This is a genomic window from Geomonas sp. Red276 (genome assembly GCF_054784495.1).
The window spans coordinates 57,672-110,813 of the sequence record NZ_BLXW01000018.1 but is presented as its reverse complement, the minus strand read 5'-3'; the positions used below and the strand labels follow the sequence as shown (position 1 = coordinate 110,813).

Here is a 53,142-nt window from a genome sequence, read left to right as displayed (position 1 = left end):
AAGGGAAAAGTCAGACTCACAGAAATTCTGACCTTTGAGGGCGATTAGATAAAAGAGAAGCCCCCAGGCTTGTCCTAATGGAGGCCTGGGGGCTTCTGCTAAAAATCAACACGATCGGTAAACGGCTTGGGTTCCGACCAGGTGCCTTTTTCATTTTCAGGTGGGGACCGGCTCCGCAGCCGGTCCCCTTTGTCCGGTAGACCTTATCTACGAGAAGGGGGAAAGAAGCATGAGCCAGTTGCCCAAATGTCCGCAGTGCAGTTCCGAGTACACCTATGAAGACGGTGCCATGTACGTCTGCCCCGAATGCGCCCACGAATGGCCGATGGTGGCGGCGGAAGAGAGCGTGGAACTGCCGGTCGTGCGCGACGCCTTCGGAGCGGTCTTGAGCGACGGCGACGCCGTCACCGTGGTGAAGGATCTGAAGATAAAAGGCTCCTCCTCGGTGGTGAAGGTCGGCACCAAGGTAAGAAACATCCGCCTCATCGAGGGGGACCACAACATCGACTGCAAGATCGACGGTATCGGCGCCATGCAGCTCAAGTCGGAGTTCGTCAAAAAGGCGTGACAACCCGGGCGGCGCTCACCTATCATCGTTTTTCCGATTTGGCCTTGTCCGGCAGGGCTTCGGGACCCATGGAACGGGTAAGATGGCTGAAATTCTTCCTGAGGCAGGCCGGGCAGATACCATGGGTCAGTTCGGCACCGGTGAGGTTGCTTAGGTAGACCTCGATTTTCTCATAGAATCCTTTATCGGTCCGTATCGAATGGCACATCGAGCAGATCGGTATCATCCTGCGCAGTTCCCGTATCTCCGACAGCGCCTTCCTCAATTCCCTGTTCGTGGTCTCCTTTTCCGTGAGGAGATGCCTGATTTGCCATACCGCCGAGCTGAAAAGAACCAGTAAGACGCACTTTGTCCCTTCGTCCCAGTAGTAGTAGAAATCGTGGAGAGCGGGAATCCTGGCGCTGTCTTTAACCATGATTATGGCGGCCGCAATGGCTGACAGTGCCAGGGTGGAGGCTTTCCCGGAGTGCCAGGCGACCACGAGCAAGAGAAGCATGTAAAGGGGGAAGAGACTCAGCCTGAAACCGCTGATGTAATCCCAGTATCCGAGAAGAAACAGGCTGCCGGCAAACGTTGCCGTGATGATGGCTGTGTGTAGTTTTCTCATAGCTGGTCCCTTTTTTATTTTAGCACCAACCGACCCTATTGGTGCGGCATCCACTGCGTGCCTCGGCGACTTTGTGTCATGGCCCGGCACCCGCCCGTATTCTTTTTTCCACGCCAGGAGTTTTCGTGCAGATAGTTTTCGGAATAGATTTCGGCACCACCAATTCGGCCCTCTCCGTCTATAGAAACGGGTCCGTCGAGCTGGTGAAAGTTGACGAGCTGAAGGGGGACGGGCTGCTGCTGCGCTCGGTTCTCTACTTCAATGAGGATGACGAGATTTTCGCAGGGCAGCAGGCGATCGATAACTACGTAAACGACGTCGCGGCAGGGCGCTTCATGCAGTCGATCAAGACCTTCCTCCCCAACCGCAATTTCGAAGGGACCGAGGTCTTCGGCCGGAAGTACGGCATCGACGACCTGGTCGCCATCATCCTCCGGAAGATCAAGCTGAAAGGGGAAGCCGCCGTCGGCTGTGCGGTCGACACCGTGGTGCTGGGGCGCCCGGTCCTTTTTTCCGAAGATCCGGAGAAGGACGCCCTTGCCCAGAGCCGCCTGGAGAAGGCCGCCCGCAAGGCCGGTTTCGCGCATGTCCATTTCCAGTTCGAGCCGGTGGCAGCGGCCCTAAGTTACGAGGAGTCCCTCGCCGCGGGCGCCGAAAAGCTCGTCTTCATCGGGGACTTCGGCGGGGGCACCTCCGACTTTACGGTGATGCGGGTCAAAGGGGGCGCCTTCGAGAGGTCGAACAGGCGCGACGATGTCCTCTCCATTGGCGGCGTCTACACGGCGGGGGACAAGTTCGACTCGCAGATCATGTGGGAGAAGATCGCCAAGTACTTCGGCCGGGGTGCGAAGTATAGGGGGATGGGGAAGAGCGACCTCTTCGACGTCCCCCACAGCATCATCCACACCCTCTGCCAATGGCACCGGGTGCCGCTGCTGCGGGCCAGAAAGACCCGGGAGCAGATCCGGCTCATCAAGAATGCCGCGATCGACAGCAAACCGCTGGAAAACCTCGAACAACTCATAAACGACAATTACGGCTTCTTCCTGTTCCAGGCGATTGAGAGGGCCAAGTGCGAACTGTCGCATCAGGAGCAAACGAAGATCTGCTTCAGCGAACGCGATCTTTGCATAGCGGAGGAGATGACCAGGGAGGAGTTCGAGCGCATCAACCGCGATAACGTCGCCACGATAGCGGCGTGCATAGACGAGACGATCAGACGATCCGGAGTCGATTGCGCCAGGATAGATACCGTCTTTCTTACCGGGGGGACCTCACGGATTCCCCTCGTCAGGCGGTTGTTCGAAGAGCGTTTCGGGGCACAAAAGCTTGAGACCAAGAACGCCTTCACCAGCGTCGTCGGAGGGCTCGGGGCCAGCGTCCCGCTATTCGCGTGAGGCGCCGACACCGGTCTCGTTGCCGGCCAGGCCATTCAAAGCCTGGCCGGCCCGCTTTCTGACGTTCAGCGTTGCCCAATGCGGCGCCCGGTCTTCCCATGGTCCGGCACCCGGGCCCCGCGTCGCCCGATTTCCACCAGATCCGTTTCCCCATCGGCCAAGGTTTCGCCGCGGCCCCCCTTCGACATTAGACAACCACTCCCCAGTTCCAGGTAATAGCACCGGTAGAGTGTCCCGGACCCGCCGTCCCTCTCCGGGGCAGTTGTCCCGTACCGGGACGATACGTCGAGGTGACCGGTTCCCGAATCGTCGTAGTCTCGCATGGTTACTGGTTGGCACCGTACGTGCTAACTATCGTTCATCGGGCGAAGGCGACTTAGTCCGCATATAAATTCTGAAACTGCAGGAGGCAGGTTATGAAAAACATAGTGGTCTGGACGGCGGGAATGGTTGTCATCGCGATGTTGGCAGGATGCGGCAGCGGCGGAGGGGGCGCTTCCTCCATCGCTGGAAACCCCCAAAGCCAGGCAGCGACGGTGTCGAGTGGCCAAAGCGGCAACTGTACGGTCAGTTTGAGCCTGTCCAGCGAACTCCCGGTCTCCCCGGCGAACGTGAGGGGGGTCAGCTTCCACTTCGTGGTTCCCGAGGGGATCGAGCCGATCAGTGACAACAGCGGGTACACTTACGGAGGGCGGGTTCAGGTGGCACCTGCCAGCATCGCCCTCGTCGTCGGCGCGGTCCAGGGTGTGGTGGCGGCGAGCTACGATCCGGCGACCAGGGTCCTGGAGTTCGCGCTGGTCGATGATTCCGGGTTCAACGCGTTCGGAAGCACCTTTGCCAACATCGCCTTCCAGCTTTCCGCGCCGGCTGCCGGTACCCAGGCCATCGTCCCCAGCATTCCGGCCGTCGAAGAGGTGCTGGACGAAAGCGGAACGCCCTACGCGGCGGGGACCTTTACGGTGGCGGAGACGGTGACCGTCAACTGAGGGTCCCATCCCAGATCGAAAATCGAAAAGGCACCCGGTTCCGGCCAGGTGCCTTTCACATTTTGACGGACTGCTTCCTAGGGCCTTCTCCTGCCGGTTGAGCTCCGATTCTTTCCATTCGACGCAATTTTTTTCAACCGAAGGGAAGGTGAGGGGGGGCTAGGCGAGGGCTCCTGCCCGCTTCCAGCGACGGTGCACCCAGTACCACTGGGTCGGATGGGCTACCACGTAATCTTCCACGTAACGCGACAGTGCCTGGGTCTCGTTCCTGGTCCCTTCCTCGCTCCGGTCGTCGCCGAGAAGGTGCTCAGGATAAAAGGTGATGACGTGCCGTCCCCCTTCGCGATGGATGAAGACGGGAACCAGGGGGGCGCCGCTTTTGCGGGCGATCTGCACCGGGGCCTTGGAAGCCCATGCCGTGCGTCCCATGACCTCGATCAGTACTCCATGGGCGGGAAAGTCCGCCTGGTCGGCGAGCAGGCCAACCAGGTGCCCCCTCTTCAACTCGGCCAGCATGCCCCTAAAAGCCCCTTTTTTGTAGATAACCCGGCTGTTGTAGCGCATGCGCATCCGCTCCACCATCTGGTTGAAAAATGGGTTTTTCTGCTGGTTGGCTACCACCGCTCCCTCACCGAGGAGGCGACCGATGGCCAAGGCCATCAGTTCCCAATTGCCGCAGTGACCGCTCAGGCAGATCATCCCCTTTCCCTTGCCCCTGGCAGCCTCGAAGTGCTCGCGTCCACGCAACTCGATGTTCGCGACGACCTCTTCCCCTTGGCCGTGGTAGAGCCGGCAGACCTCGATCAGGGACCTCCCCAGGTTCTCAAAGCTCTCTTTGGCCAGGTTCCGGACGTTCCCGCGGGAGGGAGACCAGAGCGGATGGTGCTCCATGAAGGGGAGTGCGCTGTTTATGTTATCCATGAGGACTTTACGGCGGTTGAAGAGGATGAAGGAGATAAGAAGCCCGATTCTGGCAGCGAAGCGGTCACTGATGGCGGCGGGCACCATGGCGGCGGCAAGGGTGAGACAATAAAATGCGGCGGCTTGCACTTTCCAGACGATTCGCTTCACGGCTCCCCTTCTTCCACAATCTGCCATCTCCGGAACGCTACGGTGGGGTCTGACATTTCATCTGTGGTCAGCTATCTTGGTATCGTAACCGCCTGAAGGCGGTGCGGTCGCCGCTATTCGGTTTCCATTACGCCCTGCGCCTCGGAGCCCGGTTCCTCTTCAAGCGAGGACGCGGCCCTCTCCTGTTTGCGCAGCTGTTTTTCTTCCTGTTTCTTTTTTTTCTCCAATTCTTTCTGGCGTTTTTGGAACTTGAAATTGGGCTTGGCCATGTGATCTCCTCAAGGTATCGCCGGCTGCAAAGAGGGACGGTCCGCTGGTGGCCGACGGCAGCGGGGACGGTTTGCCGCCGGCTCGTTTCCGGCAACCTCCCCCCGTTGGACCGAGTCAGAGGCAGTCTTTCTCCACTGCTTGCCGTTGAAAAAATTATTTCCATAGTGCCTGCGTATATATTTAATAGCAAGCGGATTGATATTTTTATGATTTTATCCGAAATGTTTGACTGGCAATTTGATTGTAAACAGCTGTTTGTATTGATTATACCTCCCGAACTGACTGTTTTTTTAGGGCCTTGGGCTGCCGTAAAAAGTATGGGGGACGCCGTTTTTTCCACCTCCCGCCCAGATTATAATGGCTTGCTTTGTTTATACAAAGCTGTTAAACCATAATAAGTCCGGAAAAATTAGGGACAAAAACAGCAGAAATACTTGGAGAAAGAAAGACATGGCAAACGGAACGGTGAAGTGGTTTAACGACAGCAAGGGTTTTGGTTTCCTCGAACAGGAAAGCGGCGAGGACGTATTTTGCCACTTCTCCGCCATCAGCGGCGACGGGTTCAAATCCCTGGTTGAAGGTGATAGGGTGACGTTCGACGTGGTCAAGGGACCGAAAGGTCTCCAGGCCGCCAACGTGAAAAAGGTCTAGTACGGCTTCCCGGCCGCGTGTTCCGCAGCCGGCCAGTCGCTTCACCATTGGACGAGGTCCTGTCATCTGCAGGGCCTCGCGCCTTTCCCGCATCCCCCCCCACAGTACGAACCCTCCAGCCCCCTCACGCAGTCACCTGTGTGGTCAGGGCATCTGGAGACGGTGCTGTCCACAATTCAGAGGAAACCCATATGTCCGTCAAACAAGGCGACGTAGTAACCCATGCCATAGCGACAGCATGGGGCGCTGGCAAAGTGGTCGAGGCGAGCACCGACAGGGTGTCCATCCTGTTCAACGACGGGATCACCCGCAAGATCGTCTGCTCCCATTTCGATAACCTGCTGCCGGCGGCGCATAGTTCCTTCCACCCGGTAATTCTCGAAGAAGCCCCCAAGGTTGCCCCCAAAAAAGCGGTCAAGGCGGCCCCCAGGGGGCAGAAGAGCAAGCACTGAACGCGATCGGCATTGCGGGGCATGGCTCCGCGTCGATCGGTTCCGGTCCGGATAAGGACTTCCCCTCCTTTCTCACTCTTGCCCTCGCGGTGAAAGCAGTTTACCTCTTCGTCCGGATCCTTTTCTTTTCCCGCCCTCTCACCACTGCACCCTTGGCCTCCCCAAACCTTCACGCCGAAGCCTCGAACTGATGCCCCCCCTCTTTCCCGGGCGGCCGATGCCGAAAGCGTCGACCACACCATTGAACACGGACCCGATCATGCCCTCTCTCGATTTCGAGGCGGAAAAAAAGGCCTTCAGGAAGTACTACGAAAGCGAACGCAAAAGATTCGCCGATGCCAGGACCGCCTACATCCGCATCATCGCTTCACTGCTCAACCGGTTGGACGTGGGCGAGGTGACGAAAATCGAAGGCCGGGTCAAGGACAAAGAGGAGTGCATCAGGAAATTTAACCGCAAGTACCTGATGAAGCTCGAAGCCGAGGAGCAACCGTACCAGATCAAGGATTTCATCTCCGACCTGATAGGCGTCCGCATCGTCTGCCTCTACAAGGACCAGATCTCGGCGGTCTCCGAGGTGTTACAGAGCCACTTCAAGGTTCTGGAGGTCACCGACAAGATATCCGCGGTGGAGAGTACCGAGGATTCCTTCGGCTACAAGGGGCTGCACCTCGACCTGGCCCTGAGCGACGAGATGGCCGTCCTGACGAAGTACCAGGCGTGCCGGGACCTTTCCTGCGAAGTGCAGATCCGGTCCATGGTCCAGGATGCCTGGAGTGTGCTGGACCACAAGATCAAGTACAAGAAATCGATCCCCACCGATCTCAAGCGCAGGATCACCGTATTGTCGGCGCTCTTCGAGCTGGCGGACCGGGAATTCCAGGAAATTCGCAACGCCACCACGGAACTGCTGCTGCAGGCGACGGTGGCACCGGTAAGCGACCCTCCCGATGCCGCCCCAGGCACCGCGGGACAGACGGTGACGGCTGCCAGCGGAAAAATCGTCAACGCCTTCAATTTCCTGCGGGTGGCCGGGCATTTCTTCCGCGATTCCGAATTCGAGGCGGACAAGGTCGACACCTTCGTCCAGGACATCCTGGAGCTTGACAGTGGTTTCAAGAAATCGGATCTGCACCGGTGCCTCAACGAGAATTGGAAGGTGGTCAGGGATTACCGCGACTGGTTCCTTGCTGCCAACCCGGAAAAGACCTTCGGACCCTTCACCTCGATACGGCACTGTCTGTACCTTTACGATCAGAAAGCCTTCGGCCCCATCCTCTACAAGGGGACCAGGGAACGTTTCGCAGCGTGGCTGAACGCCTCCAGGGAGACCCCCGCCTGAGCCCGTCGGCCCGGCACTCCATCACCGCCGCATTAAAAAAAGGAGATGAAAAGAAAAATTCGGTTGACATCTAGAGTTTGAATGGTTTAATTTTGCCATCGATTATGATGTTAAAATTTACCAATCTAGAGGTCCCGTATGCCCGCAAAGAAAATCTACCTGCTCGACATGAACTTCTTCAAGCGTTTGCCGCACCTGGAATTCGGGCACTGGGTGGTGTCTTTTGGCGATGCCCTCATCGCCCACCCCGGCTACCAGGCGGAAGGCTCCATCCCCCACCCGTTGGGAAACGGTCCCGCACTGAGACAGATGGGGACCAACTTTCTTGACGTCCACGCCGCCGCCGAGACGAAACACGTCGACCGGGTCAGGGATAGGGACGCCTTGCGGCCGGTCGTCGAACTGCAATGCGCGGGTACGGCCCAGTGGACCGTCTTAAGGTCAGCATTGGAAAACGATGCCAGCCTCATCGCCAACTTGCCGCTCCCGTTCAAGAAGCCGCCTACCCGCTCTTCTGCCGCGTCGGTCATCACCGCGCCTCGTAACCCGAGGGTGAGGCATGGCCATACTACCGTAGTCTTGATCAGCACCGACAAGGTGCCCAAGGCTCGTACCTACGAGGTCGGGATTTGTGTCGGGGGGGATCCGTCACAAGAGTCGTCGTGGTCGATCCTTGGCCCCTTTGACCATTGCCGCCAAATAGAGATAACCGGTCTCGAGCCGGGGAAATTCTATTACTTCCGGGTGCGGTGCTTCGTAGGCGGCGTCTTCAGCCCCTGGTCCGAGATGGTCAGCATCAGGGCTCTTTAACCCGCCCAGCCCACAACAATTCCGGCAACAAACGCAGAAGGCCCTGATCTCACTATTCAGGGCCTTCTGTCATTTCTCCAAGCTTACTGCCGGCCTTCTCCTCTCAGGGAAATGCCTCCCTTTCCTCGCTGCCTGCCGCTTCCTTTCCATGGTCCAAAACCACCGATTTCCTACCAAAGATTGTACTGCACATCGCAAATGGTATTTTCCCCGCTTGAGATTTCATGTCGGCCTCGTAAGATGACCTCTCACCCCGCTGGGATGACATCTCACCCCGCGAGGTGACATCTCGACCCGGTGAGGTGACATCTCGACCCGGTGAGGTGACATCTCGACCCGGTGAGGTGACATCTCGACCCGGTGAGGTGACATCTCGACCCGGTGAGGTGACATCTCGACCCGGTGAGGTGACATCTCGACCCCGTGAGGTGACATCTCGACCCGGTGAGGTGACATCTCGACCCCGTGAGGTGACATCTCGACCCGGTGAGGTGACATCTCGACCCGGTGAGATGACATCTCGACCCGGTAAGATGACATTTCACACCCGTGGGGTGACATCTCACACCGGGGAGATGGCATCTCCCCGAGCCCCGAGCGAGGCAACGGGGCCTCCACTTCCAATGTTGTGGCAGACCAATGACTGCCCATAACCGGCACATTCGTCAACCTTCAAATGGGGACGGCTCGGCCCCCCTCGGCCACTGTTGGCGAACGTCTGCTGCCACCTCCGCGTCAGGTGCCACGACCAGCCTGTAGGGTAATTTTTTTGGCGGACGGGGCATCCGTCGCGTGCAGTGCTCATACTCATATACTCCCGGATTTACGACCAACTTCGTATTGTCCCCTCGATGAATGGTGATACCGTTGAAAGCGTCTCAATCGGTGGTTGGGAAGCAATCAGTAATGGCCGGGCGTATCGCGGGAGGAGATGGCGCCAAAAGCCCAGTGGCAGGTACGTTGGAGGTAGGAAAGGAGGCAAAGATGGTTAACCAAAGAGTCTGCAAGAACTGCATGTCCGTCGTGGTGGCACTGGTTTCCTTGCTCTTTTTCGCGTCGAGCGCGTTTCCGTGGGGATCGGCCACCCATGCCTATATCGACGGCAATCTCGGGAGCAAAACGCCGCTTAAAAACCTCAACGAGATCTACGGGGGCATGGCGCCCGACATCTTCAACTTCTATCCCCAGACCGCTCAAGGCGGCAACGACTACTACGACCTTTACATCCAGACCCACTACAACGCCCTGGGACTCTGGGCGAAGGCGAAAGCGCCGCTGGTCTCGCCACTCGGGAAGGCGGCAGCTTTCGGTTTCGCCAGCCACGCCAACGGCCAACTGGGCTCCACCTCCTTCTATGGCGCCGATTACACCGCCCACGGTCCGGGGGGAAACGATGCCGGGTACTACGTCATTGACAAGGCGATGACGCTCTGGACATACCTGGAACCCCAGCTTCAAGCAAGCGGCATATACCTGGAATACCCGGTCGGGGTGACCGTTTCCCACAGCATCGTGGAGTTCGCCATCGACGTCATGGTGGCCTACCGGATCCCTGAAGGGAAGGGGGTCGGGAAGAAGATGATCGAAGCGACCCTCCTGAGAACGCCGGAGTTCCCCCATCTGCTGGTCAAGGCCTATGGAGGGAGCCCCGGTATCGATGCCATCATCGTCTCGGCCGAGCGGGAATTCAGGAAGACCATGCTGATCTACGGACAGGCGCTGAACCAGGGAACGGAGGCGGAAGCGATAAGCGCGGTGGCGGAACTTTTGGCCGAGCTCGCCTACAGCATCTACGGGATTCCGGTTCCTTCGGCGTTCGTCGCCTCGGCCCTGGTCGGGGCGGAGGAGCTATGCGCCGACGATTACCGCGCGGAGATCAAGGATACCATCACCGCGGTGAAGGCGAAGCTCGCCAGCGCCGGGGTCCGCGACTGAGCCGGAGCGGCCGGCGAGGCCGCTACTCCCTTGAAACGACAAAAGGCACCCGCCGAGGCTGGGTGCCTTTTATGTCGCGGGGGCGTTGGCCCCCCGTTAGCCGACCGTCACGAAGAAGGTGGTTCCGCCGCGCTGCAGCAGGATGAGGAGCGGGGTGTGGCCGGCGGAGAGGGCGTCCAGGAAATCCTGCACTCCCCGGATCGGCTTCCGGTTCACCACGAGGATGACATCCCCCGGGCGGATGCCGGCCGCTCCGGCGGGGCCGTCCTCGTCCACGGCGGTGACCAGCACGCCGCGCCCCCGGGCGATCCCGCTGCGCGCCGCCCGCCGGTGATCGAGGGGCTTGACCGTGACGCCGAGATCCGCCTCCGAGGAGAGCGTTCCCCGGGCCTCGCTCGCCTGCGACGCATCCTTCAGCGTTACCCGCAGGGGGAGCTCCGCGCCGTCCCTGATCACCGTGATGGCGATCTCCTTCCCGACCGGGGCCTCGGCGACGATCCTCGGGAGGTCGTTGGCGCCGGCCACGGCGTGACCGTAGCAGGAGATCACCACGTCGCCGGCGTGGATGCCGGCCGCGCTCGCCGGGCTGTTGGTCATCACCGACGAGACCAGGGCTCCCTTGGGTTCCTTGAGCCCCAGCGACTGCGCGAGCTCCGGAGTCACCGTCTGGATGGAGACCCCGAGCCACCCGCGGGTCACCTTCCCCTTCTCCCTGATCTGGCTGCTGACCGACTTCGCCAGGTTGCTCGGGATGGCGAACCCGATCCCCTGGCCCCCCTGGATGATGGCGGTATTGATGCCGATCACTTCCCCCTGCATGTTGATGAGCGGGCCGCCGCTGTTGCCCGGGTTGATGGGGGCGTCGGTCTGCAGGAAGTTGTCGTAGGGGCCCGAGCCGATCACCCTGCCGGTCGCACTGATGATCCCCTGGGTCACCGTGTGCTCGAGGCCGAAGGGGTTCCCCACCGCGAGCACCCAGTCCCCCACCCGCATCTTGTCGGAGTCTCCCAAGGGGAGCACCGGGAGCCCCCGGAAGGGGGAGGAGATCTTGATGAGCGCCAGGTCGGTCTTGGAGTCCCTCCCCACCACCTTGGCGGTGAACTCCCTGCCGTCGGAGAGCTTCACCTTGATCTCGTCCGCCTTGTCGACCACGTGGTTGTTGGTGATGATGTAGCCGTTACGGTCGATGATGAATCCGGAGCCGAGGCTTTGCTGCTTGACCGCCCGGTCGGGGACGTCATGGAAGAAGTTCCCGAAGAAGTCGTCCGAGCCGGGGGCGCTGCCGTCGCGGCCGAAGAAGTGCAGGAAGGGATCGCCCGGCACGGTGACCGTGCTGGTGCTCCTGATGTTGACCACCGCCGGCTGCACCTTCTCGGCCAGTTCGGAGAAGGAGCGAGGGAAGGCGAGCAGGGCGCTCGGCTTGTCGTTCTTGCACCCTCCCAAAAGCGTTGCGGCCGCCACGAGGAGGACCATGGCGCTCCGGGAGATCATGCGTGTGGTTGCTATGCGTTTCATGCGGTCACCTCTTCCCGGCTAAGGGGCCTAGGGGAGGGTAAAGGCCACGAAGAGGGAGGTTTCCCCCCGCTTCAGGAGGAGCCTCACGGTCGCCCCCTTGGCAAGCCCCTTCAGGGCGTGGTCGTACGCGGCCTTGGTCGTCACGCTCACGCCGTTTACCTGGCTGACCAGGTCGTTGACCTTGATCCCCGCCGCCTCGGCGACGCTGTCCGGGGCTACCGCGGTAACCACCACGGCCGGGTGGAAGGCGATCCCCGCGCTTTCCGCATAGGCGGGTGTCAGCTCCTCCACCGCGAGGCCCGCGGCGCTTTCGCTCGCCGCCGCGGAAGTCGCCTTCTGCTCGTCGGGGAGCCGGGCGACGGTGGCCGTCGTGTCGATCTTCTTCCCGTCCCTCAGCAGCGTGAGGTGGACGGTTTTCCCCACCGCGGTTCCCGCCACCATCCTGGGAAGCTCGTTCATGTCGTGGACGGTCTTGCCGTCGAAATCAAGGATCACGTCTCCCACCTTGACCCCGGCCTTGTCCGCCGCCCCTCCGGGGCTGACGTCGGCCACCAACGCCCCGGTCGGCTCCTCAAGCCCGAACGAGTTCGCCAGTTCCTCGGTCACCGTCTGGACGCTGACCCCGAGGTAGCCGCGGGTGACCTTCTTCCCTCGCTTCAATTGCGGGAGCACCGACTTCACCAGGTTGACCGGGATGGCGAAGCCGATCCCCTGACCGGAGGCGATGATGGCGGTGTTGATGCCGATGACCTCGCCGCGGCCGTTGATGAGAGGTCCCCCGGAGTTGCCGGGGTTGATGGAGGCATCGGTCTGCAGGAAGTCATCGTAGGGGCCCGAACCGATCACCCTCCCCTTGGCGCTGATGATCCCGGCGGTGACCGTGCGCTCAAGGCCGAAGGGGTTGCCGATCGCCATCACCCAGTCTCCTACCCGGATCAGGTCGCTGTCCCCTAGCGGTGCCGGGTGGAGGTTCCCCTTGGGGGTGATCTTAAGGACCGCCACGTCGAGCTTGTCGTCGCTCCCCAGTACCATCGCCTTGTAGTGGTGATGGTCGGAAAGCCGCACGGTTATCTCGTCGGCGTCGGCAATGACGTGGTAGTTGGTGATGATTTCCCCGTCACTGCTGATGATGACCCCCGATCCGAGACTGGTCTGGGCCTGCCTGTGCTGCGGAATGTCGCCGTAGAAGTGCTTGAAGAACTCCTCGAACGGGTCTCCCGACTGGTTCGGCTGCTCGTGGGGCGAGTCGGTTTTGACGTTTTTCCTCGAGCTGATGTTCACCACCGCCGGGGTCAGCTCCTTGGCGAGCTTCACGAAGTTGGGGGCGCCTTGGGCCGGTTCCCCGACCGGGACGGCGGCCAGGCCCGCGGTGGTGGAGCCGATCAAGAGCGCCGCCGCGGCCGCGGCCGTCGTGAGGTACCTGGTGAGTTTCATCGTCCGTCTCCTTTCTGGGATCCGAGGTTCCTGATCACATCGGGGATCGCCTTGTCGGTTACCCCTCCCAGCGCCTTCTGTAGCAGGGCCTGCAACTCCTCGGGCCGGGTCCTCGGGTAGCTTTCCTCGAAGGACGCCTCATACCTCTCGGTCTTCACGAGGGTGCCGGAGCGCCAGATTTCCAGCCGGGCCGAGACCTTGGCCGACGAGGTGATCTTGAACCAGGAGGGAGACTCGCTGAGGTCGATCTTGACGTCGCTCAGCCGCACGTAGGGGCCGGAGACCGCCTCAGGCTGCGCCTCCCCTTTGAGGACCTGGTAGCCGGCCTTTTGTAACTCCTGGGTGAGGGCGTCGGTGACCTGGTCGCGGGGTGACAGCGGCGAGGTTATGTCGTCGATCACCCTGCCGTCGGAATCCTTGACCTCCCCCATCACCCAGCGCAACTGTTCTCCCGCGACGGGGGTGGTGCCTTTGGGGGTGGCCAGGTAGAGCTGGCCGCTTCCCCCTTGAGCCGGCCCGCTCGGGATGTACATGAGATCGATGCGGTGCGGCAGGCTCGTGCAGCCGGCCAGGGCCATAACCACCGCGATCAGCAAAATGGGGAATCCCTTCTTCATGGTGTCCTCCTTGCGTCACGGCTGCCGGGGAGCGTTAGCCTCCCCGGCTTGCGGTCACTTCTTCTGCTCGAGACGGAAGATCTTCTCCGCCTTCTTGGCGGCCTTTTCGGCTTCCTTGGCGGCCTTGTCCGCGGTTTGGGCCGCTACCGCACCCTTCTGGGCGTCGCCGCGCGCATCCCTCGCTTCAGCCTCGGCGGTCTTCGCCATCTCGAGGGCACGGTTCGCGGTGTCCTTGGCATCCTGGATCCCCGCGCGGTCCCCTTTATCCGCTGCCTCCACCTGGTTCAGCTTGGCCTCGGTGGAGGCGAGTCTGCTTTCCAGGGTTCCTACCCGTGCTTCCAGTTTCCCCATCCGGTCGCCCAACGGGTCCGTCTGTCCATGGACGAAGCTTTCCGTCGCGCACCCGGACATAAGCAGCGCCGAAGTAACCAGCCCCATTCCCACCACCGTCATCTTTTTCATTGTCTTCCTCCTGTTGGTTCCGGGCCCCTCGGGCCGGATTCCGGTTTTGACTGCCAACGATTCCAAAATGAAATCTCCCTCACCCGGCCTTCGGCCACCCTCTCCCCTGAAGGGGCGAGGGTATGATGGGGGCTCTTAACCATAGTCATCCATTAGCATGCGGCGTGCCGGAGTTGAGAGTGTAATGATTGCAGAAGCTTAGCTGCCTGTTGGCGGGGAGGGGAGGGTGGGCGGCGGCGATAGTGGTATCAAAAATGGATAGCTAAAATGGATAGGGGGGCGGGGGGCGGCTCCCCCCCTAGTCGTCGCTTCCGCCCAGTCCGTACTTCTCGAGCTTGCGGCGGAAGGTGTAGTAGTTCATCCCGAGCATGGCCGCGGTCTTCATCCGTTTACCGCCGCAGTGGCGGAGGGCCTGCTCAAGGAACCACCTCTCCACGGTTTCCATGCTGCAGGGAAACGGTGGGGGGAGGGGGGGCTCGCCGGCGGAAAGGGGAGGGGGGGGCGCCGGAGCCTCGCAGAGCGCCGCGACGTCGGCCGCCCGGATCACGCCGCCGTCGGTCTCCAGGGTGACCCGGCGGACCACGCTCTTCAGCTCCCTGATGTTCCCCGGCCAGGGGAGGGAGGCCAGCAAGGCCGCGGCCTCGTCGTCGACCAGCGGGACCGGGACCCCCAGTTCCTCGCAACTCTCCCTGAGGAAACGGAGCGCCAGCGGGAGGATCGCCTCCGGGGTGGAGCGCAGCGGCGGGAGCGCCAGCACGGTGTCGGCGAGCCGGAAATAGAGGTCCTCCCGGAACCTCCCCTCGGCCGCCTCCTTCTTCAGGTCGCGGTTGCTCGCGGCGATGACCCGGACGTCCGCCCGTTTCTCCTCGCTCCCTCCCACCGGGGTAAAGCGCTTCTCCTCGACGAAGCGGAGCAGCTTAGCCTGCAGCTCGGGAGGGGCGGACTCGATGTCGTCCAGGAACAGGGTCCCCCCGTCGGCGCGCTCGGCGAGGCCGGACCGGGTCCGGTCGGCGCCGGTGAAGGCTCCCTTGAGGTGGCCGAAGAGCTCGCTCTCCACCAGGGTGACCGGAAGGGCCCCCATCTGCACGGTGATGAGCGGCGCCGACCGGCGCGGGCTCAAGGCGTGGATGATCGAGGCGAGGCGGGACTTGCCGGAGCCGGTTTCTCCCTGGAGAAGGACGTTGTAGGAGCTGCGGGCCACCCGGGCGACCTGCTCGGCCAGCGGCCGTTGCAGGGGGGCCCCGCCGAGGCTCTCCCACAGGTTCGCGCTCAGCTCTTTGGAGAGCCCCTCGATCTGGCGGCGCTGGAGCACGGGGAGGGCCACCCGGGCGATGGTCGCCACCAGCTCGTCGCCGTCGGCCGGTTTCCGGACGAAGCCGCTCACCCCGAGCTCGATGGCCCGTATCAGGTAGCCGGTCTCGGTGAACGCGGTGCAAAGGACCACCGGGGTGGCCGGCGCGCTCTCCTTGAGCCTGGCCGCCAGCTCCAGGCCGTCCATGACCGGCATCCGGATGTCGCTTATCACCAGGTCGGGCTCATGGGCGGCGAAAAGGTCCAGGGCCTCGGCGCCGTTGGCGGCCTCCAGTACCCGGTGGCAGTACAGGGCGAGGAAGGCCCCGGTCTCCCTGCGGAGATCGTCTTCATCCTCCACCAGCAAGACGGTCAGTTTCTTCAAGTCGTTCATGATTCCTTTCCCGTGGGGAGCTCGATGCGGAAGGTGGCACCCTGCCCCCCCGGCACGAGGGCCAGGCTCCCCCCCATGCTCTCTTCGATGATCATCCTGGAGAGGTACAGGCCGATTCCCGTTCCTCCCCGTTCGCTCTTGGTGGTGAAGTGCGGGGTGAAGAGGCGGGCCTCGATCTCCTTGGCGATGCCGCAGCCGTTGTCGCTCACCTCGATGGCGATGCGGCCCGGCTGGGGGGCGGTCAGGCGGATGACGATCCTCCCCTCCTCGGCCCCCCCTCCCTTTTCCCGCCCCTCCAGGATGGCGTCGCGCGCGTTTCCCAGCAGGTTGAGGATGACCTGCCTGAACTCGCTGGCCACCCCCTTCAGCCGAAGCCCGGCGGTCTCCCCCTCTTCCAGTTGCACGGTGATGGCGTGGTGGTTGAGTTGGGCCTCGAGCAGTTGGAGCGCCTCTTTTATGCAGTCATCGGGGGAGAACTCCTGCCGCTCCTTGTCGGGGCTGTAGAAGTTGCGGAACTCCTCGATGGTGTCGGACATGTAGCGCACCTGGCGCATGGCGTTGGCCTTGAACTCGTCGAGATGGCCGGGGGGGAGTTCGCCCCGGCTCCCGAGCGCGTGGGTGCGCTGCACGATCATCCCCAGGGTGGCCAGCGGCTGGCGCCACTGGTGCGCGATGGCGCTAATCAGGTCGCGCATGGCGATCACCCGGGCCTGGTAGGCCTGCTTCCTCTCGGTGATGTCCCGGCAGATGCTCAGGATGACCGGGCGGTCGCCCCACTGGATGAGCCGGGCGCTCACCTCCACCGGGATGGGATCTCCCTCCTTGGGGCGGTGCAGGGTCTCGTAGGTCAGCGCGCTCTGCCGCCGGATGCTCTCCAGGCGCTCCTCCCGCTGCCGGAGCTCCCCGTCCCCCTCGATCTCGCAGGTGGTAAGGGTGGCGAGCTCCTCGCGGGGGTAACCGAGGCGCTCGACGGCCCGCGGGTTCGCCTGGAGGATGCGGCCGTCGATGTCCGAGATGAACATGGCGTCGTTGGCGCTGTCGAAGAGCAGGCGGTACTTCTCCTCGCTCTCCTTGAGCCGCGCCGTCTGCCGGGCCAGGGCCTCGTTGGCCGCCTGGATGTGGTAAAACTGGTCCTTGAGCGAATCGGCCATCTCCCGGAAGTTGGAGATCAGGTAGGCCCCTTCCGAGACGCTGGTCTCCGGCCACTGGACGGTGGCCCCCGAGGAAAGCCGCGCCGGAAGGGCGCGGGTGACCTGGAGAAACCTCTCCAGGCTGAGCATCATCCGGCGGCTCAGGAGCTCGGCCAGACCGAGGGAGGCGAGGAGGACCAGCAAAAGCAGGGTGAGCTTCTCCAGGTAGCTCGCGTAGAGCGCCTTCTGGAAGGGGGCCGCCGGCTGCTCGAGGGTCAGTTTCCACTCCCCCAGATCCCCCACCACGATTTGCGAGAGGTAGGAGGGGGCCGCCCCCGCCTGGCTGCCGGCTGCGGAAGCGAGCCTCGCCGGCAGGCTCCCCCGCCCCTCCGTCCCCTCCGGCCGCGAAGAACCGGTTCCCCCCCCGTCCACCGGCCGGTTGGTCATGATCACTTTTCCGTGCTTGTCGGAGAGCGTGTAAAGCTTCCCGGTGTGCTCGGTGAACTTGTCGAGGAGTATCCGCGTCTGCTGGAGCGAGATGACGCCGCAGAGGTACCCGGCGAACCTCCCCCGCCTGACCACCGGGGCGAGCATGGCGACCCGCGGACGGGGAGGGGTATCCCAGAGGAAGGAGACGTCGGAGAGCATGGGGGCCAGGGTCTGCCTTAGGCGGGGGACGTAGTGCCGGTCGGCCAGGTAGAGCCCCACATTGGCGGATCCACCCGGACCGGGGGGAGGGTAGAAGGCGACCACCTCCCCCGACCTGTCCATGAGGGCGATCTGCCTGAAGTCCAGTTCGGCGCGGGTGGCGAGGGCCAGGTAGGGGCGGATCTCTGCCGGAGAGGCCTTGGCGATGGTGTCGGCCAGGACGACGAGGTTCTGCTTGCGGCTGAGCGCCCAGCTCTCCATCAGCCGGTCGATGCGCTGGCTGTCCTGGTCAAGCGACGTCCTGATGGCGCGTTCGGTGTCCCGGAAGTCGGCCCTGCTGCTGAAGGCGAGGACCACGAGGCTCGGCAGGAGCACGAAGAACGAGAAGAGGTTGTGCATGATCTCCCGGTAGGAGAGGGTGATCCTCCGGGAGTAGACGGCGACGGCCATGTACAGCATACGGGCGATCAGGGCATTGGTGATGCCGTTCACCGTCAGCTTCGCCATGGTGATGGTGGTGCTCCCGTAGGGGAGCGCGAGCGCCAGGTGGTAGCAGAGATAGGTCGCCGGTATCCCGGCCAGGAGCCAGTAGCAGGTGTCGGCCACCACCATGGCCATGTTGCGGCGCAACACCAGGTACCCCACTGCGGCCACTTCCGCCGCCATGATGAGCGCGGGGTAGGGAGTCCCCTGGAAGAGCCAGGCGCTGGCGGCGATTAACGCCCCGGCGGCGATCCCCCGCCTGAGGCCGAAGAGCTGAAGCGCCAGCAGCGAGAAGATGGAGCCGAACAGGAAGTCGATGTCCAGGAAAAAGGTGAAGGGATACCGGTTGCCTGCCACCCCGGCGGCAACCACCCCAGCCAGCAGGAGGGGGCTGCGGTAGAAGGCGGGGCGGAGGTTTTGGTCTGCTGATCTGGTCATGGGGTGCCCAACGGCAGGGGTTCGAGAAAAAAATGACGCGCGCGGTCCTTCGCTGGGGTACATTGTTAAGGGATAGTCTACCGCATCTTCATGATAGTACAGGAGCGCCATGGCAAGGAACTACTTTCGACCGCTCGACTGGAGCCTGTGGCTGCCGGTCATGCTCATGCTGATCACCGCTTTGGGGGGCGGCGGCCGGGCCCTTGCGGCCGAGGTCGCGTTTCACGGCGGGGTCGGCGGGGGGCTTCAGTCGGTGACGGCCGGTGAGGACGACTCGCTTTTAGAGATCGGCCGGGCCCACGACCTGGGCTACAACGAGATCACCTCCGCCAATCCCGGGGTCGATCCCTTCGTGCCCGACCCGGGAACCAGCATCACCCTGCCGACCCGGTGGATCCTTCCCGAGACGCCGGTCGAGGAGGGGGTCGTGGTGAACATTGCGGACATGCGCCTGTACCTGTTCTCCGGCAAGCGGGGAAACAAGGTGACCACCTTCCCCATCGGAATCGGGGACGAGGGGTGGGATACCCCGCTCGGCACCTACCATGTCATCGAAAAGATCGTAAACCCGGCCTGGCACGTCCCCGCCTCGATCCGGGCCCAGAAGCCGGAGCTTCCGGCGGTGGTGCCGCCGGGGCCGGACAATCCGCTCGGAAGCCATGCCCTCCGCCTCTCCATCGGGACGGTGCTCATCCACGGCACCGACCGCCCCTACGGGATCGGGATGCGGGTGAGCCACGGCTGCATGCATCTTTATCCCGAGGACATCGCGGCGCTCTTTAAGCGGGTTCCCGTGGGGACGCGGGTCACCATCGTGGATCAGCCGGTCAAGGTGGCCTTCTCCGGAGGCCGCGTGCTGGTGGAGGTGCATGAGGATGTGCGCCAGGCGCCGGGGAGAGACCTCGAGCGGGAGGCGCGCTCGCTTTTGGAGAAAAAGGGGGTGGCCGCGCTGGTAAATGAAGCGAAATTGAAAGAGGCGTTGGCCGGGCGCTCGGGGGTGGTCACCGACGTTACCCGGTAAGGGGCCTCAGGGCCTGATCTCCACCGGCGTGCCGTCCGGGACCAGTTGCCAGATCTCGTCGATTTCGCGGTTGTTGACCGCGATGCACCCCTTGGTCCAGTTCTTTCGGTAGTGGATGTCCTCCAGGTCGTCGAAACCCCTGGGGAGGCCGTGGATGGCGATGTTCCCGCCGGGTGAGTGCCCCTCGCTGTGGGCGGTAGCGGCGTCGGCGCTGTTGGGATACGAGATGTGGAGAGACTTGTGGAAGGCGCTTTTGCCGTTGCGCCGGTCGATAAGATAGATCCCCTCCGGCGTGCGGCAGTCCCCCGCTTTCCGCTTCGGCCCGGCGGAGTTTCGCCCGAGGGCGACCCGGTAGGAGCGGACGACCTGGCCGTTTTTGAGCAGCTGCATGACCTTGGCGCCCTTGAGGACGACCACCCTGTCCACTGCCGGCGGAGGCGAAGCCGGTGAGGAAGCCGGTGGCGCCGGTGGGGAAGCCGCCTGCGATGGAGCCGCTGCCAGGACGGAGAGGAGCAGGATAAGAATGACGACGCGGGGGGACTTTATCATGCGCGCAAGTGTACCAGAATTCCCTGGGTGGCCGCCATCACTTCTCTCTGACCGTTTTCCGTTCTCCCGGAGTCACGGGGCCGGTATATCCGAGTTTTATGGCGGGGGAGCCGCCAGGTTTATTCCCTCGGGGGCGCCCACCGGATGGTGAAGGCGGGCTTCTCCTTTCCGGGAGCCCGCTTCGCACCGGAGTCCCCGGCCGGAAGCGGGGACACCCCTTGGGCGGGAGCCGGCTGCCTGTTTGGCGCGGCGGCAGGCGGGGACTCTCCCTGGTAAGCGATGCTGGTCACCTCCGCGCTGGAGTCATCCAGTACCACCTTTTGCACCTTCCCCGAACGGTAGGTGATGACCATGGTGTCGGCCGCCACCGGCGCCGCCGCCAGCCAGCACCCCAGTACGAGAAAAACGATTCCCTTCGCCTGCCTCATGAGTTCCCCTTTCACGCTTCCCCCCTTCCTTCCGCCACGTATTTATCCCGTACCCTCAGGGGCGCGCCAGCAGACGGCGATGCAGCGGGTCGTCGAGGGCGCGGTAGTCGAGTTTCTTCCGGTAGACCGGGTCGGTCGCCTTGTCGTGGCAGATGAGGCAGCTGTTGACCGCCAGGGCCCGCCGCACCTCGGCCGTGCCGAGGGGACGGGAATGTTCGCGGGTGATTGCCGAGTAGGCCCGGACCTTGCCGTCACGCATGGTGAGAAAGCCGTCCAAGGGCTTCTCGTCCGAGCGCTCGCAGATCAGGGTCGAGTCGATGTTGCGCCCCGAGATCACGTGTTGCCCGAACCCCAGAAAGGCGGGGTTGCCGTGGCACTCGGGGCAACCGATCGCCCGTTTGCCGGTGTTGTGCGAATAGAAGGGGGCGAAGCGGAGCTGGTGCTTTCCCTTGAAACGCGCCACGTACTCGCTCTTGGAAAGCGAACCGTCGGGATCGACCACCGTTACGAAGGTCTGGCAGCCCGGGGTGACCGGGGAGATTTTGCCGCGCTGGTTCAAGGCCAGGGGGAACGGGTAGAGCATCCGGTAGTCCTCGGTCTCGCTGAAGCTCCCCGGGGTCCGCCTCCCCTTGATGAAGTCCATGCCGTACTCGCTTTGGTCGTACTTCGTGTGGCAGCCGTAGCACTGGACCGCCGTGCGGGAGTGGCAGGCGTAGCACTCCATCCTGGCGTGGCCGGCGACGGTGTGCTCGGCGGTGCCGGTGATCACCTTGCTCCGGAACAGTTTGCCGCTGCGCTTGCCGAGCACGTAGACCGTGCCGTCCTGGTAGAAGGCGTTCGAGTAGCTCCTCCCCTTGGCGGTCAGCATCATCTTCATCCCCTGCCGCATCGGGATCCGGTATCCCTTGGACTCGCGCAGGGACTCCTCGTTCTCGCGCAGGATCTCGCGGTAACGGGGAGGGCGGGCACCGCCGTGGCAGTCCTCGCAGGCGATCTCGGTCTGGAGGTTCATGTTGCGGTAGGCGTAGCCGTCCCCCATTACGTCGCGGGAGGTGTGGCAGTCGATGCACTCCATGCCGGCGGCGGCGTGAACGTCGGGGGCGATATGCACCGCGTTGCGGACGCCGCTCATCGTTACCGGACCGGGGTCGCCGTGGCTGGTGGGAACGAGCGAGTTGTTGCCGTCGTAGAGTCCCTGGAAGGAGAGGGCGATTCGGCCGCTGCGGTTGTGGCAGCGGGTGCAGACCTCGGTCCCGGGAAGCCGTTCCATGGCGTGGCTAGCGGAGTGGGGTTTTCCCCGCAGGGACGGATCGCTCCCCAGGTAGGTCCCCTCGTCGTTGTAGGGAAAATGGCAGGCTGCGCACCCGGAGGCGTGGCTCGCGGCGTAGACGCCGGAGGCGGGGTAGGCTACGTGGCACCGGGAGCAGAACTTCCGGTAGAGGTCGCCCGAGATGTGGTCGAGCTCCGCCACCGGTTTGAGGTCGAGGGGGCGCCCCTGCGCATCGAAGAGCTTCGCCCGGCGGCTGCCGTACGGCGAGGAATCGGGCCCCTCCCAGGTGAGCGCGATGTTTCGGATCATCCCGCTCGCCGTGTACATGAGGTTGGAGGATACCCGCCCCACCTGGTATTTATGGCAGGAACCGCAGCTTTTTTCCCAATGTTCCGGGGCGGAGGGGTTGCCGGGGCCGAACATGGTGCGGTGGGCGGCCTCCTTGGTGGACGCCGTGGGATCCCCGCCGTGGCAGGAGACGCAGCCGGAGTGGCTCGCCGATACCTTTTCGAGCCCGCCGTGGCACGACTCGCAGCCGGAAGCCCCGCCGGAAGCGGCGCACCCCGCGAGCGCGAGGGTAGCCGCGAAGATCAGGCAGAGCAGAGCCGTGAGGAGCGGGTCGAGGGGGAGCGGGAGGCGAATCCTTGTCATGCGGTCACTATTCATCGGATGCCGGGGTTGGTACGGGAACGTTAGCAGCGAGAGCGGCGCCCTTTCACCAGGGAACCGATCCCCGGCGGTTACCGGGGGGCATCGCCGTTTGCGCCACTATAGTGAAACTCGTGTCATTAACCAAGACTTTATTGCGTTTTTTGAATATCCCCCGGCGGGGAAGCGGCGCCCGCCGGACTGCACGCATAGATATCCCGGCGGGGAAGCGGCGCCCGCCGGACTGCACGCGCAAAAATGGCCGACGGCGGTTGCCGTCGGCCATGTCGAGCGATGGTGCCGATATCTTTTAGAAAACCAGCTGCAGCTGGGTCACGAAGGTGTTGAAGTCCTTGCTGCGCAGATTGCCTCCCTGCAGACCGGTGAAGGTCCCTTCCTGGTCGAAGTCGGTGTGGCTGTACTCGAAGGTGACCTTGAGGTTCTGGCCGCGGATGTAGTAGTTGGCCCCGAGGCCAAACCAGTCGATCTTCTGGTTGAAGACGTTGTTGAGCTCGGCGAAACGCCAATTCTCGTAGCGGCCGAAGAACTGCAGCGGCAGGGAGGGAAGCATGTAGCCCCCCTTCACGTACCAGCCGTTTTTCTGGCCGTTGAGGCCGAGCGCGCCCAGGTCGGGGCTCGCCCCCAGCTGGGGATCGTCCAGGTCGACCCGCTCGTAGGCGGCGGATGCGGTAACGGTGCCGACCCCTTCGAAGGGATACTCGAAGTAGCCGTCGAAGGTCCAGGCCTGGTAGTCCTTCTTGTCGGCGCGGTTGACGGTGTCGCCGTAGGCCACGTCCGGTTCGAACTGGTAGGCGCCGCCGACGGTCAGCACTTTCTTCTGGCCGAGGTAGGTCCCCTTGTAGCCGTAGGTGTTCTCGGGATCGAGGAAGGTGAGGTGCCCGCGGAAGGAGTAGCGGAAGTTGGAGCTCGGAGCGGTGTCGCCGGAGACCGCCTTGCGCCCTTCCATGACGTCGGCCCGGTACTGGAAGACGTCGTTGAAGAGGTTGCCCCAGACCGCCACCCCCATGTCGCGGGTGGTGACGAAGGAGGGGCGGATGAAGAGCGAGCGGTCCAGGGTGAGCGGCATCTCGCACGCCTCCAGGTTCTCGCGGGAGAGGTTGTACTTGAACTTGCCGGCGTAGATCTTGAAGCTGTCGTAGAGGTCGAAGCGCATCACCGCGTCCAGCATCTGGAACTGGGTTCCCTGGTTCTGGCTCGCCACGTCGATGGGGGTGACGTTCTGGTCCTCGGTGTACTCGGTCTGGACGTAGAGGCCGAAGTGGTCGCCCCAGCTCCCCATCAGGGCGAGCCGGTTGCGGCGGAAGTTGAAGTTGGTGGTGGTGTCGTCGTTGTTGTCCCCCGATCCGGTGTCACGCACCGTCATCTGGAACTGCCCCTTGTAATCGAGCTGCAGCGAGCCCTTGTCGTCGGGACCGAAGGTCATCTGGGGGCCGGCGAAGGCCGTGCCGGCCAGCATGAGGAAACCTATGGTCAACCCTGCAACCCCTGCCGATTTAGTTGACATGATCATAGTTTGGAACTCCTTGTCGTAGAGGAAATCGATTGGTCACTGGCGCCAGGATAACTGGCGCCATCAGCACCCTCCGGCGCTCCCTGAGCCGGAGCCGCTGCTGGTGCCGGTGCTGGTGCTGGTGCCTGAGGTAGCCCCGGTGGCGACGTACTGGGAGTCCTGAAGAAGGATCTGATCGGCACGCGGATCGGTGACGGCGGAGAAGAGGGCATGGGAAACCGGGTCGAGCGCCATGGCCGCCGGGGTGATGGTCCCGGTGGTGCGCAGGGCGGTGGTGCCCGGAGTGACCGCGTCCACCCGCCAGATGCTCCCGGTGGGGAGGTTGTTGGCGGGGGTGGTGCTGTTGTAGACGTAGGCCGACCACTGGTTCCAGGAGCCGTCGTAGAGCCGGACCGGCCAGGCGGTCACGCCGTCCATGACGAAGAAGAGCACGGAGGCGCGCATCCCCGAGGCGCAGTAGACGATGTTCATGGGACGGGCGGCGGTGATCCCTTTGGCCTCCAGGCGGGTCACCAGGTCGGCGGAGGCGGGGAACATGCGGGTCTTGGTGGTGACCCCGCCGGGGTAGTCGGCGTAACGGCTGTAGTCGTCGACGATGGCGTTGGCGACGTTGGCGGCGATGGTGCCGCCGCGCGCATCGATGATGGCGAGGTCGCCGGCGGCCACGGTCCCCTTGTTGAGGTCGTCCACGGCCTTGATCATGTCGCCGATGGCGAGCCGCAAGGAGGCCTTGAGGCCGGTGTTGCGCACGCTGTAGGTGGAAGGGGCGACCGTGGTGGCGTCGGTCGCGAGGGTAAGGCCGCCGTCCTCCCAGGCGTTGTCGCCGCCGTTTAACACCTTCAGGCGCTCCTTCGGGAAGCCCCAGTAGCGGAAGGTGAAGTAGGCGCGGGTCATGTTGAGGAAGTTACCCCCCTTGCTGACCGAGAAGACGATGGTGGTGCGGCTGTCGATCCCCGAGCGCTGGATGATGTTGTCCATGGTGCTGCCGTCGGGAACCTGGGTGGAGATGGGGGCAACCCCCTCCAGCCGGGTCTGGGTCAGGTCCACGTTGTTGGTGGAGTCGAGCAGCAGGGAGCCGGGAATGTGGGCGGTGGCATAGGCTGCCGGGGTGGTGACTTCAAGCACCACCACCTTGTCGAGCGTGTTCGGGTCCTGGCTGTTGACCAGTCCCTGGGAAGCCCACTGCTGAAGGGTGGACGCCTCGACGAGGGCGTTGGCCGTCTGCGCGGTGGCCGATACCGGCCGGCTGGGTGCGTCGTACCCTTTGGTTCCGCATCCCGCGCTGACCACGAACAGGATTGCAACCGTCGCGAGCAGGCCGGCCAGCGCCAATCTGCCCTTGAGAATCAGTTTCTCTGACATAAACCCTCCTTTGGTTAAATAACGTTAATCGTCGATTGAATTACCTCTACCTCGTATCTAGCTAAGCCACCTCCCTCTGAGAAAGGCGCCCCGTTCCACTGTGTAGACATGGTAAGCACCGGCTCATTATCATTCCTTTGTCAGTCCAAATTATTATTGCAATCTTACAAAAAAATTGTCATAAGCATGAATGAATTATTCTCATGTAATACATGCGTCTTCCGCATCACCGTTTTGGAGTACACCCCCTATGGATCTCACCCTCCTCAAGACCTTCGTGAAGGTCGTCTCGCTGGGGAGTATCACCAAGGCTGCCGCGGCCCTCTTCGTGACCCAGTCGGCGGTCTCCCGGCGCATCAAGCAGCTCGAGGACGGTGTCGGCACTCCGCTGCTCGACCGTAACGGACCCACCCTGGTCCCTACCGACGCCGGGCTCCTGCTGCTCGACAAGGGGCGCAAGATCCTCGACCTGGAGCAGGAGTTCCTCCTGGGGCTCGGCGCCCCCGCGGCCCGGCGGGCCATCTCTTTCTGCTCGACCCCATCGCTCGGAGTGGACCGGCTCGCCAGGGTGCTGGAGTCCTTCATCTCGGACCACGCCGCCACCGTCGATCTCCACTGTGTCTTCGCCATGCCGGAGGAGGCCCTGGCCGGCATCGACAGCGAGCGGTTCGACCTGGCCCTCATCGAGCACTGCGACGAGGTGGAGTTCAGCAACCGGCTCATCTGGCCGCTCCCCCACGACGAGGTGTTGTTCGTCAGCGCTCCCTCTCTCGAGATCCCCGCCGGGGAAAACACCCTCGACATGCTGCTCGGCCGGCGCCTGTTTCTGAAGACGGAACAGGGGTGTGCGAAGCGGTTCATCGACAAGAACCTCACCGCGCTCAACCGCAGCTGCCGCGATTTTTCCAGCGTGGTCTATTTCGACGACCTCTCCTTCATCCGCCGGGAGGTGCTGGCGGGGAAGGGGGTGACCTTCGCTTCGTCGGCGCTCTTCGCCTCCGAGCTGGAGGCCGGCATGCTGCGGGCCCACCGGGTGCGGGGCTTCGACCATGTCCGGCCACGCACGCTGATCCTCGGGCGCCGCAGGTTCTCCGCGATCCACAACACCTTCCTCGATTACCTCTTCGAAGAGTTCGGCGTTTCGAGTCCCCACGACCTTTTGGAGGGGCTGCCGGAACGGCAGAGGATGGCTGCGAATGGGGACGGGCCCCGCTAGAGGGACTCCCTCCCGGCCTCCGGCCCCCCTTGCGTGAATGGGCGAGAGTATAAATAGGGAGGCCTTGGCCTCCGAAGGGGTGAAGGGGTGAAGGGGTGAAGCCTTGAAGGCCGGGATGTTTTCCGGATGGTTTTGTTTGGAGCGGGGGGTGATCGACGAGGGGAACTGCGGTATCAGTGATAATCGTAGGTTGGCAGGGGTATTCCTCTGTTTGACAAATGGAGATCGCTGGGATAGATTCGCCCGATCAGGTGGCAATGTCGTCGGGCGAAGGCGGGAACATGGCGGTCAAAGACCAGAACTCACTGCGGAAACTGCTGCAAACCTGCTCCGATCTCGAGGCGCTGGCCGGGGAGCTCTACCGCACCCTGGCCAAGGTACACAAGGATGACGACGCGGCCCATGCCCTGTGGCTGAAGACCGCGCGCGAGGAGGATAACCACCAGTTGCAGTTCGATCTCTGCCTCAGGCTCGCCTCCAACATGGTACACGGCTCCTCGGTCAGCCAGGAGAAGGCCGACCGCGCGGTGGCGCTCTTCAAGGAGTCCATCGTCAACCTGAGAAATTCTCCTCCCTCGGTTCCCGCCGCCCTGAAGTTCGCCATCCGGATGGAGACCGCCATGCTGGAATTCCACACGGCCCAGGCGCTCGATTTCACGAGCGACCAGTTCCTGAACATGTTCAAGGCGATGATGAACGACGACCGGGAGCACATCAAGTCGCTGCAGGACTTTCTCCAGCGCTACGAAAGCAGGTAACCCCGCTTATACCTTCACGGACGACTTACCTTTACCTTCAGGGGACTGGCCGCCAAAAGTAGCCTGTCCCCTTTTTCACGCAGAAGAATCACCCTCGCCCCTCCCCCTCGTCTGGGGGATGGGGAATACCGGATCACGCTATGGAATCTCGCCTTTCTCCCGCCCTTTCCGGGGCGCTTTCGATGGCCGCCTGTGCCTTTTTGTGGAGCCTCGCCGGCCTATTCATCAAGGTACTCGACTGGAACCCGTTTCTTATCGCCGGCCTGAGGAGCCTGATCGCCTTTTTCACCATCTGGGCCTGCATCGGCTCGCTGCGCATCCGCTGGTCGGGGCCGCTTCTGGCGGCCGCCCTCGCCAATGCGGTCACCATGCTCCTCTTCGTGGCCGCCAACAAGACGACCACCGCCGCCAACGCCATTCTCCTGCAGTACCTCGCCCCGGTCTTCACCGCCCTCTTCGGGGTCACCGTCCTCAAGGAGCGGCTGCATCGGGAACAGGTGCTGGCGCTGTTTTTCACCATCGTCGGCATGGTGGTCCTCTTCCTCGATCGCCTCTCCCCGGGGCAGCTTCTGGGGAACCTGCTGGCGCTCACCTCCGCCTTCACCTTCTCGCTCATGTTCGTCTTCACCCGGATGCAGAAGGAGGCCGACCCGCTGCAATCCTTCCTCGTTTCCCATGCGGTGGCCGCCGTGATCGCCCTGAGCATTGCGCTCTTCTTTCCCCTGCCGGCCTTCACTCCCCGGGCCATCGGGAGCATTCTCGTGCTGGGGGTGGTGCAGATCGGTTTCGCCTCGCTCTTTTTCTCCTACGGCATCAGGCGGGTATCCGCAGTGACCGCCAACCTGCTCGCCCTCATCGAGCCGGTATTCAACCCGGTCTGGGTCTTCCTCGTCCTGGGCGAGGCGCCGACCGTCAACACCATGATGGGGGGGGCGCTCATCGTCGGCTCGGTGGTCATGGCCACCATGATCGGCGCCCACCGGGCCGCGCGCTACGCCGGCACCTGAAGCTTCCGTCCGGTAGACGCTAGCGGCGGCTACCCCTCTTCCCGGTGACGACCGCGGCGAGTCCGACGACGCCGCAAAGCGCCATGGTCGCGGTCATCGGGATCGCCGTGCCGTTACTGAAGAGGCCGACCAGCGCGCCGCCGGAGGCCCCGAGGGTGTACTGGATGGTCCCCAAAAGCGCCGAGGCGCTTCCTGCCGCGCGGTCGAAGGGGGCCATGGCCAAGGCGGTGATGTTGGGGTAGAGAAGCCCGGTCGTGCAGAGGCTCACGAAGATGAGCACCGCCTGGAGCGGGAACCCGCCGATCCCGGTGAGAACGGCGGCGGTGAGGAGAACTCCCGCGGTCGCGTTGACGGCAAAGGCCACTGCGGCGATCTTCTGAGGGGAATGGTGGCGCAGCAGCTTGCGGTTGGCCTGGGAGCCCCCGATCAGCCCGAAGGCGTTGACCGCGAAGAAGAGCCCGAACTGCTGCGGGGAAATGCCGTGCAACTCGATGAACAGCAGCGGTGCTCCCGAGATGTAGGCGAAGTTGCATCCGGCCACGCACCCCAGGGCGATGGCGTAGCGGAGATACTGGCTGTTTTTGAGGAGGTGTCCGTAAACTTTCGCCATCTCCGCCAGGGTCCGGCTCTGCCGGCGCTCCCGCGGGAGCGACTCGGGGAGCCCCACCGCCGCCGCCAAAAGCGAGGCGATCCCGAAGAGCGACAGGAACCCGAAGATCCCCCTCCATCCGGTGACCAGCAGGATCTGCCCTCCTCCCAGCGGCGCGAGGATGGGAGCGACCCCCATGATCAGCATGAGCAGCGAGAACATCCTGGCCGCTTCCGTGGTGTCGTAGAGATCGCGCACCACCGCCCGCGAGATGACCATCCCCGCCCCTCCTCCCACCGCCATCGCCACCCTCCAGAAAAGAAGGCCGGACCCGGTCTGCACCATGGCGCAGCCGATGGTGGAGATCACGTAGAGGGCGAGCCCCGCGAGGAGCGGGCCGCGCCGGCCGTAGCGGTCGGCGAGCGGGCCGTAGAAGAGCTGGCCGAAGGCCGAGCCGTAGAGAAAGGCGGAGACCGAGAGCTGCACCGTGGCGAGCGGCACGTTGAGATCGCGGGCCATTTCCGGGAAGGCGGGGAGGTACATGTCGATGGACATGGCGCTGAAGGCGGTCAGGGCCCCGAGGATCAGCACGAAGAAGGTCAGCTGCGCTCTGCTCATTTCAGCGGGCAGTACCGCTGTTTCCGTTTTAATCACGTCGAATTCTCCAAAACAAGTTGCCGTCTACAACCATCTGGCTGAAACTTTACCCCATCCTCACCCCCACCTTTCCCTTGAAGGGGAGGGGGGGCGGTGCCGGCGGAAGATTGGCTGATCAGGAAAAAGAGGGGGGAATCACTTCAAAAGGTTCGCGTAGGCGCGGCGCAGGACGTCGCGGCAGAGCTCGAGCTCCTCTTCGGAGATCCCCTGCTGGGCCTCCTCCACGATCCCCTTCGCCAGCGCCGTGGCCTGATCCATGAGATCCTTGCCCGCGTCGGTGAGGTACAAAAGACGCTCCCTCGCGTCGCCGGGGCTGGGAAGCCGCACGATCAGCCCGCGCTCTTCGAGACCGGCCGCGAGGCGCGCCATGGTGGTCTTGTCCTTGGCGGTCTTCTCGGCCAGCGCCCCCTGCGGCAGCCCGTTGGAATCCCAAAGCTGCCCCAAAAGGAGGTACTGTTCCGGGGTGATCGGCAGCTGGTGCCTGACGAGTTCGCAGTTGAGACGCCTCACTACGGCGCGGGAAAACCGGGATGCGAGGTGCCCGAGGGAGGTGTGCAGGTGGTATCTGTGGTCGGCAGTTTTCATGTAGTTGCTATATACAACTAAATTGCTCCCGCTGTCAACCGGGAAGAGTTTTTCCGCGGCGCCCGCTCCCGGCCTCGCCCGGGCGGCGTTGACAATGCTGGGGGCGGTGTTAGATTGAACCAATGGGGTCTTGTAACTAGTTTTCCCATGGTGCCGGACGCTATTACTGCGATAGCGTCTCACCCCGATACTACTGACCGCCTTGAAACTGCTTCTTCGCAGCATTTGTTTTCCCTCCATCCTCCTTTTGACAGACCTCTTCGAATCACCACCGACAACGTATCGTTGTTTTCGCTACCGGAGTCATTCTCCCGGTTGCCCTGCTGCGTCTTGTGACTGCGGCAAGGCCTCTGGGGGAATCGATATGCCGATCGAGCGGCAAGAAGGGAGGTGGGAATCCTCGTTTGCGCGTCGACGGGTGCTGGGGTCCAAGGCGCGCTGGTCAACCGCCCGTAAGGGGCGGCAGCACCCAGCGGAGACGGTGACTGCGGATAGGAGGCAAGCCATGTGTACGAAGAGGCTCGTGGTAACAGTGGTGTCGGCTTTTCTTTCCCTGGTGATCTTTTCGCCTGCGGCCGTGTACGCCAAGGATAAGGATTTTGACGGCCCGCCGTCGCATCACGACTGCCGCCGCCCGGCTGAGAACTGGAGCCAGATCCTTCCCGGCAGCGAGAGGTTCGTGGTTGTCCTGAACGGCGCCGGTGTCCTCGACAAGGAAACCGGCCTCGTGTGGCAGCGGTCCCCGGATGCCCCGACCTGGGACTGGAACGGGGCGCGGGCCCAGTGCGCCTCGATCGAGATCGGAGGCCGGCTGGGGTGGCACCTGCCGACGGTGGAGCAACTCACCAGCCTGATCGACCGCACCAGCACCAACGGAAGGATGGTGCCGGAGGACAACCCGTTCGGACTGGTCAGGGTCCGCCATCCTTACTGGACGGCATCTCCCTATCCGGGAGCGCCCGGTTATTCCATGAGGGTTGATTTTGCCGACGGCACGACCTTGGGGGCGGCGGTAACCGAACTGTTCCATGTCTGGTGCGTAAGAGGCGGACAGGCGGCCAACGAAGAGCCGTGAGGCTCGCCCGGTGAAAGGGGAAATTTGTAGCCCGTGGGGACGTTGGTTCAGGGACCGCGTCCCCACGTTTTTTGCCCGGCCCACTCTCAGATACCAAGCCGCGACTGGGTAACATGTGCCCATAATAGGCTAATAAAATAATTAACACTGTCATATTTCAGGTTCGGCTTACATTGCCATTCGACTTGCAAGTATCCTGACTGGTGTTAAGCTTGGAAAAAGGATGCAGTGTGGCTTAAGATGAATTAATAAAGCCTGTGTATTATTCCTGTATCGAATGTTCTGCGACACGCGGCACTCCGGAGTAGCAAAGCCGGCCTCATGGATGAGGGGAGGAGGTGCCGACACCATGGATACGGGGTTCGCAGCAAGATTCTTCACCGCCTTTTGCCTTTTCACCGCTCTCCTCGCGGTCTTTCCCGGCAGCAGCTGTCTTGCCGGCGAGCGGCGCGGCACCGTCACCTTCGCCATCGACATTAACGCTCCCCGCGAGATCCACACCGTCAAACTCTGGTTCCCCTATCCCACCACCGACCTCGAGCAGAAGATAGAAAACCTCAAATTCAACGGCAACTACACCCGGTTCAACCTGTCGCGGGAGCCGGAGAGCGGCTCGCTCTATCTCTACACAGAGTGGACCGGGCCCCTGAAAAAGCGCGACCTCACGGTCAGCTTCCATGCCGTTGCCAGTGAACGGAGGGTGGCCAACCTCAAGGAGTCCGGCACCGGCTTCCCCAACGAGGTGAAAAAGTACCTCAGTGCCGAATTCTTCGTCCCTTCCGACGACCCGAAGATCAAGTCGCTGGCCCGCCAGATCGTGGCCGGCAAGAGGGGACTCCTCGAGAAGGCGCGGGCCGTCTACGACTGGACGGTGGATAACACCACCCGGGACCCGAACGTGCCGGGGTGCGGTCTGGGCAATGTCGAGGCGACCATCGCCTCGCGCTCCGGCAAGTGCGCCGATATCAGCTCGGTATTCGTCGCCCTGGCGCGTGCGGCCGGCATCCCCGCCCGGGAGATCTTCGGCCTCAGGCTGGGGACCCCGGGGCAGACCGACCTCACGGACGGCCATCACTGCTGGGCGGAATTCTATCTTCCCGGTTCCGGGTGGGTTCCCGTCGATCCGGCCGACGTGGTGAAGATCCGGCTGCAACGCCAGCTCTCCCCGGCGGGACTTCGGTACTACCGCGACTACTACTTCGGAGGGGTGGACCAGTACCGGGTCACGCTGCACAAGGGGGGGCGCGGGATCAACTTTTCCGAAGGGAACGCCCAGAAGGTCAACTACTTCATGTATCCCTACGCGGAGGTGGACGGCAAGGCCCTCGACTACTGCAGACCCCGGACCTTCCACTTCACCGTTTCCTTCCGCGAGGATTGATCGCCACCACGGTGCCGGCCGGTTAACAGCGCGCCCGGAGAAAGGGGGGCGCGTGAAGGGGGATCGATGCGCGCAGGGATCGCGCTGAAAATAAACCTCATCGTCCTCGCGGTGGTCTTTTCGCTGGGCACCATCCTGGCCGGCTATTTCCTTCAGGAGCAGTACACCTCGCTCCAGGTGGAGCTCAGGCGCCGCATCGAGCTCTTCGGGGGGTACCTCGCCAAGACCCTGGAAGGGCATCCCGACCGCGGGGACCAGGGGGGGATCGATCAACACCTGAGGGCCGCGGCGCTGGACCCGGAAATCTGCTACATCATGGTCAAGTCCAACGAGGGAGAGATCCGGGCCGCCCGCTGGGTGAACAGCACCGCGCACAACATCTTCGAGGTAGATTTCCCCCTTCACACCGGCGCCCGCTCTTCTACCGGCCCCGCCTTCGGAGAGGTGGACGGCGATTCCGGCCTCAAGGTCAACGGGTGGCTCACCATCGGGGTCGACGCCTCCCACGTCAATACCGCCATCCAGAGGCTCTTCTGGCGCACCGGCATCGCCGTCAGCGCGGCGGCGCTGGTGGCCATGGTCATCGGCTTCTTTTACGTCCACTTCTTCCTCCGCACCTCGATCACCCCCCTTCTGTACGGGATCCGCGAAATCGGGGAGGGGAGCCTCACCTACCGCTTCAGCGGCGACCGCAAGGACGAGCTCGGGGAGATCGGCCGGGCCTTCAACGAGATGTCCGAGCGGTTGCGGCGGACCCTTTTCACCAAGGAGCAGCTGGAGGCCACCGTCGCCGAGCGGACCGCCGCCCTCGAGACCGCGCTCGCCGAGCAGGTGCGGAGCAAGGACGAGGTGGTGGCGAAGGAATGCCGCATCAAGCTCCTGCTCGATTCCACCGCCGAGGCGATCTACGGCCTGGACCAGGACGGCAATTGCATCTTCTGCAATGCCGCCTGCGTGGCCATGCTGGGTTATAAAAGCGAGCAGCAGCTGCTCGGCCAAAACATGCACAACCTGCTGCATCACACCAAGCCCGACGGCACCCCCTACGAGATGGAGCGCTGCGGGATCTTCGACGCCTTCCGGAAGGGTGAACGCTATCACTGCGACCGCGAGTACTTCTGGAGGGTCGACGGTACGCCGATTCCCGCCGAGTACTGGGCGTACCCGGTCAGGGAGGGGGAGCGGATCACCGGGGCGGTGGTCACCTTCCTCGACATCTCGGAAAGGATCCGCCTGACCGAGCAACTGGTCCAGGCGCAGAAGCTGGAGTCGATCGGCCGGCTGACCGGCGGGGTGGCCCACGACTTCAACAACCTGCTGACGCCGATCATGGGGTATTCCGAGCTCCTGAAGAGGGACCTGGCCGGTAACGACCAGGCCGTCAACATGTTGACCAACGTCCTGAAGGCTGCCGGCAAGGCCCGGGAGCTCGTGCAACAGCTGTTGAGCTTCAGCCGCAAGCAGGTGCTGGAGATGAAGGTCATCGACCTGGGCGAGGTGATCGGCGGGCTCAAGGGGATCCTGCGCCATACCATCCGCGAGAGCGTCTATCTTCGTTTCAACCTGGCCGGTGAGCGTTACGGTGTGCGGGCGGACCGCAACCAGGTCGAGCAGGTCATCATGAACCTCGCGGTCAACGCCCAGGACGCCATCGCCGACCACGGGACGATCATCATCGAGACCGGTCCGGTTTTCCTGGACAACGAGTACGCCGGCCTGCATTCCGAGGTGGTCCCCGGCCGCTACCTCATGGTGGCGGTCAGCGATGACGGCTGCGGGATGGACCACGAGACCCGCCAGCGCATCTTCGAGCCGTTCTTCACCACCAAGGGGGTAGGGAAGGGGACCGGGCTCGGGCTCGCCACCGTGTACGGCATCGTGCGGCAGCATGGCGGCAACATCTGGGTCTACAGCGAGCCCGGGAAGGGAACCACCTTCAAGTGCTATTTCCCCATCGTCGACGCGGAGCCGGTTGCCGAGGAAGCGGCGGCCGAAGCGGAGGTATCCTTAAGCGGCGAGCGGCGGACCATCCTCCTCGTGGAGGACGAAGAGATGGTGAGGACCATGGTGCAGGAGTTCCTGGCCGGGCAGGGGTTCCAGGTGCTGGCGGCGGGCACGGCAAAAGAGGCGCTGCAGATGAGCAAGGGATGTCCCCTTGACCTGCTGATCACCGACGTGGTGATGCCGGATCTGAACGGGCCCGAGTTGTACACGCGGCTTTTGGAGGGGCATGCGGGACTCAAGGCCCTGTACATGTCCGGCTATACCCAAAACGCCATCGTCCACCAGGGGGTGCTGGTGGAGGGGATCCACTACATCCAGAAACCGTTCGACGCAGCCTCCTTCACGAGGAAGGTCCAGAGCGTGCTCCAGTCGTAGGGGCGGGAAGCGGCCACTTCCTACCATGGTCATCCCCGCCAACGAGAGCGCCTTTTTCGAGGCGTTCGCCAGGTTCCCTTCCCGCCTCGCCCCCGTTCCCCGATGGCTGGGGCGCAATTGCCGTGCTCCTTCATGTTTTTCCTCCTTTTGCCGATAAGGTTGGGACCTCCCCGGGAGTGCGGGTTTCTCGGGGATCACACTCATCCGGTGGGGGAACCATGATTGCCGCGAACATGAATCTGGGACAGAAACTCAAGTTAACCTTTGCAACCGCCTTGGTGATGCTGCTGCTGGTCGGCGCGACCAGCTACTGGGCGGTCCATTCGCTCTCCGACGCCACTTCGCAGACCCTGGGGCTGGAGGCCAAGATCGCTCAGAACGCCGAGCGTCTGCGTGCCGACGTCCTCGGTCTGCGCCGTTTCGAAAAAGACTCCTTCATCAACATCGCCGCCAAGGCCAAGGTGAACGAATACCGCGGGAAGTGGCGCGAGCAGCTGGAGCACGCCCAGTCGAGGATCGCGGACCTCGAAAGGATCGTGCAGACCCCTCAGGACAGGGAAGTGGTCCGGACCATGAAAACCACCCTTGCCGTCTACGTGTCCGGCTTCGGCAAGGTGTCCGACCAGATCGACCTCGACAGGATCGTCACCACCCAGCAGGCCAATACGGCCATCGACGAGTACAAAGACGATATCCACAAGCTGGAGAACGTCGCCAAGGATTTCGCCACCGACGGCGCTAAGCGGATGAGCAGCGAGGAGCAGTCCCTGAGGGGGGCCGCTTTCCGCTCCACGGTCGAAATGCTCTCGTTCATGCTGGCCGCCATGATCGTCTACCTGGTGGCCTTTTTCATGCTGAAGCGGAGCATCGCCGGCCCCATCTCCGACCTCTGCCGGGCCGTGGAGAACGTCGCCGCCGGGAGCCACCAGATCTCCACCGGCTCCCAGGAGCTGAGCCAGGGGGCGACCGAACAGGCCGCCGCCGCGGAAGAGGCTTCCGCCGCCATGGAGGAGATGAGCTCGACTATCCGCCAGAATGCCGATAACGCCTGCCAGACCGAAAAGATCGCCATCCTCAGTTCGGAAAATGCCAAGTCGGGAGGGGTGGCGGTGGCCAACACGGTGCAGGCGATGCGCGAGATCTCGGACAAGATATCCATCGTCGAGGAGATCGCCCGGCAGACCAACCTGCTCGCTTTGAACGCGGCGATCGAGGCGGCCAGGGCCGGGGAGCACGGCAAGGGATTCGCGGTGGTCGCCTCCGAGGTGAGAAAGCTCGCGGAAAGGAGCCAGAAGGCGGCCTCGGAGATCGGGAAGCTCTCCAAGGACAGCGTCGCCATCGCGGAAGAGGCGGGAAGCATGTTGACCGTTCTCGTTCCCGACATCCAGCGGACCGCGCAACTGGTGCAGGAGATCAGCGCGGCCTGCCGGGAGCAGGATCAGGGGGCCGAACAGATCAACGCCGCCATCTTGCAGCTCGAGCAGGTGATCCAGCAGAATGCCTCGGCTTCCGAGGAGATGGCCTCCACCTCGGAGGAGTTGGCCTCCCAGGCGGAGCAGTTGAGGGATGTGGTGGCCTTCTTCGGCGAGACGAGGACTTCCTACGCGCCTCGGCCGATGAGGATGCCGGAGTCGCGGACGAAAAGGCCGGGAAGAACGGAGAATGGCTACTCCCGGCTCACCCGAAGTGGCGCCCCCAACCGTGGGATGGCCCCCGGGGGGACGGCCGGGGTCGACTTCAGGCTGGACGACGACGTCGACCAGCAGTACGAGCGGATGTAAGGAAAGAGGTCCTGAACGACAAAGGCCCTTGCCCCGGAAGGGGGTAAGGGCCTTTTTTTTATTCATTGACGTGACCTTGCCGAAGGGCCTTTTACTAACCCCTCTCCCCTGAAGGGGCGAGGGGTTATGGATTGGCTGCCCCTCTCCCGGAGGGGGAGGGGATATGGACGGAAGGTGTCTACACCCGGAAGCGCTGGACGATCTCCTGGAGTTCGTTGGAAAGATTGGAGAGGCCGGCGGAGGAGTGGGACATCTCCTCGGCCCCTTCGGCGCTGCTCCTCACGATGTTGGAGATGTCATGGATGTTCTGGGTTATCTCTCGGGTGGTCGCGGTCTGTTCCTCGGCGGCGGTGGCGATCTGGTTGATCTGGGCGGTCACGTCGTAGATCTGCTGCAGGATCATCTCCAGGGCTTCACCGGACTTGGCGGCGCCCACGGAACCCTTCTCGACCTCCTCGACCCCTTCTTCCATCGCCCGCACCGCGAGCTTGGTCTCGCTCTGGATCGCCTTGATCATCTGGTCGATCTCGCGGGTCGCCTTGGTGGTCCGCTCGGCCAGGGCGCGCACCTCGTCGGCGACCACCGCGAAGCCTCGCCCCTGTTCGCCGGCGCGGGCCGCCTCGATGGCGGCATTGAGGGCCAAGAGGTTGGTCTGGTCGGCTATGTCCTCGATGGTGCAGATGATGTCCCCGATCTGCTGGGAACGGCTTCCCAACTGCTCGACCGCCCCGGCGGAGTGGCGCACCTTTTCCGCGATGCGCCCCATCCCCTCCACCGTCTCCCGGACGATCCCGGCGCCGTCCCGGGCCACGGAGGAGGCGCGGTTGGAGCTCTCCGCCGCCTGGTGGCAGTTGAGGGCGATGTCGGAGCTGGTGGCCGACATCTCCTCGCTGGCGGTCGCCACGGTGGCGGCCCGGCTGACCACGTCGTTGGCCCCGTCGGTCATCTCGCGCGAGGTGTTGTTGAGTTTGGACGCCGACCGGGAGACCTCCCGGCTGCTCTGGTTGACCTTCTCCATGACCTGCCGCAGGCTTCCCACCATCTGCCGCATCGCCTCGTAGATGCCGGAGCGCCCCGCCTCGATCGATACGGTCAGGTCGCCTTGGGCCACGGTCTGGGCGATGGACTCCATCTCGGTCGGTTCGGCGCCGACGCTCTTGAGGAGCCACCGGGTCACCACGTGGGTCAATAAGCTCACGAAGATGAGAACGACGAGGGTGACGCCGAGGATCAGGTAGATCCCGTTCTTGATCCGGTTGCTGCTGACGCTGGCCGCGGCGTTCACCACCTGGTCGATGTCGTCGATGTAGTTGCCGGTACCGATGATCCAGTCGAAAGGCTCGAAGTACACGGAATAACTCCGCTTAGGGAGCGGCTTGCTCTCTCCCGGCTTCGGGAACCAGTAGTCGGTGTATCCCCCTCCCGGCTGCTTGCCCGCCTTGATGATCTCCCGCATCATGTACTTGCCGTTGACGTCCTGCTGGTCCCAGCGGCTCTTCCCCTCGATGTCGGCCCTTCCCATCATGGCGACGTTCACCCCTTGCGAGGTGTCGGCCCACACGTAGCTCCCCTTGCCGTAACGCATGTTGCGGATGATGTCGGCACCCAAGGCCTTGGCCTGGTCCAGCGTCATTTCTCCGTTTTTGTGCCGATCGTAGATCCTTTGCAGCGTGCTGACGGCGAGCTCGACCTCGCTCTTGGCCCGCAGGTCGAAGCTTTCGTGCAGCGACTTCTTGTAGGTCTCGACGAAGGCGGAATGGCTGGTGATGAACTCGCGAAGAGCGATGAATCCGGTGGGGGCTCCCAGCACGAAGCAACTGGAGAGTACCAGCAGCACCAATTTGGATCTGAAGCTGAGCGTTTTGAGTGACATCTTCATGGCGGTCTCCACCTTCACTTTGTTCGTTGTTGCTGCATTCTCACACCCTCCGGCAGGTACTGGACCTGGCGCGACGGGTTCACGAGGGGGTAAGCGGGCTACTCACCTCTTATTTATCGGCAAATAGTGCCGTTGCTTTACTATGAGTACCGATCTCCCGCATTAGACCTGATTCATTCGGCGATAATCGTTGCAAAATGGGCGGGTAAGTGTTATAAGGCAGCAAATTGCAAAAAGACCTTTTTGGTCCTGTTTGCCTCGCCTGACCCCTCCCCCCTTGTCGGCGAACCGTCTGGAGAAAATCAATGCCGCAACATGCCACCTCTTCCGTAGAGACCCCGCCGGGGCTTCGCCTCTCCCTGCGGACCTTCATCCTCACCGCCTCCCTCTTCGTATCCTTCGTGAGCTTCGCCGTGGTCCTCGGCCTCACCGGGCTGGTCTGCCTGGACGCCCTCCAGCAGAACGCCAGAAGGCTCGCCTACCAGGAGGCGCAGCAGTTCTATCACGCCATCCCGTTTCTGATGGGGAAGGGGTTCTCGCGTGACGAGCTTTTGAGCCTCTACAACGAATCCAACGGGAAGGAGGCGCCGGGGAAGAACTCGGTACAGCTGTATCGCACCGAGGTGGTCGAACAACTCTACGGCAAGGTCGATCTCCCCGCCGACTCCGATGTGGCCTACGTCCTCAGGTCCGGGATCCCCCTCGAGAGAAAGGAGGGGCAGGAGGTGAAGAGCGTCTACCCGCTGGTGGCCGCCGAGAGCTGTCTCGGTTGTCACGCCAACGCCCGGGTGGGAAGCATCCTCGGCGCGCTCAAGGTGCGGCAGGACCTCGAGCCGATCACCCGCGACGCCAAGAAGAAGCTCCTCCCCCTCTTCTTTTTCCTCTCGCCCATCCCGATCCTGATGGCGATCTTCATCTCCCGGGCCGTCAACTCCCGGGTTGCCCGCTCGCTCAACGAACTGGGGGACAAGGTCTCCCAGGTCAACAGCATCCGCGACTTAACCCGCCTCGAGTTCAACGTCGCCCCCGGTTTCACCGAGCTTGACCGGGTATTCACCGAGGTCTCCGAGCTGGTCGGCAAGATCAGGGCGGTCTCGGTGGACAAGGAGATCATGGAGCTGGAGATCCAGATGCTGGAGAAGTTCATCATCACCTCCGAGGTCATCCGGGACTGGAAGGAGCACGTCGGCTCCCTGCTTTTGGAGATCAACCAGGTGGTCGAGGCGTACATGCTCTTCTGCATCTTCCAGGTGGGGGAGGAGCTCTACGACATCGAGATCTTCTGGCGCAGCAACCCCAGCGAAGAGACCAGGAAGCAGGTGGAGGAGGCGGTCCTTCGCAAGATCCGGGCGGAGAACGCCCGGCTGGCCATGAGCCCCACCCTGCACGTCACCCACAACGTCGCCTGCGCCAAGGCTTCCACCATCTCCTTGACCGAGAGCGAGCTGGACCTGCAGACCAAGTCGCTGATCCTCGATTCCCCGCAGATCGGCGGGGTGGTGGGGATCGGGGTCCAGTCGGAGTCGGCCTGGAACACCACCCGTTCGCTGGTCATCGACAGCATCCTGACCACCCTTTTGAACGTCATCGGCTCCATCAAGGCGATCCACAAGTACACGAAGGACCTGGAGTACTACGCCACCCGCGACCCGCTCACCAACCTCTTCAACCAGCGGGTCTTCTGGGAGCTCATCACCTACGAGATCGGGCGCGCCGAACGCCACGCCTACCGCTTCGCCCTCCTGGTGATCGACCTGGACAACTTCAAGAACATCAACGACACCTGGGGGCACGCCACCGGCGACCGTTACCTCGCGACCTTCGCCTCCCGGGTGCAGGAGACCCTCCGCAAGGGGGACATCTTCGCCCGCTACGGCGGGGACGAGTTCGTCATCATCCTCCCCGAGGCGGGGGAGGAGCAGGCGGTCATGGTGGCCGGCAGGGTCCGGGAGATCACCGAGGAGCTCTTCGTCTCCACCCCGGACGCCTCCAAAGCCAAGGCTACCGCCTCCATCGGTCTGGCGGTCTTCCCGCTCCACGCCACCAACGAGAGGGACCTCTTCCTGTTCGCCGACAACATGACCTACAAGGCCAAGGGGGACGGCAAGAACCGGGTGAGCGTACCGACCGAGGAGGACGTGGTCGAGGTCTTCCGGCTGGTGGGAGAAAAGGCCCGGCTCGTGCGCGAGGCGGTCGACGAGCGGAAGGTGATTCCGTACTTCCAGCCCATCGCCCCCTTCTGCGAGGGGCTGCCGGAGTGCTGCGAGGTGCTCTGCCGGATCGAGATGGACGGTGAGATCATCCCGGCGAGCGAATTCATCGAGGCGGCGGAAAGCCTCGGCATCGTCGGGAGGCTGGACGCCATCCTGCTCGACAAGGCCTTCGCCAAGGCGACCGAGGAAGGGTACCGGGGGAACCTCTTCGTCAACCTCTCCCCTAAGTCGATGATCCTCCAGGAGTTCCTCCCCAACATCACCGGGCTCGCCGACCGCTACGGGATCGCCCGCAGCCGGGTGGTGTTCGAGCTGACCGAGCGGGAGACGGTGAGAAACCTCACCCTGCTCGAGAAGTTCGTCCGGGACCTGAAGGGGCAGGGATTCAAGTTCGCCATCGACGACTTCGGCTCCGGCTTCTCCTCGTTCCAGTACATTCGCCAGTTCCCCATCGACTACGTGAAGATCGAGGGGGTCTTCGTCAGGAACATGCTCAACGACTACAAGGACATGGCGTTCGTGAAGACGCTCGCCATCCTGGCCAAGGAATTCAACATCAGCACCATCGCCGAGTACATCGAGACCGAGGATATCCTTGCCGCGGTGAAGAGCGTGGGGATCGACTACGCCCAGGGGTTCCACGTCGGGGTTCCCTCACCGTCGCTGCCAAAGGGCGAGGAGAGTGCCGCGTCCGCTTTGGAAAAGGGGGAGTTGCGGTCGGGCGGCGCAATGTGTTAAAGAGGTTGCCTGCCGATGACGATCCGTCATCTGGCGGGCGATCCGTCACCTCTCCGGCCACGAGGGGGGAGCGGCGTCTGTTTCAGTGGCAATAAAGGTCCAAGGACCTATTCCGAAACTTCAATAGGAGGAAGGTACATGAAGAAATTTGTTTGCACCGTTTGCGGTTATGTTCACGAGGGGGATGTGCCGCCGGCCGAATGCCCGCTCTGCAAGGCGAAAGCCGATAAGTTCGTGGAGCAGGGAGCCGGGACCCTTTCCTGGGCCGACGAGCACAAGATCGGTGTGGCGAAAGGGATCGACGCCGAGATCGTCGAGGGGCTCAAGAGGAACTTCCTGGGCGAATGCACCGAGGTCGGGATGTACCTGGCCATGAGCCGCCAGGCCGACCGCGAAGGGTTCCCCGAGGTGGCCGAAGCCTACAAGCGGATCGCCTTCGAGGAGGCCGAGCACGCCGCCAAGTTCGCCGAGCTTCTGGGCGAGGTGGTGGCCGCCGACACCAAGACCAACCTCAAGATGAGGGTGGAGGCCGAAAACGGTGCCTGCCAGGGTAAGAAGGAGCTGGCCGTGAAGGCCAAGCAGTTGAACTACGACGCCGTTCACGACACCGTCCACGAGATGTGCAAGGACGAGGCCCGTCACGGCCAGGTGTTCGCCGGGCTCCTGAAGCGCTACTTCTAACGGTGGCGGGGAGCTTTCCGCCCCCGACGGTGATGCATCATGAACGAGGGCTCCGCGGCCAGGCTGCGGGGCCCTCGTTTTTTGCTGGACCTCGGCCGCCCGCATGATCGCATTTCGATACGAGCGAGGAGCGGGTGTTGCCCGCGGAAATCATTTCGGTTGACTTTTGTTCTATATGGAACTAAATTCTCCTCATGCAATCCCAGGGAATCATCAGCCTCATTTCGTCCATCAGGGACCGCGCGAACGAGTTGATCGGCGATCTCCTGGCCAAGCGCGGGATCACCGGCGTGGTCGCTTCGCACGGGAGCATCTTCGTGAGCCTCTTCCAGGAGGGGCCCCTGTCGATGAGCGAACTCGCCGTGAAGATCGGCAAGAAGAAGAACACGGTCACCGTGCTGGTGGAAAAGCTGACCCGCGAGGGGTATGTCCGGGTGAGGAAATCCCCCTCCGACGGGAGGGTGACCATCGTGGAGTTGACCGAGAAAGGGGAGGGCTTTCGGGGGGACTTCGAGGAGATCTCGAGGGTCCTTCTGGAGAGGGTCTGGGGGGAGATGCCGCTCGAAGAGCGGGAATCGCTGGTCGCCAAGCTGCGTGTGCTGGCCGGCAATCTGGCACACCGCTGAAATTTTTTTGGACAATTGGTTCCATGTGGAACTAACTGTCCATCCACTTCCCCCCGCTACGGGAGGGAACCAACCAGCAAAGGAGCAGATCATGGAAAAGACGGGACAGAATTACAAGGCGTTGTCGATCGGGGAGCTGAAGGCGCTCGGAAGAGTCACCCTGAACAAGGATCTGGAGCTCACCGGCTCCGAGATCTCTTTCAACGAGCTTCCCCCCGGGGTGAGCATCCCCTTCATTCACGCCCACAAGCGCAACGAAGAGGTCTACCTGATCCTCGAGGGGAAGGGGCTCTTCCACCTCGATGGCGATGAATTCGCCATCGAGGCCGGCACCGTGGTGCGGGTCGATCCCGCCGCCAGGCGGTGCATCAAGGCCGATGAAGGGAGCTCGCTTCGCTTCGTCTGCATTCAGACCGAGGCGAAGAGCCTGGTCCAGCACACCGAGACCGACGGCGTCATCCTCGAGGACAAGCCGAGCTGGCTCAAGTAGCTCTCACACGAGGTAGGTCAGGGCCCGCTCCGACTCCACCAGTACCCGCCAGAGCTCGGGGGAGTTCCCGAGCTGCATCTTAACGAAGAAGGCGGCGATGCTGACGTTGGCGCGGGCCCGGAAGAGCTCGACCCTCCGCCAGAAGTCGTCGGCCGGCAGGTCCCCGGCCGCTTCCCGGTAGGCCTCGATGAAGGTCTCCTCGATGAGCCCACCGGAGAGGTGCGGCTCGCCGGCGAACTGGGAGCGGGCCTGGGCCAGGAACCAGCCGACGTCGAAGGCCGGGGGCATCACCTGGCTCCGCTCGAAGTCGATGGCCGCCACCAGCGGCCCGCTCTCCCCGCTGGAGGGGGCACTCCCGATCAGGATGTTTTTGGGGTGATAGTCGCCGTGCCCCTGGACCCAGTTGTTGGTCCCTGCCGCGGCGATCTCCTGCTCGGCCGTCTTTACCGTGTCGACGATCTCGGCGAGCTTGTTGCGGTACGGATGGTTGGTGGTCGTGAAGCGGGAGCGGTCGATGTCGAGGCGGCGGGCCTCCTCCCGGAGAAAGTCGTCGGGGGGCGTCACCCGCAGGCGGAGCAGGTGCAGGCGGGCGAGCCACTGGGCGGCGGCGCGCAGCTGGATCTCGGCCTCATCCCTGCTCGCGGTAAGCAGGGTGTCGTAGAGCGACTTCCCGGCGATCCCCTGTTCGGTCATCACGCCGGTGCCGGGGTCCTTTTCCAGGGGCTTGGGAACCCGGAACCTGCCGCGGTCGAAACCGTGCTCCGCTATCGCCTCCATGATCCGGTAGGCCCGCTCGGCCGCGCTCCAGGCGGCGTCGGATGGGGGCGTGCGGAGGATGACCTTTTCCTCCGTCCGGTCCGGCTTCTCCTTCCCGATCACCACCTCGACGACCTTGGTCCCCTCCCGGTGGGAAAACTGCTTCAGGTACGGGAGGCAACGGCGCGCCCGCAAGGCGGCAACCAAGGTTTCGATGGAGACGATCCCTTCCCGGAGCTCGGTGGGGTAGATGCCGGCGTAGGTCGCCGCGTGGGTGTCGGTCCCGCCGGTGGCCGAGAAGCCGAGCCGCCGCCAGTCGCCGAGCCCCCGGCTGTTCTCCCGGACGGTGTGGTTGGAGTTGAAGATCTCCACCGCGTCGATGAGCGGCGAGAGGAAAAGCTCGTCGGCCGGGAGCCTCCCGTCGCGTGTTAAGGGGGATCTTGGCGGGAAGGGCGGGGAGCTGCCGCGAGCCCCGTCAAGCGGGAATGGGTATGACGGTCACTGCGGGGGCACCACCTTCCTGAGTACCTCCCTGAGGGCGCTCAGCCGGTACGGCTTCTGGACGAACCCGGCCACTCCCCTGCCGGCGAAGATCGCCAGGGTTTCCTGCTCGTTGAAGCCGCTCGATATGACCACCCGGGCCGCGGGATCGATCTGCCGCAGTTGCTGGAAGCATCCCTTGCCGTCCAGGTGGGGCATGGTCAGATCGAGGATGACCACGGCGATCTCGGGATGGTTGCGGAAGATCTCCACCGCCTCCCGGCCGTCGCAGGCGGTGACGGGGGTGAAGCCGAGCTCCCTCAGCATGTCGCTCCCGATCTTGCGGACCGCTTCCTCGTCGTCCACCAAAAGCGCCACTCCCGATCCCTTCCACCCGTCGTCCCGGTTCTTTTCGGTGACCGCCCCGGGGGCGGTCGGCGAGGCGGGAAGGAGGATCTTGAAGGTGGTCCCCATTCCCCGCTCGCTGTAGACCTTGATGCACCCCCGGTGCCCCCGCACGATCCCGAGTACCGCCGAGAGGCCGAGACCCCGCCCGGTGAACTTGGTGGAAAAGAAGGGGTCGAAGATCCTGGAGACGGTCTCCCGCTCCATGCCGCAGCCGGTATCGGAGACCTCCAGAAAGGCGTAGCAGCCGGCGGGGAGCTCCCCCTCTCCCGCGGCGTCCTTGAGGTAGGCGGCCTCGCACTGCAACTGCCCGGTGGTGACGGCGATGGTGCCGCTTTGTTCCCCGATCGCCTCGGAGGCGTTGATCACCAGGTTCATCACGATCTGGCGGATCTGGGTGGCATCGGCCATCACGACCGGGGGAGGCTCCCCGAGCTCCAGGCGGAGGACCGCCTTCTTGGAGATGGCCACCTCCAGCATGTGGAGCATCTCGGTCAGGATCCGGTTGAGGTCGAGGGGCTCGACGAAGAACTTGCCGCGGCCGGAATAGGCGAGCATCTGCTTGGCCAGGTCCGCGGCCCGGGTGGCGGCCTCGCCGATCTGGTGGAGGTGCTCCACGCAGGGAGCCTCCGGAGGGAGCTTGAGCATGGCCAGCTCCGCGTTGCCCAGGATGGCCATGAGGATGTTGTTGAAGTCGTGGGCGATCCCCCCCGCCAGGATCCCCAGTGACTCGAGCTTCTGGGCATGGAGAAGCTGCCTCTCCAGGGCGATCCGCTCCTCCTCGCCCCGCTTGCGGTCGGTGATGTCGCGGTTGGCCCCGCGGCGCCCGAGCCAGGCCCCGTTGGCGCCGTACACGCGCCGGCAGACGTGGGAGATCCAGCGGACGGCGCCGGAACGGTCGATGATGCGGAACTCGCACTCCCCGATGTCGGCGGCCTCCATCTCCGCCTCGTTGAAATGCTCGTGGCTCAGCTGCTCCCGGTCCTCGGGATGGATGATCCTCTCCAACAGGGCGGGATCGGCGAGGAATTCGGCGGCGGGGTAGCCGGTGATCCGTTCGCAGGCAGGCGAGCAGTAGACGAAGCTCTTGTCGGGGCCTATCCAGTACTCCCAGTCATAGGTGAAATCGGCCACCGTGCGGTATTTCTCCTCGCTCGCCCGCAGCGCTTCCTCCGCTTTCCTTCTCTCGGTGATGTCCTCGGAGATGCCGAGGAGATAGGTCGGCTCTCCCGCCTCGTCGAGGACCGGCACCTTCTTGGTGTGCAGGATCAGGGTCTCCCCGCCGCGGGCGAGGATCGGCTCCTCCGGGATGTCGAGGACCTCCTTTCTCTCCAGCACCTCGCGGTCCTTCCTGGCGAAGAACTCCGCCTGGTCGGCGGGAAAGAGATCGCCGTCGTGTCTTCCGAGCAGCTCCTCCCGCGAGACCCCGAGCAGCGCCTCCCCCGCGTGGTTGAAGCGGACGTAGCGGAGCTCCCGGGCGTCTTTCAGGAAGATCATGTCGGGGAGGTTCTCGACGATCATGTTGAGGGTGTTGCTGGTGGCGCGCAACCGCTCTTCGACCCGCTTGCGTTCGGCGATCTCGACCTGGAGCTGGTCGCGCTCGTCGGAGAGCTGGTGCTGGATGACGTGCTGCATTTCGAGCTGCTGGTTCAGGGCGGTGAAGCGGTCGACCACCCCCTGGGTGGGGGCGCAGCGCAGGAAGATGAGCGGGGAGGAGGTGAACGAGGTGTCGACCCGGAAGCCGGCGACGCGGTACCGGATCTCTTGGCCGTCGCTTCCCTGGCAGGTGAGGACGCCGGGGAGCTGGTTGCGGGTCCTGGCACAGCTCAGAAGGTAGCGGCGGATCATCTCGGGCGGGTTGGCGACCAGGGAGGCGAGGTCCTCACCGGTCACCGCGCCCGGGGCGCCCAGAATCCGGAGGCCGGCCTGGTTGACGGCCACCACCTCCCCCTCGGCGCTCACCAGGAAGCAGGCCTGGTCCCACGGGTCGCAGAGCCCGGCGAAGAGCTCGGCGATGCCGGAAGCGGGGAAGTCATTTCCCATAGTATTCCCTGCCGGCCGCCGCCAGGGCGGCGGGAGTTCTCTGCAGGTAGACGGCGACCCGGCACCCCTCCTTGCCCTCGGCGATGGTCTCTTCGAGCACGACCTTGGCGTAGCCCAGGTTGTTGGCGGCGATCACGCCGAAGACGTTGGAGGTCATCATGCACATGGAGCGGCGGCCGACCACCTTGTCGGCGAAGGGACAGCTCCCGCTTTTCAACAGGATCCTGTCGTCGTCCTGTTCGACTACCGAGAAGTCACCCTGGATCCTCCGTTTCAGGTCCGCGAGTACCTGGGCGACCTGGGGGCGGGAGAGGGAGGGGACGTTCAGTTTCGCCCGGTACAGCGAGTCGATCCATTCTCCTATCCGCTGTCCCACCAGGCTGATGTATCCGGCGGCTTCCTCATAGCCGACGATCTCCTCCAGTGTTCCCGCCAGTTCCCTGATCAGGGTCCTCAAGAAGAGGTCTCTTTCGAGGGGGATATCAAGACCTTCTATTGTTTTTGCCAGTTGCGCAGGATCTGCTGTGCCTGAAGTTGACTGAACCTCTGACATGACGATCTCCCTTGTGACAGTAAGCCGAAGGTGTCTTGTAATTATAATGCAATGTTTGGAAGATGCGAGTTGAAGTAACGGCGGGAAGAAGAGAGGACGGATGGGTGAGGGGAGTATCCCCTCACCCGCCCTTCGGGCGCCCTCTCCCGTGAAGGGGCGAGGGCTTTAGATAACCGCGAGGTGTGAGGTTGAAGGGTTACGGACACTTGTTGCTTTCGAAGCACTTGCTGGCGGCCTCGGCTACCTCCTCGGCGGTCAGGTCCTTCACGTGGGTGGCCAGCATCCAGCTGTAACCGAACGGGTCTTTGAAGGATCCGGCGCGGTCGCCCCAGAACATCTCCTGCACCGCCATCTGCTGCTCGCCACCGGCGGCGATGGCGCGGGCGAAGCTCGCATCGACGTCGTCCACGTAGAGATAGAAGTTGACCGGGGATGCCCCGATGCTCTCGGCGCTTTTGACCTGCTGCTGAGGAAATTCGTCGTTCATCATGACGATGCTGTTACCTATCATGATCTCGGCGTGCATGACTCCCTGGCCGTTGGGGCCGGGCATGCTGTAGCGCTCCTTGGCGCCGAACGCCTCCTTGTAGAAGTTGATGGCCTTCCTGGTGTCCTTGAAGACCAGGGTCGGCGTGAGGGTGGTAAATCCTTCCGGGATCGGCTTTTTCATGTTCGTTCTCCTTTGACTGCCGAACGTTGCCTCTACCGGGTACTATACCACCATCCTCCACCGCGCGGCTCCCGGGGTTGCGGGGCGGATGCCGGCGAAGTGCCCCTTGCTGCCGCCGGCACCAGGGGGATTCACGGCGCTGCCGTCGGCATCAGGAGGAATCACGGCGCTGCCGCAGGTGTCAGGGGGATTCACGGCGCTGCCGCGGGTGTCAGTTCGCTGCCGCGGGGGGGGGCAATTTGCGTGCCGTGAACGGCGGCCGGCAGGATGCCGTCGCTCAGATCCTCCACGGGCATCGGGCGGGCCAGGAAGTATCCCTGCACCTCGTCGCACCCCAGTCCCGCCAGGTACTCCAGCTGCTCGGCGGTCTCCACCCCCTCCGCCAGCACCTTGAGGTTCATGATCCTTCCCATGTTGATGATCGCCTTGACGATCGCCCCGTCCCCCTCGCTTTCGGGGAGGTCGGTCACGAAGGAGCGGTCGATCTTGATGCGGTCCACCTCGAAGTGCTTCAAGTAGTTGAGCGAGGAGTAGCCGGTGCCGAAGTCGTCGATGGTCAACTGCACCCCCATCCGTTTCAGCTGGTTCAGCTTGTCGCGGGTGCGGGAGACGTGCTCCATGATGACGCTTTCGGTGAATTCGAGCTCCACCGAGGCCGGCTCGACCCCGGTCTCGCCGATGATCCCCGCCAGCCTTTCGATGAACTCGGGCTGCTTGAGCTGCTTTCCGGAGATGTTGACCGCCACCCGGAAATCCTTGGCGATGGTCTCGGTCCACCTCCTCGCCTGCGAGCAGGCCTCCCTGAGCACCCAGTCCCCGATGGTGAAGATGAGGTCCGAGTCCTCGATCAGCGGCACGAAGTCGGAGGGGTACATCAGGCCGAATTCGGCGCTCTGCCACCGTATCAGCGCCTCGGCTCCCACGATCCTTCCGCTCCTTAGGTCCCACTGCGGCTGGTAGTGGAGGAAGAACTCCTCCCGCTCGAGCCCCCGCCTAAGGCTCGTTTCCATCGCCACCCGGCGCATGATCTCCCGGTTCATCTCCGCCGAGCAGAGGCGGTAGTGGGAGCGCCCCTCCTTCTTGGCGTGGTACATCGCGGTGTCGGCGGAGCAGAAGAGGCTGGAGGCGTCGTGGCTGTCGTCGGGGTAGAAGGCGATGCCGATCGAGGCGCTGGTGTAGACGGTGCGGCCGTCGATCTGGAAGGGGGACGCCAGGCTGTCGAGCATCCGCTGGGCGGCGGTGGCCACCCCGGTCTGGCTGGCGACCACCGTGAGGAGCACCACGAACTCGTCCCCCCCAAGCCGTGCCAGCACGTCCGACTCGCGGGTGCAGTTCTCCAGCCGGTGGGCCACCTCGCAAAGAAGCTTGTCCCCCATGGCGTGCCCGAGGGTGTCGTTGATGTCCTTGAACTTGTCGAGGTCGAGGAACATGAGCCCGATCCGCTCGCCGCTTCTGGCCGCCACCGTCAGCGCCTGGTGGAGCCTTTCCAGGAACATGGCCCGGTTGGGAAGTCCGGTGAGGCTGTCGAAGTAGGCGAGCCGGTTGATCTTCTCCTCGGCAAGCTTCTGCTCCGAGATGTCCTCGCAGGTGGTGACCATCCCGAGGTAGCGGTTGTAACGGTCCCGGATGGGGATGGAGGTGAGCAGGACGGGGAAGCGTTCGCCGCTTCGGCGGACGTTCACGCTCTCCCGCCGCCAGACCCGTCCCTCGCCCACCGAGGGGGCAGGGGGGGAGTGACCGGCGTCGGGGTCGGCGAAGTCGCGCGCCAGGCGGCCGACCAGGTCCCGGACCTGGAAGCCGTGCATGTGGGCCTCGGCGGGGTTCAAGTAGACGATACGGCCGTGGGCGTCGGCGAAGGTGATGCCGATCTGCAGGCTGTCCACCGCCTCCTTCAGCATCTGGTTGCGATCCTCCACCCCCCGGATCTCGGTCACGTCCTGGAGGGTCCCCACCAGGCGCAGCGGCAGGGAGAGCTCTTCCTGCTCGTGGCGCGCGTAGATCCAGACCAGCCGGTGGGAGCCGTCGGGGCGGACGACGTGGCACTCGAAGTCGCAGCCGGAGGTCGAGGTGAGGGCGAACTGCAGGTTCTCCCGCACCGTCTCGCGTTCCCCCGGGGCCACCGCCTGGAGGAGGGTCTCGAAGGATGCGGGGAACTCGGGAGCGAGCCCGAGGATGCGGGACATCTCCGGGGACTGCCAGAACTCTCCCGTCTCGGGGAGCCATTCCCAGTCTCCCAGGTGGGCGATCTGCTGCGTGCGGGCCAGGCGGTCTTCGCTTTCCTGCAGCTTCTGCAAGAGCCGGCTCCCTCTCAACAGGCAGAGGACCCGGTAGACGAGGAGCTCCGGGGCGATCGACTTGGAGACGAAATCGGTGGCCCCCGCCTCGAAGGCGCGGCTGATGAGGGCGGAATCGTTGTTGCCGGTGACCATCAGGACGGGGATGTGTCTTGCCCGGGAGAGGGCGCGGATCTCGCGGCAGGTCTCGAAGCCGTCGGGACCGGGCATGATCAGGTCGAGCAGCACCAGGTCGGGCTGCCACTGGGTGAAGGTCGTCAGCGCCTCGGCGGCGCAGGCGGCCGTCGCGGTCTCCATGCCCGCCTCCCTGAGGGTGTCGGAGAACCTGGCACGCATGAGGCTGTCATCATCTACGATCAATACCCGCTGGCTGGTGTCGGCGATCGCTTGGGGCATACGGCGCCCTCCCATTTCATCACACTGTGCCGTCTTCACATCGATACGGGGCACCTGCATTGTATTTGAATGTGGACTATACCGCATGACGTGTATAGATTACTACAAAAAAATTAAAATAAACTGTCATTGTCGCCGCGGCCGATTGGACAAAACGGCGTTATCGTGCGGTAAAGTAAGGATACGTCCAAGGCAAAATGGGCAATATTTAATAAGGTGGTTGATTTTGTATCGGCGGACATTGGCAGAAGTTCTCGCAATCATTTCCGTTTTGTGACTGAAGGAGCGTTGTTTACCAATGGGACCCGTTTGGGGTTCTACCTCTGCCGAGTCGGCCTTTTCAGTCGGGCAACATTTGACACTTCCGCGGGGCGGGCGGGATAATAGTAACGTCATCTATGAGGTTCGTCGGACCTCTGATGACCCACCAGGTCAGCAGGGAAAGGAGAAGATCATGGCCATCCTCAGGCAGATAGCCCAGCTTGGGCAGCCGGTCCTTCGGGAGAAGGCGGCCGTCATCCCCGAGCCGGGGGCTCCGGCCATCCAGGCGCTCATCGAGGACATGCTGGTCACGGTCGCCGATGCCAACGGGGTGGGGCTTGCCGCACCGCAAGTGTTCGAGTCGGTTTCGCTTTTCATCGTCGCCATCCGCCCTTCGCCTCGCTACCCGCAGGCGATGCGGATGGAGCCGGTCCCCATGCTCAATCCCGAGATCCTCTGGGCCTCGGAGGAGATCGAGCACGGGTGGGAAGGGTGCCTGAGCATCCCGGGCATCAGGGGGCTCGTGCCGCGCCACCGCAGGCTCCGGGTCCGGTACCTGACCCGCGCAGGGGAGCCTTGCGAGGAGAGTTGCGAAGGTTTCCCGGCCCGGGTCTTCCAGCACGAGCTCGATCACCTGAACGGTATCGTCTTCCTGGACCGGATTCCCAGTCACGACCTGGTGACCGAGAAGGAGTACCTGAGGATCATCTCCTCCGCGGGGTAGGCCGCTGAAAGGCTCCCTGGAAGGGGAGAAAGAAGCTGGCTCACCGGAAGGGAGGACCACTCCGGAACAGTTGGGCGAGGGAGGTACTTATGACAAACGTGGAATCGTTGACCATACTCATTACCGGCGCCACCGACGGGTTGGGGGAAGCGGTGGCCGGCGACCTGGCGGCCCGGGGGGCCACCATCCTTCTGCACGGAAGGGACCCCTCCAAGGGGCAACGGGTGATGCAAAAGATACGGGAGCGTAGCGGCAGCGCCAAGGTCAGCTACTTCAACGCGGACCTCTCCTCGCTGGCCGAGGTCCGCTCGCTGGCGGCCGCCGTGCAGGGGGGGAGCGACCGGCTGGACGTGCTGATCAACAACGCGGGGCTCGGGGCGGGACCGGATCCCTCGTGGCGGGAGACCTCCCACGACGGAGTCGAGCTCCGGTTCGCGGTCAACTACCTTTCCCACTTCCTCCTCACCCGCTCGCTGCTGCCGCTCATCAAGCGTACCGCTGAGCGGACCGGCGAGGCGCGCATCCTGAACGTGTCGTCGGTCGCCCAGCAGCCGATCGATTTCGAGAACGTGATGCTCGAGAGGGGGTACGACGGGATGCGGGCCTACAGCCAGAGCAAGCTCGCCCTCATCATGTTCGCCTTCGACCTGGCCGAGGAACTGGCGGGGAGCGGGGTGGCCGCCAACGCCATGCATCCGGCCTCCCTGATGGACACCAAGATGGTCCGGGAATGGTTCGGCGCCCCCCGTACCACCGTGGAGGAAGGGGCACGCTACCTCGAGCGGCTGGCCATCGACCTCGAGGTGAAGGGGATGAGCGGGAAGTACTTAGAGCAGGGACGCCCCACCCGGGCCAATGACCAGGCCTACGACGCCACCGCCCGCCGCAGACTGCGGGAGTTGAGCGAGCGGCTGGTGGCCGGGGCGAAGTGAATAAGGGCCCCTTCCACACTCCCCTCCGGCGAGGAAGGGAGCGTGGACGAACGGAGCGAAGGGGGCAGGGGGGGAATCAGAAGTCGGCGTAATCTATCCGGTAGAGCTCGACCGTGAAGGTGCCGTAGATGGAGACCCTTCCGGTCCCTCCGGACTCCCCGCTGTTTTGCGCGACGGCATAGTAGGTGGAGAAGGCCTGGGTGTGCTCCATGGGGATGAAGTAGGTCATGGTGTGGCAGACGTTGGCGTCGGTTCCCCGGTACT

Annotated in this window: 46 protein-coding genes (1 of these 46 cut by a window edge); 22 read left to right on the top strand and 24 right to left on the bottom strand. The window is 63.4% G+C overall.

Annotation, left to right across the window (positions count from 1 at the left end):
• The first annotated feature begins 229 nt into the window (after positions 1-229).
• Positions 230-568 carry an alkylphosphonate utilization protein gene (locus tag ACYVL5_RS13945; RefSeq protein ID WP_460596186.1) on the top strand — a complete coding sequence of 113 codons (339 nt, stop codon included), beginning with the start codon at positions 230-232 and terminating at the stop codon, positions 566-568.
• Positions 569-590: 22 nt separating this feature from the next.
• On the opposite strand, the gene ACYVL5_RS13940 is transcribed toward ACYVL5_RS13945, so the two are convergent.
• Positions 591-1,175 carry a hypothetical protein gene (locus tag ACYVL5_RS13940; RefSeq protein ID WP_460596185.1) on the bottom strand — a complete coding sequence of 195 codons (585 nt, stop codon included), beginning with the start codon at positions 1,173-1,175 and terminating at the stop codon, positions 591-593.
• A gap of 125 nt (positions 1,176-1,300) precedes the next feature.
• Between ACYVL5_RS13940 and ACYVL5_RS13935 the strand changes: the two genes are divergently transcribed.
• Both ACYVL5_RS13935 and ACYVL5_RS13930 read left to right on the top strand, forming a co-directional pair.
• Positions 1,301-2,572 carry an Hsp70 family protein gene (locus ACYVL5_RS13935; protein WP_460596184.1) on the top strand — a complete coding sequence of 424 codons (1,272 nt, stop codon included), beginning with the start codon at positions 1,301-1,303 and terminating at the stop codon, positions 2,570-2,572.
• Positions 2,573-2,988: 416 nt separating this feature from the next.
• Positions 2,989-3,558 (top strand): hypothetical protein, encoded by a 570-nt coding sequence (locus ACYVL5_RS13930; RefSeq protein ID WP_460596183.1) that lies wholly within the window; start codon positions 2,989-2,991, stop codon positions 3,556-3,558.
• A gap of 159 nt (positions 3,559-3,717) precedes the next feature.
• Here ACYVL5_RS13930 and ACYVL5_RS13925 read toward each other — a convergent pair whose 3' ends face one another.
• Both ACYVL5_RS13925 and ACYVL5_RS13920 read right to left on the bottom strand, forming a co-directional pair.
• The gene (locus ACYVL5_RS13925; protein ID WP_460596182.1) at positions 3,718-4,629 is read right to left on the bottom strand and encodes a lysophospholipid acyltransferase family protein; all 912 of its coding nucleotides are present in this window, start codon (positions 4,627-4,629) and stop codon (positions 3,718-3,720) included.
• A gap of 113 nt (positions 4,630-4,742) precedes the next feature.
• The gene (locus tag ACYVL5_RS13920; RefSeq protein ID WP_460596181.1) at positions 4,743-4,898 is read right to left on the bottom strand and encodes a hypothetical protein; all 156 of its coding nucleotides are present in this window, start codon (positions 4,896-4,898) and stop codon (positions 4,743-4,745) included.
• Between the two features lie 451 nt (positions 4,899-5,349).
• Here ACYVL5_RS13920 and ACYVL5_RS13915 point away from each other — a divergent pair, with 451 nt between their 5' ends.
• The 4 genes from ACYVL5_RS13915 (at position 5,350) to ACYVL5_RS13900 (ending at position 8,154) form a co-directional block, all read left to right on the top strand.
• Entirely contained in the window at positions 5,350-5,550 is a 201-nt protein-coding gene (locus ACYVL5_RS13915; RefSeq protein WP_250679175.1) for a cold-shock protein, read from the top strand.
• A 191-nt stretch (positions 5,551-5,741) separates the two neighbouring features.
• Positions 5,742-6,002 carry a DUF3553 domain-containing protein gene (locus ACYVL5_RS13910; protein ID WP_460596180.1) on the top strand — a complete coding sequence of 87 codons (261 nt, stop codon included), beginning with the start codon at positions 5,742-5,744 and terminating at the stop codon, positions 6,000-6,002.
• Positions 6,003-6,261: 259 nt separating this feature from the next.
• Entirely contained in the window at positions 6,262-7,344 is a 1,083-nt protein-coding gene (locus tag ACYVL5_RS13905) for a GTP pyrophosphokinase (RefSeq protein WP_460596179.1), read from the top strand.
• A 138-nt stretch (positions 7,345-7,482) separates the two neighbouring features.
• Positions 7,483-8,154, top strand: coding sequence for a fibronectin type III domain-containing protein (locus ACYVL5_RS13900; protein ID WP_460596178.1), 672 nt, complete (start codon positions 7,483-7,485; stop codon positions 8,152-8,154).
• Positions 8,155-8,257: 103 nt separating this feature from the next.
• Here the strand turns inward: ACYVL5_RS13900 and ACYVL5_RS13895 are convergent, their stop codons facing one another.
• Positions 8,258-8,668, bottom strand: a complete 411-nt coding sequence (locus ACYVL5_RS13895) for a hypothetical protein (protein ID WP_460596187.1) — start codon at positions 8,666-8,668, stop codon at positions 8,258-8,260.
• A gap of 470 nt (positions 8,669-9,138) precedes the next feature.
• Between ACYVL5_RS13895 and ACYVL5_RS13890 the strand changes: the two genes are divergently transcribed.
• Positions 9,139-10,089, top strand: coding sequence for a hypothetical protein (locus ACYVL5_RS13890; protein ID WP_460596177.1), 951 nt, complete (start codon positions 9,139-9,141; stop codon positions 10,087-10,089).
• A 96-nt stretch (positions 10,090-10,185) separates the two neighbouring features.
• On the opposite strand, the gene ACYVL5_RS13885 is transcribed toward ACYVL5_RS13890, so the two are convergent.
• From ACYVL5_RS13885 to ACYVL5_RS13860, 6 genes are all read right to left on the bottom strand, one after another.
• Entirely contained in the window at positions 10,186-11,604 is a 1,419-nt protein-coding gene (locus ACYVL5_RS13885; RefSeq protein WP_460596176.1) for a DegQ family serine endoprotease, read from the bottom strand.
• Between the two features lie 27 nt (positions 11,605-11,631).
• Entirely contained in the window at positions 11,632-13,038 is a 1,407-nt protein-coding gene (locus ACYVL5_RS13880) for a DegQ family serine endoprotease (RefSeq protein ID WP_460596175.1), read from the bottom strand.
• On the bottom strand, positions 13,035-13,655 hold the full coding sequence (locus ACYVL5_RS13875) for a YajG family lipoprotein (RefSeq protein ID WP_460596174.1): 621 nt from the start codon (positions 13,653-13,655) through the stop codon (positions 13,035-13,037). The genes ACYVL5_RS13880 and ACYVL5_RS13875 overlap by 4 nt, the downstream gene beginning before the upstream one ends.
• A 54-nt stretch (positions 13,656-13,709) precedes the next feature.
• The gene (locus ACYVL5_RS13870) at positions 13,710-14,117 is read right to left on the bottom strand and encodes a hypothetical protein (protein ID WP_460596173.1); all 408 of its coding nucleotides are present in this window, start codon (positions 14,115-14,117) and stop codon (positions 13,710-13,712) included.
• Positions 14,118-14,415: 298 nt separating this feature from the next.
• The gene (locus ACYVL5_RS13865) at positions 14,416-15,801 is read right to left on the bottom strand and encodes a sigma-54-dependent transcriptional regulator (RefSeq protein ID WP_460596172.1); all 1,386 of its coding nucleotides are present in this window, start codon (positions 15,799-15,801) and stop codon (positions 14,416-14,418) included.
• Positions 15,798-18,500, bottom strand: coding sequence for a PAS domain S-box protein (locus ACYVL5_RS13860; protein ID WP_460596171.1), 2,703 nt, complete (start codon positions 18,498-18,500; stop codon positions 15,798-15,800). Before ACYVL5_RS13860 ends, ACYVL5_RS13865 begins: the two co-directional genes overlap by 4 nt.
• A gap of 109 nt (positions 18,501-18,609) precedes the next feature.
• On the opposite strand from ACYVL5_RS13860, the gene ACYVL5_RS13855 reads away from it, so the two are divergent.
• The gene (locus tag ACYVL5_RS13855; RefSeq protein ID WP_460596170.1) at positions 18,610-19,521 is read left to right on the top strand and encodes a L,D-transpeptidase family protein; all 912 of its coding nucleotides are present in this window, start codon (positions 18,610-18,612) and stop codon (positions 19,519-19,521) included.
• 6 nt (positions 19,522-19,527) lie between these two features.
• Here the strand turns inward: ACYVL5_RS13855 and ACYVL5_RS13850 are convergent, their stop codons facing one another.
• From ACYVL5_RS13850 to extH, 5 genes are all read right to left on the bottom strand, one after another.
• Entirely contained in the window at positions 19,528-19,938 is a 411-nt protein-coding gene (locus ACYVL5_RS13850; RefSeq protein ID WP_460596169.1) for a L,D-transpeptidase family protein, read from the bottom strand.
• Positions 19,939-20,189: 251 nt separating this feature from the next.
• A complete protein-coding gene (locus ACYVL5_RS13845; protein ID WP_460596168.1) occupies positions 20,190-20,513 on the bottom strand; it encodes a hypothetical protein in 324 nt (107 codons plus the stop codon).
• Positions 20,514-20,553: 40 nt separating this feature from the next.
• Entirely contained in the window at positions 20,554-22,419 is a 1,866-nt protein-coding gene (extM, locus tag ACYVL5_RS13840; protein ID WP_460596167.1) for a selenite/tellurite reduction operon c-type cytochrome ExtM, read from the bottom strand.
• A 307-nt stretch (positions 22,420-22,726) separates the two neighbouring features.
• Positions 22,727-23,947 (bottom strand): selenite/tellurite reduction operon porin ExtI, encoded by a 1,221-nt coding sequence (gene extI, locus ACYVL5_RS13835; RefSeq protein ID WP_460596166.1) that lies wholly within the window; start codon positions 23,945-23,947, stop codon positions 22,727-22,729.
• Between the two features lie 63 nt (positions 23,948-24,010).
• Positions 24,011-25,309: a selenite/tellurite reduction operon rhodanese-like protein ExtH gene (gene extH, locus ACYVL5_RS13830; RefSeq protein ID WP_460596165.1), complete on the bottom strand. Its 1,299-nt coding sequence runs from the start codon at positions 25,307-25,309 to the stop codon at positions 24,011-24,013.
• Positions 25,310-25,559: 250 nt separating this feature from the next.
• On the opposite strand from extH, the gene ACYVL5_RS13825 reads away from it, so the two are divergent.
• From ACYVL5_RS13825 to ACYVL5_RS13815, 3 genes are all read left to right on the top strand, one after another.
• Positions 25,560-26,525, top strand: coding sequence for a multiheme cytochrome-associated LysR family transcriptional regulator (locus ACYVL5_RS13825; RefSeq protein WP_460596164.1), 966 nt, complete (start codon positions 25,560-25,562; stop codon positions 26,523-26,525).
• A gap of 281 nt (positions 26,526-26,806) precedes the next feature.
• Positions 26,807-27,283, top strand: a complete 477-nt coding sequence (locus tag ACYVL5_RS13820) for a hypothetical protein (protein WP_460596163.1) — start codon at positions 26,807-26,809, stop codon at positions 27,281-27,283.
• 140 nt (positions 27,284-27,423) lie between these two features.
• Positions 27,424-28,290, top strand: coding sequence for a DMT family transporter (locus ACYVL5_RS13815; protein ID WP_460596162.1), 867 nt, complete (start codon positions 27,424-27,426; stop codon positions 28,288-28,290).
• A 19-nt stretch (positions 28,291-28,309) separates the two neighbouring features.
• On the opposite strand, the gene ACYVL5_RS13810 is transcribed toward ACYVL5_RS13815, so the two are convergent.
• Both ACYVL5_RS13810 and ACYVL5_RS13805 read right to left on the bottom strand, forming a co-directional pair.
• Positions 28,310-29,533 carry a multidrug effflux MFS transporter gene (locus ACYVL5_RS13810; protein ID WP_460596161.1) on the bottom strand — a complete coding sequence of 408 codons (1,224 nt, stop codon included), beginning with the start codon at positions 29,531-29,533 and terminating at the stop codon, positions 28,310-28,312.
• 138 nt (positions 29,534-29,671) lie between these two features.
• The gene (locus tag ACYVL5_RS13805) at positions 29,672-30,244 is read right to left on the bottom strand and encodes a MarR family winged helix-turn-helix transcriptional regulator (RefSeq protein ID WP_460596160.1); all 573 of its coding nucleotides are present in this window, start codon (positions 30,242-30,244) and stop codon (positions 29,672-29,674) included.
• 382 nt (positions 30,245-30,626) lie between these two features.
• On the opposite strand from ACYVL5_RS13805, the gene ACYVL5_RS13800 reads away from it, so the two are divergent.
• The 4 genes from ACYVL5_RS13800 (at position 30,627) to ACYVL5_RS13785 (ending at position 36,737) form a co-directional block, all read left to right on the top strand.
• Entirely contained in the window at positions 30,627-31,196 is a 570-nt protein-coding gene (locus ACYVL5_RS13800; RefSeq protein ID WP_460596159.1) for an Lcl C-terminal domain-containing protein, read from the top strand.
• 349 nt (positions 31,197-31,545) lie between these two features.
• Complete coding sequence (locus ACYVL5_RS13795; RefSeq protein WP_460596158.1) at positions 31,546-32,577, top strand: transglutaminase-like domain-containing protein; 1,032 nt, start codon at positions 31,546-31,548, stop codon at positions 32,575-32,577.
• Positions 32,578-32,643: 66 nt separating this feature from the next.
• Positions 32,644-34,956 (top strand): hybrid sensor histidine kinase/response regulator, encoded by a 2,313-nt coding sequence (locus tag ACYVL5_RS13790; protein WP_460596157.1) that lies wholly within the window; start codon positions 32,644-32,646, stop codon positions 34,954-34,956.
• A gap of 218 nt (positions 34,957-35,174) precedes the next feature.
• Entirely contained in the window at positions 35,175-36,737 is a 1,563-nt protein-coding gene (locus ACYVL5_RS13785) for a HAMP domain-containing methyl-accepting chemotaxis protein (RefSeq protein WP_460596156.1), read from the top strand.
• A 178-nt stretch (positions 36,738-36,915) separates the two neighbouring features.
• Here ACYVL5_RS13785 and ACYVL5_RS13780 read toward each other — a convergent pair whose 3' ends face one another.
• Positions 36,916-38,616, bottom strand: coding sequence for a methyl-accepting chemotaxis protein (locus ACYVL5_RS13780; protein WP_460596155.1), 1,701 nt, complete (start codon positions 38,614-38,616; stop codon positions 36,916-36,918).
• 305 nt (positions 38,617-38,921) lie between these two features.
• On the opposite strand from ACYVL5_RS13780, the gene ACYVL5_RS13775 reads away from it, so the two are divergent.
• The 4 genes from ACYVL5_RS13775 (at position 38,922) to ACYVL5_RS13760 (ending at position 43,364) form a co-directional block, all read left to right on the top strand.
• Complete coding sequence (locus ACYVL5_RS13775) at positions 38,922-41,567, top strand: putative bifunctional diguanylate cyclase/phosphodiesterase (protein WP_460596154.1); 2,646 nt, start codon at positions 38,922-38,924, stop codon at positions 41,565-41,567.
• A 138-nt stretch (positions 41,568-41,705) separates the two neighbouring features.
• A complete protein-coding gene (locus ACYVL5_RS13770) occupies positions 41,706-42,248 on the top strand; it encodes an NADH peroxidase (protein WP_460596153.1) in 543 nt (180 codons plus the stop codon).
• Positions 42,249-42,442: 194 nt separating this feature from the next.
• Positions 42,443-42,874 (top strand): MarR family winged helix-turn-helix transcriptional regulator, encoded by a 432-nt coding sequence (locus tag ACYVL5_RS13765; protein WP_460596152.1) that lies wholly within the window; start codon positions 42,443-42,445, stop codon positions 42,872-42,874.
• A gap of 91 nt (positions 42,875-42,965) precedes the next feature.
• Positions 42,966-43,364, top strand: coding sequence for a cupin domain-containing protein (locus ACYVL5_RS13760; protein WP_460596151.1), 399 nt, complete (start codon positions 42,966-42,968; stop codon positions 43,362-43,364).
• A 3-nt stretch (positions 43,365-43,367) separates the two neighbouring features.
• Here ACYVL5_RS13760 and ACYVL5_RS13755 read toward each other — a convergent pair whose 3' ends face one another.
• From ACYVL5_RS13755 to ACYVL5_RS13735, 5 genes are all read right to left on the bottom strand, one after another.
• Positions 43,368-44,492, bottom strand: a complete 1,125-nt coding sequence (locus ACYVL5_RS13755; protein ID WP_460596150.1) for a phosphotransferase — start codon at positions 44,490-44,492, stop codon at positions 43,368-43,370.
• A 126-nt stretch (positions 44,493-44,618) separates the two neighbouring features.
• Positions 44,619-47,048 carry a PAS domain-containing hybrid sensor histidine kinase/response regulator gene (locus ACYVL5_RS13750; protein WP_460596149.1) on the bottom strand — a complete coding sequence of 810 codons (2,430 nt, stop codon included), beginning with the start codon at positions 47,046-47,048 and terminating at the stop codon, positions 44,619-44,621.
• A complete protein-coding gene (locus ACYVL5_RS13745; RefSeq protein ID WP_460596148.1) occupies positions 47,038-47,505 on the bottom strand; it encodes a methanogen output domain 1-containing protein in 468 nt (155 codons plus the stop codon). Before ACYVL5_RS13745 ends, ACYVL5_RS13750 begins: the two co-directional genes overlap by 11 nt.
• 292 nt (positions 47,506-47,797) lie before the next feature.
• Positions 47,798-48,271: a VOC family protein gene (locus tag ACYVL5_RS13740; protein WP_460596147.1), complete on the bottom strand. Its 474-nt coding sequence runs from the start codon at positions 48,269-48,271 to the stop codon at positions 47,798-47,800.
• 191 nt (positions 48,272-48,462) lie between these two features.
• Complete coding sequence (locus ACYVL5_RS13735; RefSeq protein ID WP_460596146.1) at positions 48,463-50,961, bottom strand: two-component system response regulator; 2,499 nt, start codon at positions 50,959-50,961, stop codon at positions 48,463-48,465.
• Positions 50,962-51,415: 454 nt separating this feature from the next.
• Here ACYVL5_RS13735 and def point away from each other — a divergent pair, with 454 nt between their 5' ends.
• Positions 51,416-51,946 (top strand): peptide deformylase, encoded by a 531-nt coding sequence (gene def, locus ACYVL5_RS13730; protein WP_460596145.1) that lies wholly within the window; start codon positions 51,416-51,418, stop codon positions 51,944-51,946.
• Between the two features lie 89 nt (positions 51,947-52,035).
• Positions 52,036-52,878 (top strand): Rossmann-fold NAD(P)-binding domain-containing protein, encoded by an 843-nt coding sequence (locus tag ACYVL5_RS13725; protein ID WP_460596144.1) that lies wholly within the window; start codon positions 52,036-52,038, stop codon positions 52,876-52,878.
• A 76-nt stretch (positions 52,879-52,954) separates the two neighbouring features.
• On the opposite strand, the gene ACYVL5_RS13720 is transcribed toward ACYVL5_RS13725, so the two are convergent.
• On the bottom strand, positions 52,955-53,142 hold the 3' end of the coding sequence (locus ACYVL5_RS13720; protein WP_460596143.1) for a hypothetical protein. It continues 637 nt past the right edge of the window; the window shows 188 of its 825 coding nt (coding positions 638-825); its start codon lies beyond the right edge, outside the window — the gene reads right to left on this strand; its stop codon occupies positions 52,955-52,957.

Excerpts from the sequence above, each read along its gene's own strand:
- ACYVL5_RS13945 (WP_460596186.1), top strand. The coding sequence starts at position 230 with ATGAGCCAGTTGCCCAAATGTCCGCAGTGCAGTTCCGAGTACACCTAT.
- ACYVL5_RS13940 (WP_460596185.1), bottom strand. The coding sequence starts at position 1,175 with ATGAGAAAACTACACACAGCCATCATCACGGCAACGTTTGCCGGCAGC.
- ACYVL5_RS13930 (WP_460596183.1), top strand. The coding sequence starts at position 2,989 with ATGAAAAACATAGTGGTCTGGACGGCGGGAATGGTTGTCATCGCGATG.
- ACYVL5_RS13920 (WP_460596181.1), bottom strand. The coding sequence starts at position 4,898 with ATGGCCAAGCCCAATTTCAAGTTCCAAAAACGCCAGAAAGAATTGGAG.
- ACYVL5_RS13915 (WP_250679175.1), top strand. The coding sequence starts at position 5,350 with ATGGCAAACGGAACGGTGAAGTGGTTTAACGACAGCAAGGGTTTTGGT.
- ACYVL5_RS13910 (WP_460596180.1), top strand. The coding sequence starts at position 5,742 with ATGTCCGTCAAACAAGGCGACGTAGTAACCCATGCCATAGCGACAGCA.
- ACYVL5_RS13905 (WP_460596179.1), top strand. The coding sequence starts at position 6,262 with ATGCCCTCTCTCGATTTCGAGGCGGAAAAAAAGGCCTTCAGGAAGTAC.
- ACYVL5_RS13900 (WP_460596178.1), top strand. The coding sequence starts at position 7,483 with ATGCCCGCAAAGAAAATCTACCTGCTCGACATGAACTTCTTCAAGCGT.
- ACYVL5_RS13890 (WP_460596177.1), top strand. The coding sequence starts at position 9,139 with ATGGTTAACCAAAGAGTCTGCAAGAACTGCATGTCCGTCGTGGTGGCA.
- ACYVL5_RS13885 (WP_460596176.1), bottom strand. The coding sequence starts at position 11,604 with ATGAAACGCATAGCAACCACACGCATGATCTCCCGGAGCGCCATGGTC.
- ACYVL5_RS13880 (WP_460596175.1), bottom strand. The coding sequence starts at position 13,038 with ATGAAACTCACCAGGTACCTCACGACGGCCGCGGCCGCGGCGGCGCTC.
- ACYVL5_RS13875 (WP_460596174.1), bottom strand. The coding sequence starts at position 13,655 with ATGAAGAAGGGATTCCCCATTTTGCTGATCGCGGTGGTTATGGCCCTG.
- ACYVL5_RS13870 (WP_460596173.1), bottom strand. The coding sequence starts at position 14,117 with ATGAAAAAGATGACGGTGGTGGGAATGGGGCTGGTTACTTCGGCGCTG.
- ACYVL5_RS13865 (WP_460596172.1), bottom strand. The coding sequence starts at position 15,801 with ATGAACGACTTGAAGAAACTGACCGTCTTGCTGGTGGAGGATGAAGAC.
- ACYVL5_RS13860 (WP_460596171.1), bottom strand. The coding sequence starts at position 18,500 with ATGACCAGATCAGCAGACCAAAACCTCCGCCCCGCCTTCTACCGCAGC.
- ACYVL5_RS13855 (WP_460596170.1), top strand. The coding sequence starts at position 18,610 with ATGGCAAGGAACTACTTTCGACCGCTCGACTGGAGCCTGTGGCTGCCG.
- extM (WP_460596167.1), bottom strand. The coding sequence starts at position 22,419 with ATGACAAGGATTCGCCTCCCGCTCCCCCTCGACCCGCTCCTCACGGCT.
- extI (WP_460596166.1), bottom strand. The coding sequence starts at position 23,947 with ATGATCATGTCAACTAAATCGGCAGGGGTTGCAGGGTTGACCATAGGT.
- extH (WP_460596165.1), bottom strand. The coding sequence starts at position 25,309 with ATGTCAGAGAAACTGATTCTCAAGGGCAGATTGGCGCTGGCCGGCCTG.
- ACYVL5_RS13825 (WP_460596164.1), top strand. The coding sequence starts at position 25,560 with ATGGATCTCACCCTCCTCAAGACCTTCGTGAAGGTCGTCTCGCTGGGG.
- ACYVL5_RS13820 (WP_460596163.1), top strand. The coding sequence starts at position 26,807 with ATGGCGGTCAAAGACCAGAACTCACTGCGGAAACTGCTGCAAACCTGC.
- ACYVL5_RS13815 (WP_460596162.1), top strand. The coding sequence starts at position 27,424 with ATGGAATCTCGCCTTTCTCCCGCCCTTTCCGGGGCGCTTTCGATGGCC.
- ACYVL5_RS13800 (WP_460596159.1), top strand. The coding sequence starts at position 30,627 with ATGTGTACGAAGAGGCTCGTGGTAACAGTGGTGTCGGCTTTTCTTTCC.
- ACYVL5_RS13795 (WP_460596158.1), top strand. The coding sequence starts at position 31,546 with ATGGATACGGGGTTCGCAGCAAGATTCTTCACCGCCTTTTGCCTTTTC.
- ACYVL5_RS13790 (WP_460596157.1), top strand. The coding sequence starts at position 32,644 with ATGCGCGCAGGGATCGCGCTGAAAATAAACCTCATCGTCCTCGCGGTG.
- ACYVL5_RS13785 (WP_460596156.1), top strand. The coding sequence starts at position 35,175 with ATGATTGCCGCGAACATGAATCTGGGACAGAAACTCAAGTTAACCTTT.
- ACYVL5_RS13780 (WP_460596155.1), bottom strand. The coding sequence starts at position 38,616 with ATGAAGATGTCACTCAAAACGCTCAGCTTCAGATCCAAATTGGTGCTG.
- ACYVL5_RS13775 (WP_460596154.1), top strand. The coding sequence starts at position 38,922 with ATGCCGCAACATGCCACCTCTTCCGTAGAGACCCCGCCGGGGCTTCGC.
- ACYVL5_RS13770 (WP_460596153.1), top strand. The coding sequence starts at position 41,706 with ATGAAGAAATTTGTTTGCACCGTTTGCGGTTATGTTCACGAGGGGGAT.
- ACYVL5_RS13765 (WP_460596152.1), top strand. The coding sequence starts at position 42,443 with ATGCAATCCCAGGGAATCATCAGCCTCATTTCGTCCATCAGGGACCGC.
- ACYVL5_RS13760 (WP_460596151.1), top strand. The coding sequence starts at position 42,966 with ATGGAAAAGACGGGACAGAATTACAAGGCGTTGTCGATCGGGGAGCTG.
- ACYVL5_RS13750 (WP_460596149.1), bottom strand. The coding sequence starts at position 47,048 with ATGGGAAATGACTTCCCCGCTTCCGGCATCGCCGAGCTCTTCGCCGGG.
- ACYVL5_RS13740 (WP_460596147.1), bottom strand. The coding sequence starts at position 48,271 with ATGAAAAAGCCGATCCCGGAAGGATTTACCACCCTCACGCCGACCCTG.
- ACYVL5_RS13735 (WP_460596146.1), bottom strand. The coding sequence starts at position 50,961 with ATGCCCCAAGCGATCGCCGACACCAGCCAGCGGGTATTGATCGTAGAT.
- def (WP_460596145.1), top strand. The coding sequence starts at position 51,416 with ATGGCCATCCTCAGGCAGATAGCCCAGCTTGGGCAGCCGGTCCTTCGG.
- ACYVL5_RS13725 (WP_460596144.1), top strand. The coding sequence starts at position 52,036 with ATGACAAACGTGGAATCGTTGACCATACTCATTACCGGCGCCACCGAC.